The following is a 53353-nucleotide window of genomic DNA, read 5'->3' as shown; positions in this document are numbered from 1 at the left end:
TCGGGTGCTGCGCGAGGACGGCACTGTGATCGAGGGTCTGTACAAACGATCCGGAGGACGGACGATGCAGCACCAGCTCGCCCAGTGCCCGCAGGATGAAGAACACGAAGATACCGCAGACCGCGTACACGATGAACAGTCCGGGACCGGCAGTGTGCAACCGACCACCCGCACCAAGGAACAGTCCGGTTCCGATCGCGCCGCCGATCGCGATCATCTGCAGCTGGCGCGGGCGCAACGCCTTGTGATAGCCCGCATCCTCAGCATGCAGAGCGTCCGCGGGCGCCGACACTTCCGCGGAGGGTTGAACGGTTGTCATGGTGAAGCCTTTCACGTGACGGCGATCATATCGCTGCTTAATGTAACGCTATTCAACGGCACGTTCAATAGGAACCACAAAGTCGTAACAGCGCGGAAACGAAGCATCGCGCTCTCGCCTGCTCTGACCTCGCGTTTGCTTGATCGTGCCGCTGAATATCGGTACGCTAGATACGTTTTCGGCTGATGGAGCGCGCACATGGCATGGTTCGAACGGGAGTTCATCGCGGTCCCCGAAGACCGTAAGAACCAACTGGTCTACAAGTGGCCGGACGTCAACATCCGGCGCTACAGCCGGGCCATCGTCAATGCCGACGAGATCGCACTGTTCGTCAAGTCCGGGCAGGTCGTGGCCGCGATGGGGCCCGGGCGGCACCGGATCGATGCCGATGAGCTGCCGGTCCTCGGCGCACTCGTGGATACACTGACCGGCAACAACTTCTACCGCGCCGAACTGTATTTCGTCTCCACCCGCGAGTTTCCCGGCATCAAGTTCGGCGGCCGCCTGGCCGATATCGCCGATCCGGTCAGCGAACAGGTCGTGACGCTGCGGGTCTTCGGGGAATTCGCGCTGTCGGTGCGGGATCCGGCCGAACTGGTCACCACCTTGGCGGGCACCACCGACCTGAGCGTCCCGGCGACGGTGGAATCCTGGAGTTCGGACCTACTGCTGAAGTCCATGAAAATCGCTGTCACACAGGGTATTTCCCGGGGCGACTGGCCCGTGCTCGGCCTGTCCGGACAGTTGGAGCCGATCGAGGCCGCCGTCGTGCGCCAGACCAATCTGACGCTCTACGAATACGGCCTGCGCATCCCACGCCTGGGCAACTTCGATATCACCCTGGCACCAGAGGATGCCGAGCGCATCAAACGACTCGCCAAAGATGTCACCTACATTCGACTGGCCGGAGACTTCCAGCGCTATGCGGCAGGCGAATTGGCGCTCGGCGCGGGCCAGGGCTTCGCCCACGGCCACGGCGGCGGCGACGGATTCCTCGGCGCGGCACTGGGTTTGAATGCCATCCAGCAGCAGGCACCGAGCAATCCGTGGCAGCGGCAGGCGATTCCGGCTGCCGCACAGTCGGTTCCGGCTGATGCGCAGCCTGCATGCGCTGGGTGCGGAACCGGCAATCCGACGGACGCCCGGTTCTGCATGAACTGCGGTGACCCCCTGGCACCCCGCCCACGCCACTGCACCGAATGCGGAGCGGATCTGACCGCGGCAGCCAAGTTCTGCGGCAGCTGCGGCACCGCCGCCAGCTGACCCGGCTCCGTACATCTTGTGTCGACGAAGCCCATATCGGCCGCTGACGCCTGCCTTCCGAGCTCGCCAGACCTTCGACTCCGTCGCACATCGACTCGCCGCACGACACACCGGCCCTGAAACCCGAAGCTCTGCGCGAGTTCGGATTTGGCGCCGTTGTCGGTTTCGGAGGCGCTGCGACGGGGTGACGCTCAGCTGGGACAGGACGCGTAGCGGATCGCTCAGGTAGCCTCTTGGCTATTCTCGAGTAACGGTCAGGTGAGCTCGCTCGGCTTGTGCGCTGACACCCATTGCGAATTCGACTGTGCGACAATCCCATCCAGTCGCTCGACGAGAACTTGCTGTGCGTCCGGCCCGTCATACGGCGCGAGGGTGGCAAGGTAGCGAACCTTCTCCTGCTTCAGCGCTTCCGTAGTGGCGCGGTAAGTGAGCCAACTGGTGTGCCATTGGAACAGCTGTTGGACGCCCTCGGCCACGACGACAATCGCGGACAGCGTGGCCGTGATCGCCGCCGGAGCCGACAGGGCCGCGACGACGGGCACCGCGCCGCCGACGACGAGCTGGCCGAGCTTGACCCGCTTGTAGGCGCGTTGGGCTGATGCGCTCTTCTTGCTGTACCAGTTCAGTTGATCGACGAACCGTGCCCACACCGGATCGGTGTCATCGGGTTGTCGTGCGATGGATGTATCCGGCAAATCTTGCCCCCGTATGCTCGCGATCAGCGCTGTTCGGCGAGGAATTGCTTCAAGGACACCCGGTCCGGGATACCGATGTTTCCGAAGGTCGAGCACTTCTGCGCCGCTGCCCAGGACGCGATGTCCAGAGCCGCGTCCGCAGGAGCGTTCGCGGCAATCGCCCAAGCCAGCGCCCCATGGAAGGTGTCACCCGCACCGCAGGTGTCCTCCACCGTGACCTGGAATGCCCGATAACGGTGTTCACCGCTATCGTCGAGGTAGACGCCGCCCCGCTTGCCCTGTGTGGCCACGAGGACTTTCGGTGCGAAGTCGGCAAAAACCAGCGCCATGCTGCGATCGAGCGGCTCTCCTGGATGCCTGCCGGTGAAGAACTTCTCCGGTGCCGCGATGTAGTCGACGCCGTGCAGGAATTCCTCGCTCGATTCTTTGTATCCACCGGTGTCGATCACGATGGGAACCCGCAGTTTTCGGCATGAGGCGATGGCGGCTTTGCTCAGTTCGGGGTCGGTGCAGTCCAGCAGTGCAGCGTCCGCTCCGGTGAACGCCTCGTCCAAGCTATCGAGCATCGCCAGATCGGCGGGCGGCTGGGCCGTCCAGATCGTGGTGCGGGTACCGTGATCAGCTGCGATGATCACCGCGGAGTGCTGGCTCTCTTCGGCTCGCTCGAAGAGGATGAGTTCGAGGGGTTCGCTCGTCAGCTCGCGTCGCAGCACTTCCGCGTGAATGCCGTTGCCGCACATCGCATACAGGCTGACGCCGCCCCCGCCGAGTCGTGCGGCGGTTATAGATCCACGACCGGCCGGTCCGCCCACCACGACGGTGTGCCTGCGGACCGGGTTCTCGCTGTCCTCGGCCGGATGGCTGTCCAGAACGTAGAGGTAGTCGATGGTGGCCATGCCGACGACCACGACCTTCGGCGTCTCCTTCATGCGAACCTGTCGACTATCCATTCGCTGCCTGCCTCCGCTGTCTTCGCAAAATGAGTGTTGTCGAGTTCGGCCGCTTCGGCGATGGGGCGAGTGGTGACTATGACCGCCCTGGGATTGCGGCGCAACAAGGTGGCCGGGACCCCGGCCGTCTCGGGGAAGTGCGTCATCTGGTGGATGATCCGGGCCTTGGTCTTATCGAAGGCCAACACCATCAGGCCGGAACATTCCAGTGCCGAGGCCAGGCCGATGGTGATCACTGAGCGTGACGGCTGATTGGGATCGATATAACGGCGGCCGTGCTCACTCAACTCCACGATTCGGCAGCCGTCGCTGACGATCTCGTCAGGATCGGTGTACGCGCCGACCTCGTACCCCAGCACCTCACCGGCCGGAGAAATCGAAATCCCGTGCACTGCCGGAGGATACAAGCGAAGGATGCGCTGGGTCCGCAACAGCGGGTCCTCTGCTTCGGATATCTGGCCGGACAGCAGATGCAACTGCCCGGGGGTAGGGCCGAGTCCGCGCTCGGTCAATGGTTCGATCAACGTCTCGGTCACGTGTCTGGTGCGCGAGGTGTGGTGACGCGAGTGGACGCCGAAAGTCTCTGTGTCCGACAGGATGTGCGCCTCACCGAACGGCGTGGGTGCGTAGCGCTGCGCGATCCGTAGCATCGCGCGGAAGACCTGCGTCGCCGCGCGTCCGGTGGGAAGGACCACGCTCCGGTCGGAAGCCTCGCGTGCGATCCGGAAGTAGGTGTGCGCCGCTGCCTCGGCTGCGATGCGTTCATTCGCGAAAACGGCAACACCCGCAGGCCAACCGGTGACCGGCACGGGTTCAGCAGGGCGTGGCGTTACATCGGTGTCGAGCGCATGACCACTCAGGCCGGGCCGCCTCAGATCTTTGACGAGGGAGTCCAGCGTGCTGTCGCGCCGGTCCAACCAGTCCACCCACTGTGTCGGTGACAGGTAATAGCCGAGCCGCTCCGGCTGGACCTGCTCCAGCCGAACCCAGTAGATCGGGATCTTCGCCTTGTCCGCGAGATGGACCTCCCGCTTGACGTGGACGCTCGAATCCGCCGAAGCGCAGAACAGCAGCACCAGCGCCTTCGAACTCTTGATCGCGCGCGAGATCGCCTCGTCCCAGTCCGACCCCGGCGGTACGTCGCGCGGCGCCCACCACGTCGAAATATCATGGCGGGCAAAGTATGTGGCGAGATGTTCGACGACGGGCCGCTTACTGCTGTGATAGCTGATGAAGACGGCCACACTCCTCCTCCCCTCGAGCCAGTCGATACTTCTATCGTATCGACTTCTGGGGCCTGAATACGATCCCCCGACCTCGCGGGTCGCGGGCGGCGGCTCGTGCAACCCACCGGAGGAGCCGAGTCGGCGCGCGGCTAAAGCTTGACGGCGGGCCGACCCGCCGGTACGGCCGTTTCAACTGAATAGGCGGCAGGGAGCCGGTCCGACCCGATGACGACCGGAAGGATCAGCTGGCCCACAAAGGGAACGCACTGGTCGGCGCGCCATTCGCGGTTGGCGCCTCCGTCCGGCTGTCCGGGTGTGGGTCATCGACCGACTGGGACGCCAAACCCGCAGCCAGTTCGACGAGCGCAGAGCCGTCGATGGCGACGGATGTGCCCAGCGGTTCGGTCTCGAGCGCGAAATGCGGTCTGGGAGAACGCTCATGACGAGGACCCACTACGCGGCTGGCAGCGACCGGCCGAAAAGGACAAGGAAAGCGACGACTAACCCCGCATGCTCGTGCCTGGGGTCGGACTCACCAAGGCCGAAGTCGTTCGCGCGGGCGCGGAGCTCGCGAGATCCGGCACTAGTCAGCTGCCTCGGTGAACAGGGTTGGCCGGTGGGTGATTTCATGTCGCGGTGACGGACGAAGGTTGCGGCCCCAAGATCAGCCGATCCGCAGTACACCCGCTGCACCTACCGATCCCAATAGACACCTCCGCAAACCAGGAGTTGCATCGCAAGTCTGTGGTACAGACCTCTGATTCACCGAACATGTTGCACAAGAGGACTTTTCGAGGATTGCCTCTGACGCTTGTCAGGTAAGTAGTACGCCAGCTGTCATGACGATCGCTCACACCGGAGCATGGTCGCGTTGCCACATGCGGAACAACAGGTCGATCTCGTTGGCGACCGAGGCGCAGGTCTGCCACGGCGCTCCCCTCCCGAACTGGTCGGGCATCCGCGCCGAGCCGTTCTCGGCGAGTTGGTCTGGGCGCCCTACGAATTGCGCCTCGAGCTAGTGCCGCGTCCGAACAGCTCATGCCGTATCGCCCCCTAGGGCCGGGGTCTGTCGAACGTAGCCGAAAGGTGGTCGCGCCAGCCGTATCGACCGCCACATGACTACGCTCGGCGAGCAGCGGGAGTGGGTAGTGCAGCAATCAATCTGGCTGGGGCACTAGGTTGAGGGCAGCGGTGGGCACGGTGGAGCGGGAGGGGACGGATTGATGTTTCGGCAGTTGGCTCTGGTCGCGGTGCTGGTGGTGACGGTGGTCTCCTGTCAGGATGGCGGAATGCACCAATCGGTGCCAAGGGCGGGCCGCAGGCGGAGATGTTGAACAGGTTGCGCGACACTGATGTATGCGCGCTATTGCCGCGTGCCGAACTGGCCGAACTCGGTGCGGTTACGGCGGTGGGTACCGATCAGCTGTACGGGTGCGACGCGAAGCTCGGCGGGGATCGCAAGACCAGCACTCACGTCCATTGGGTCGTGCGGGCAGTCGACCGATCCGGGCTGGACGAAGGCACCAGCGTCACGATCGACGGTATGGCCGTGACTCTGCTCGGCGATAAGGACGTCAGGTCGCCGGAGGAAGTTGCCAGCGCCTCGGTGCGTACCTGTAGCGCGTACGCGCAGTTGCCGACCGGCTGCTCGCTGCTGCTTTCGGTCACGATTCCGCCTGGCACCGAGCCATGTCCGGCCGCGCAATCCCTGGTCACCGTTGCTTTGGCCGAGTGGAAACGCCATCCGCGACTGGGGGATTCGCCGGATACGATGTGTACGTCGGTGACCGGTGCAGATCCGTGCGCGGTGCTGGCGAAGCTTCCGAACGCAGTCAGGGGCGACACAGCGTGGGTCGATCGCTGTTGGTTCCAACTCGACGGGGACTCGTTGTATGTCGCGTACGAGCACGCAACCGACCGCGAGTTTCAGAACTACCTGCCCGTGAAATTCGCTGGACACCAGGCATATCGGACATCCAAAGACCCCGGTGGCAGATACATGATCCGAGTCGGTCCAACATTCGACCCAGTCGCCGACGACTACCAATTCGCGAATGTGCCTGCCGTGACAATCAGCGGCGGAAACGACGCGAAACTGGAAAAGGTCACCGCCGCGGTCCTGGCTCTGTTCCCCACTGCCGAGTGACGTGTAGCCACCTGTTCGAGCGCACACCGTCGGTACTCCGAACCTCGACGCAGGCGGCGAAACACCAAGACCCGGAAGCGAACCTGCCGCAGCAAACCAAGATCTTCCCCGGCCAGGACTAAAGACTTCCGAACTCGCACACACCCTCGACACCCGTCGCACATCGACTCTCCACACGAGACGCCGGTCGGAAACCAGAAGCTCTGCGCGAGCGTGGATTTGACCGAGGGGGAGATAGCAGACGGCCCCATCGCGACATTGGGGTCGTCGGGATGGGGCCGCTATGGTGGTCGGTATTGCGGGAGGATCAGGGGCGGAGGTCGAATTCTCCGGCTGCAACGCCTGCGGCGAAAGCGTCCCATTCGCCTGGGGCGAAGACCAGCGCCGGACCGGTCGGGTTCTTGGAGTCCCGGACGCCAACCCCGCCCCCGTCGAGCCACGCCACTTCGACGCACTCGGTTTGGCCGCTGCTGTGGCTGCTCTTGAACCAGTTCACCTCGGACAGGTCAATACTCACGCTGCATAACTCCTTGCTGCCCGTCTGAGCAGTTCTCGTGATCTCGTTTCATCCATGCAGGTACTCCGGATGGCCGTAGCAAGCTCAGCATAACGCCGTACATCGTCGACGTTCTCGAGATACAGATCCGCTTTACCAGCACCTTCGAAGTAGACCAGCGGCGGTTCGACTGGGTTGCCCTTGGCATCGGTTCCGAAGTCGAGGATCACGAACGGGCCATGCAACAGACCTCGCAGGCACCCACTGGTAAACGGATGTACATGTATCGAGGCGTTTGGCAGTTTGCTGATCTCAGCCAAATGCCGCAGCTGTGCGGCCATGACCCGAGAGCTGCCAACGACGCGGTGTAGAGCTGATTCGTGAAGCAGCAGCTGGAGTTTCACCGGTTCGGACCTGCGGGTGATGATCGCTTGCCGTTTCAGCCGCAGCTCCACCCGGCGGGCGACGTCCTCTGGACTGCTATCGGTGTAGAACGAGTTGATCAGAGCTCGCGCGTAATCGGCCGTCTGCAACAGGCCCGGGATAATCTCATGGTACGAAATCAACTGGCACGCAGACGCTTCGAGCCCGACATACATATTAAATGTGGAATCGCTGTAGAGCCCGTCGAACGCTGTGTGCCAACTCTTTACCTGTGCCTTTTCTGCGAGCTTGAGCACGCGGCTCGTTTCGTCCGCCAACACCCCATAGGTCTCGCACAGGGCTCTGATCTCGCGGATCTTGACCTTCGCCACCTGCGCGGTTTCGATGCGGTGTAGCCCGCTCTTGCTCAGTTCTGCCAGCCTCGCAGCCTGGTCGAGGGACAGTCCCTGTCCCTCACGAGCTTCGCGCAGGAAGCGCCCCAGCTGTCGCCGGGGCAGGGTTGAAGCATCGTCTTCGCTGGTCAATGTTGTTGTACCCCCTGCAGATCTGGAACGGTCAGGACCTCGAGTTCGGGACGCACAGTACGCCGGATCTGGGATACGTTCTGCGGCTTTGGGATGACTTCTTTTGGGAGTCCCATATCGGCTCGTTTCATCGTATCGCTCGTGGTGTGCTGAGTCACAGCATTCGGGTGACACCGCAGGCTGGAAGCCGAACAACTTCCAAACACGGCGACCGCTGTCACCAGGGCGCCCCACAAACCAGCACACCGACCAGGTTCTGGGGGAACCATGACACACACGCAAGCCATCAAGTCGCTGCCGATGACGGCAGGCGACAAGCCGAAAGCCGTTGGGTTCGTTCGCAATGACGTATCCGGCCTGCATGCCCCGCGCCATGCCCTCGACGTACAGCGGCACGCGAACATGCTCGGCTATCAGTACGTGTACACCGTTCGGCCGCCTGCCGATGCCGACGACCCGATCGCTTACGCGCTCGGCATAGCGGACGGTCTCGACGTCCAAGTGATCGTCGTGTTCGATCTCGGTCACGTGGATTCCCAGCCCGCGTTGGTCTGTGACGAGGGGTTCGATCTGGAAACCGTTTGCCCACAAGGCACTTGGGTGCGCTCGGCTCAGCGCACGCCCGGCGTCGAGATGGGGGCAGCGTGATGAACACGGGATGCTCTGCTCGCCCTGCCGAATATCTGCGGCGCGGCCGAGGTCGAATTGGCGCACACACAGATGCGCCGACACCGGGCCTGCCGGATCCAGCGGTGCGCGTGGAAGCGAGTCGCGTACGACACGCTCGTGCGGCACGGCCGGATCGCGCCGCCGAAGCTGAGCCCGCGCGAACGTGCCCGACTGCGCGGGATCGACTTCCCTATCGACACCAGCGACCGGCCCCTCCCCGAGGGCACACCCGAACTCCGGACGTTGCACCAGGTGCTCGACGGGCTCGCCCAACTCGCACTACCGCCGACCTCCCCCGGCAACGGCGGCGAGCGGTGAACGGCCATGGGCCCGTGGCAGATAGTGCACTGCATCCTCGCGGTCGTCGGTGGCGGCGCCTTCGTGATGGTCGGCGTGGCGTGTGTGTGGCCGATCAACCAGCCACGCCGCGACCGGCCCGCCGCACGCCGCTGCCGTCTGCGCCCGGTCGAATGGCCGAAGGCGTGGACGTGCGGCCCACCCGATCAGCCACTCACGCTCGCCGATGCCCATGTGGCGATGCAACTGCACTGTGAGCACGACTGCGCTCGAAAACACGCCGCGTTCGATGCGCTGGTCGCAGCCGGACGCATCCACCCCGATTCAGCACGACAACACCGACTTTGGGGCAAACCTTGGGGAGGCACCATGAACGGCGCGGATGACCCGTGACGCCCGAGCCGATCCGACTGCCCCACAATTGCGTTTTCACGAGGCACGAACCGAGCGTTAAAAGGATCCGCCGCCCCGGCGAAAAGCCGAGGCGGCGGATCTTTTGTGCTGCGGCATGGCTGCGGCGAGCTCAGCCCGAAACGCTCGCCGCCGCAGCGGATTCCCCGCTGCTCACCGTGCTGCGCACCTGCCGGGCGGCCACGGACAGCGTGGCCAGATCATGGGTGCCCGCGGCGTAGATTTCCTCGAGCGCACCATCATCCCCGCGAATGCCGGGATCCGCTGCGGAGTCCGGATCCCGACATTCGCGGGGACGACGGGGACCACGCCGGGATCCAGCACAGGGCCGGATCCCGGCATCCGAGCCGGTTCAGCTCGAAACGGCCGCCGTTGCAGCGGATTCCCCGCTGCTGACCATGCTGCGCACCTGTCGCGCGGCCACCGATAGCGTGGCCAGGTCGTGCGTGCCCGCGGCGAAGATCTCGCCGAGCGCTGCATCGGCGCGCGCCAGGCGCGAACGATTGACCGACTCCCAGTCGGCGATCTTCGCCGCAGCATCCTCGTGCGGTTCGGATCCGGTCAGCACATCCAAGGTCAGCGAGCGCAGCGAATCGTAGAGATCGTCGCGGAGCGCGAGCCGGGCCAGCGTGCGCCACCTGTCGTCGCGCGCGAGATTGCTCACCGCGGTCAGCAGCCGCTCGATGTGGAAGTGTTCGTCGAGCGCGTAGTAGAGCACCGCGACCTCCTCCGCATCCCGGTCGGCGATATCGGCCACGTCGATGATGTCCAACAGCGGGAACAGGTGGATGAGGCGGAACACATGCTCGGCCAATTCCGCTGGCGCACCCTGCTCGACGGCGGCGCGCGCATGCGTCGCCAGATCCTCGGCATGAGCCGCAGGCAGCCGAGCGGGCAGCATCTGCCCCGCCAGCTTGCGCACACCATCGCGGTAGCGGGCGATATCGGCGCCGATGGCAATCGGCTGCGGACGGCTGGTCAGCAGCCAGCGGGATACCCGATCGAGGGTGCGCCTGGTCTCCCGCTCCAGGGCGTCGCGCGCCGCCGTCGGCATCGGAGTCGTCCGGATGCGCTGCCAGAGCGTGTGCAGATCGAACACCTCGGTTGCGACGGTAAAGGCGCGCACCGCGTCTTCGGTGCTCGCGCCCGCCTCTTCGGCCAGGCGGAACGCGTAGGTGATGCCGCCGTGGTCTACCACATCGTTGACCACCATGGTGGCCACAATCTGGCGGCGCAGCGGATGCCTGCCGATCGCGTCGGCGAACCGATCCCGCAGCGGCTTCGGAAAGTACGACCGAAGCACCGACTGGAAGGCCGCGTTATCCGGCAGATCACCGGCCAGCAGATCATCCTTGAGCGAAAGCTTCACATGTGCGAGCAGATTCGCCAGTTCCGGCGAGGTGAGCCCGCGCCCTTCCGCCGTCCGCTTTTTCAGCTCGGCATCCGAGGGCAGTGCCTCGAGCCGCCGGTCCACGCCGCGGCGGTATTCGAGGTCGGCGATCAGCCTGCGATGCACGCCGGACAGGGGCACCGATTGGGCACGCGAGAGGCCCATCCGGAAGTTCTGCGAAATATTGTCGCGCAGTACGAGTTCGGAGACCTCGTCGGTCATCGCGGCCAGAAGTTCGGTGCGATCGGCAGCGGCGAGCTCGCCGCCGGAGATGACCGCATCGAGCAGCACCTTGATATTGACCTCGTGGTCGGAGCAGTCCACGCCCGCCGAGTTATCGAGCGCGTCGGTGTTCATCCGGCCACCGTTCGCGCAGTATTCGATGCGGCCGAGTGCGGTGGCACCGAGGTTGCCGCCCTCGCCGATCACCTTGGCGCGCAACTGGTTCGCATCGACACGCACGGCATCGTTGGACTTGTCACCGGCATCGGCATTGGTCTCGGTGGAGGCCTTGATGTAGGTGCCGATGCCGCCGTTCCAGAACAGATCCACCGGGGCGAGCAGGATCGCGCGGATCATCTCCGGCGGGGACAGGGTGGTCACACTCGGATCCAGATCCAGGGCCGCGCGCACCTGCGGACTGACCGGCACCGCCTTGGCGGACCGGTCGAAGACGCCGCCGCCCTTGCTGATCAGCGCCTTGTCGTAGTCGGCCCAGGACGAGCGCGGCAGCGCGAACATCCGCTGCCGCTCCCGGAACGAGATCGCCGCATCGGGATTCGGGTCGAGGAAGATGTGCCGGTGATCGAAGGCGGCCACCAGCCGAATGTGCTCCGAGAGCAGCATGCCGTTGCCGAAAACGTCGCCACTCATATCGCCGACCCCGGCGACGGTGAAATCCGTTGTCTGCGTGTTGATATCCATTTCGGCGAAGTGCCGCTTGACGCTTTCCCACGCGCCCTTGGCGGTAATACCCATCGCCTTGTGGTCGTACCCCACCGAACCACCCGAGGCGAAGGCGTCACCGAGCCAGAAACCATACTGGCGCGCAACATCATTGGCGATATCGGAGAAGGTGGCGGTGCCCTTGTCCGCGGCGACCACGAGGTAGGTGTCGTCGCTGTCGCGACGCACCACGCGCTCCGGTGGCAACACCTCACCCGAGGCATGATCGACGTTATCGGTCACATCGAGCAGACCCGAGATAAAGGTCCGATAGCAGGCAATACCTTCGGTCAGCAGCGCCTGCCGGTCCGCGCTCGCGTCACCGGTGGTCACCGGCGCGCGCTTGACCACGAACCCGCCCTTGGCGCCGACCGGGACGATGACGGCGTTCTTCACGGCCTGCGCCTTCACCAGACCCAGGATCTCGGTCCGGAAATCCTCCAGCCGGTCCGACCAGCGCAATCCGCCGCGCGCCACCGGACCGAAGCGCAGATGCACGCCCTCGACCCGTGGCGAGTACACGAAGATCTCGAATTGTGGTCGCGGCCTCGGCAATTCGCTGATGGCATGCGGATCGAATTTGAACGACAGGTACTCCGGCGGGTTGCCGTCGGCGTCGCGTCGGTAGTAGTTGGTGCGCAGGGTCGCGGTGATCAGACCGAGCACCGCGCGCAGAATGCGGTCGGCGTCGAGGCTGACGACCGCATCGATCTCGGCCTGCAACCGCTCGGCGATACCGGCCGCCCGGGCCGATGCCACCGGGCCGACACCCTCGGGATCGAAGTAGGCGTCGAACAATTCGGTGAACAATCGGGCCATCGTCGGCTGTGCGAGCAGCACGCGGGCGATATTGCCGAGGGTGTAGGCGAATCCGGCCTGCTGCAGATACTTGGCGTAGGCGCGCAGCATCGCGATCTGGCGCCAGTGCAGTCCCGCGCGCAGCACCAGTTCATTGAGCGAATCGACCTCGGCGCTGCCGTTCCACATGGCTGCGAAGGCCGCCGGAAAGTATTGCCGCACACTGCCATCGGCAAGCGGTTCGTCGGCCGGGCGAGTCAGATCGGCCTCGAGATCGACATCGATCGCGGTGCGCAGCAGCTCCGCCGGGACGCGCAACCCGAAATCGTAGATCCACTTGTCGGTATCGTCGGGCAGGCTGATGCGGTGCGGCCGCTCGTCGACCACCTCGACACCGAGGCTCTGCAGCACCGGTAGCACGCGGCTGAGCGAAACCCCCGCACCGGCGACGTAGAGGGTGAATCGCCACTCCCCCGACGGCGATTCGGCATGCCGATACAGATTCGTGTCGATCTCACCGTCGACCAGCGGTTCGAGCCGCTGCAGATCGACAAGCGCCTGCTCCGGTTCGTATTCCTGCTGATACCCGATGGGGAATGCGCCAGCATAGGCATTGGCGACCTTCGATGACACCGCGGGCACACCGGTCGCCGCCGCTACCACGCGGTCGGCCCAGCTCCGGGTGGTCGCGAAAAGCAGTTCCTGGATCCGCTCCCGGTTCGATTCGGAGATATCGGCCGCTTCCGCATCCGGACCGCGATGCACCGTGAAATAGACCACGGCCAACTCGGATTCGCTCGCCCTTGCCGAGTACGCGACCTGTTCACCGTCGAACTCAGCGCGCAGGATGTCCTCCATGCGCAGCCGGACTTCGGTGGAGTACCGATCGCGCGGCAGATAGACCAGGCAGTAGACCGCACCGCTGCGCCCGTCGCGCCGAATGAACAGCCGAACCTGCCTGCGCAGCCCCAAATTCATGACCGAGGAAACGGTTTCGAACAGCCGCCTGGCATCGGTGGAGAACAACTCGACCCGCGGGAACGACTGCATCATCTCCAGCATGGCCTGCCCGGAGAACGAATTCAGTTCGAAGCCAGCCCATTCGATGACCTGGTGCACGCGACGGGAGATGACCGGGATATCGAGGATGTTCTCGTGCAGTCCGGTCACCGTGAACGTGCCGACGAACACATGCTCACCCTGCACCGTGCTGCCGCCGTTACCGTAATCGGCGACGCTCACGAAGTAGAGCTCACCCGATCCGGGGATCAGCGAATCCACCGATCCATTGGCCATCCGCAGCACCGGCCGGGTGGTGCCGAGTACGGGGACATCGAGATCGACATTCGATCCATTCCAGAGCACACCGAGACCGGTGCCCGGCACCTGCCGCGGCTCGCCGCCATCGCTGCGGTAGTACCCGTAACCAAGGACGGTGAAATGCCCATCGGCCAACCAGCGCAACAACTTCGCGCATTCGGGCACCTCCGGATCATCCGAGCGGTGCGCGATATGGTCGAGCCGACCGGCCAGTGCGACCATGGCATTGGCCATGCCCGGGGTGTCGTCGACGACCTTGCGCAGCACCCGCAGCAGGGCGGGCAGCTCGCGATCGACCCGGTCCAGCAGTGCGGCGCCAACGGACGGACTCAGCTGCACATGGATCCAGGACTCCGCGACATTGTGGTTGCCGTTCGCCGGTGTCGTATCGGGCTCTTTGGGGGCGATCGCCCGCAGCCGCCCGCGGGTGTCCCGCGCGACATCGAAGACCGGATGCACGACCTCGGTCACCGTCGCACCGAGGCGACGCAGCGCCGTGGTCACCGAATCGACCAGCAGCGGCATATCGTCATTGACGATCTGGATCGCGGCGCCGAGCCCGCTGCCGTCATCGGGGCGGTACACCCGGGTGATCGCCGCCCCGGGCATGCGCATGGCCGCCAACTCCAGGTGGTGGCGGAAGATCTGTTCGGCCCGATCGGTGATCGTCGGCGCCGTGGCACCCGGCTGGATCCAACGGAAGTAGGCCGCCTCCAGGTCGGTCGGATCGTCGCGGAACCGTTTGAATGAAATCGTCTGCTGGGTGGTTGCCACCATCGACTCGTGCCTTCCCGAGATCTGAGCCCGTAAGCGTACGGTTCCCATACCTTACATGTTTCGATGTGCCGTTGTATAGCGGTACGTTAGATGTGTAACATAATCTTGCAAGGGATCAGCACTGGTCAAGCGCGCGGACCGGCCGGAGTCCGGTCGGTCACGGGGTTAGACCGGCTCGCGCCATGAAGGTCTGCGCCGCCGCACGCCCGCTGAAGGCCCCCGTCTCGACCCGAAGTCCGACAAGGGTATTCGCGTACCGCAGGGTTGCCGTCGGACTGATCGCCACGAAGACGACACCGTCGGCCAGGACGGTACCGCCCGCTGTCCGCCAGTTGCGCACGGTATCGGCCCGGCGCTCGGGCGGATCCAATGCGACCGAGAGGGTCAAATCCTTGCCGCCGGTGATTCCGCCGGCGAGCAGCGGATCGGCCACCGGGACGACGCAGTTCGCGGCCGTGGAATCGACCCGCTGACAGGAGACGGCCGCGCGCAATTGGCCGGGTAGGGCCTGTTCGATTCCCAGATCGGGCACGACAGCCAGCGGTGTCGAACACGAACGGAGGGCCGTGAAGCCGAGTCCGAGGACCATGGTCACGATGCCTGCGATCGCCGCCCCCCACTGCCAGCGCGGATACTGTTCCGCGGCAACCTTTTCCGCGCCCGCCACCGCATTCTCCGCGCCCGCCACCGCACCCGCGGTTGCCGCCACGGCCCGCTCGGCGCCCACGACCACCTGCTCGGCCCGCGCCGCAGGCCCACTCAGGCTCGATAGTCGGTGCACCGCGGGCAGGGGCGCACCGCAATGCCCGCATTGCGCCGGATTACCGACATTGCGATGTGAGCAGTACTGGCAGACCAACTCGGCTACTGACATGACAGCGGCCTCAATGCCCGGTGATCACGATGGAGGAAATCGCGGTCGTATTGATCGTTGGATCACCCTTCGATTCCTGAACGGTCAGCACGATCTTGGATGCCTGCACGGGAACCTCGAACTTGGTAACGACCAGGGTGCGCTGATCCAGGGTCTGCTGGGTGTAACCTGTCCTGTTCGGATCGTCGAACGAATACCTGACCCGGCTGGCGGTTCGGTATTTCGTCCATTGGTCCACACCGTCATTGCCGACGCTGTCCCAGCCGGGGACGATGCCGATCGAATCGATCTGATAGGTCTTGCCGAGATCGATGGTCAGCACCTGCCCGTCGACCTTGTACGCGCGCACACATGACCAAGCCTTGCCATGCTGCCCGCTGAACGCGTCCATACCCGGCGTACTGCCCGGCGGGCAGTTGGCGGTCGCGGATTTCACCGTGATCGTTCCGGAAGGGGCCGTTGAGGATTCCGGTTTCGACGTCGGGGCCGCCGCGGTCGGCGACGGAGTGATGACCGCAATGCGGTCCGGCGCCTGCGAATCGTCCTTCCCACCGGTGGAAACCAGCGCGATGATAAGCAGAAGGGCCAAGACGGCGCAGACCGCCAACGCGACCTTCGGGTTCTTGAGCTTCTTCGCCACCAGGGCGATCCGCTCCGCGGCATCGGGCCCATGCCCCTTCGACGCCCCGGATGCGGACCGCGCGGATTCTTCGGGTGGCGGCTGCTTCGCCGAAACGTCGGAGTAGTCCGCTGAAAAGTCCAGTCCCGGTGCGGCATCCGGCTGCTGCTGCCCGTTCAGCAGCGCAATGATCCGCTCGCTGGCCTTCGGCCCATCGGAGGATCGCCGCGGTGACGGATCTGTGTCGGGTAGAGCACCCTGGGCCGAACCGGCTGCCACCGCCGCAGTGGAGAACGGATCGCCGCCGAACCCCGGTTCCCCGAGTTCCGGATCGCCGACCAGGGGTCCGCTCAGCACCGACCCGGCGGCCGGATCGTTTTCGCCGAACGCCGGATCCGAGAGCAGCGCCTCCAGGACCGCGCCTCGATGGCGGAGAAACACATCTCCCGGGTCCTCGGCAGCCATGGTCCGGATCGTATCCAGACCGCCTGTGCCGCGGCTCAGCATTATTCCCGCTGGCGGGAATAATGAAATCAGTGTTTCTTCTGCTCGGTGACGAAATGTTCCGGCGGTACGTCGAATACCCGCGCCAAGGCGATGATCAGATCGAGCCGGGGTACCGCGTCCCCATGAATGAGCCGGTACAGACCCGACTGGGAGACCGGAACATCCGGGTACGCCTGCTCCAAGTGCTGGGCAAGCGAGTAGAGCGTCAGTGACCGCGTCGAGCCGTCCTCGGTCGATACCACCGATTCCGCGATCAATTCCGACAGCCGACTCGAGAAGATCGCCACCGCGGCCTGTCTCGGGGTCAGTGCCTCCCCACTATCCTCCTGCACAAATTCGCCGTCACTCGGCTGGGAGTCCACAACCACGCTGATAGACACTACCTGTCTCCAATCAGCTCATGCGCCGAACGTCGGGCCCTGGCGTGGCGCCATTGGCACCCGCGGTGATCGCGGGTTGTTCGGCGGCGGAATCGAAATAGCGAGTTTCACCGCGCGGCTCGATCAAGTCGACGCGCACGGTGCGCATCGGAATGCTGACATCCACTACGGTCGCACTGACCTGGTTGATCGACAGATCGACCGACCGCCGCCGTGGCCCACCGGGCTCGCTGATGGTGACCGTGGTGTGCGCGGTCGATACCTGCGGCGGCAGATTGTCGAAGACCGTGATCGTCGCCGAGGACGGCGGCGGACCCGAACCGGCTTGCCCCGCGGCGGCATTCGCGGCGCCGGCCTCCGGAGCCAGGCGCAGCGATTCCGGATCACCGACCGCGGCGACGAGCTGCCACCAGCGGTGCGGGCGCACCGAATGGACCTCGACATCCGCACCGACCACCATGGCGCGCAACACGATCTGCTGTGCCACCGGCAGGTCGGCGTGCACATCGATGGTGCGCCGACGCGGATTGTAGCGAGCCGGGTCGAACAGCGGCAGCGCCAAGGTATGCCGCGGCTGACCGCTGATGGAACCGAGAATCTGGCCGTTGGGACCGATCGCGATCGTGAGATCGGCAAGGAGCTCATCGGGGGCGAGATCGCGGCCCGATTCATCGGTGGGCACCGCACGGATCGACGTCCCGGTCGGCATGGTGGCCAGCAATGCGATTGCCTGCCTGCCGGCCAACCGGCGCAGGTAGTCCGGTGGTTCGGTCGTCACCGGCGGGCCGATATACCGCGCAAGCGCACGCGGGCCGGTCGTGGCATCGGTGAGGCTGACCACCAGTGTGGTCCGGCCGCGGTTCCACGCCCAGCAATCGTCCAAGCCCTCGCCACCGAGCCGGGTCCAGTCGATCAGGAAACTGGTCACACAGCGACCTGGCACCGAGGACTCCATGCAGGTCCATGTCTCACGCAGATCGCCGAGTTCGACCCCAGCATGCAGCACCCTGGTGGCCTCCAGCATTGCCGCCGCGGGTAATGCGTGCGCCGCGATACCGCGTTCCCGCAATCGGCCCGCGATGCGGTGCGCCGCGGTGGCCAATGCTCTCGGCGCGACCATCGCGACGAGTCCGCGCCGCTGCAGCAGATCCAGGTTCCGCTCCATATCCAGCCGGACGACCAACCAGGTGAGGCGGTGGCCGACGACCGGATGGGAGCCGATCAGCTGGTCGTAGAGCATGCTGTAGTTACCGGTCGTACGAACCCGCTGACCGGTGGTCACGATATCGATATCGACCGCGAGACCGAATTGATCGAGCAGACCGACCAGCGCATCGATGGGGACGGTGTCCTCGGTGTAGATGGATTTCTCCGCGATGACCGTCGGCAGGTCGAGATTGGGGGCGAGTTGGATCATCGCCGTGAGCACGGTGCCTTCGCCGCGAATGCCGCAGACCCCCGCGGCAACCTCGATATCCTGCACATCCGCCGGACCGGCGAGCGCCTCGGCTCTGCCGGCCCTGCCGAATCGATAATCGGTCCAGTCGAGCAGCCATCTGCTGGTCGTGCGGCCGTTCACCTCGACCGCCACGGTCACCAACAGCACCGTGATCACGGCAGCACTGGCCCACATCGGAGTGTGCGCCCACAGCCCGGTCACCACCAGGCTGCCGCCGATCACGGCGACGGCGAACGGACCACGTTCGACACCGCCCACCCGAACACTCGGAAGGCTCACCGCCGCCTCCGGACCGCGGAGCTCGCGAAGGTGGCACCGAGCCCGAGCAGCAGCGCGGCGATGATGACGACGGCCGCCGCGAACGGCGGACGACCGTCCTTGGCCCGCGGCGGATCCGGCAGCACCAGTACCGACGACCGGTAGAGTCCGATCGGCGGTTTGGGCGCGGTGCGATAGCCGAGCGCGGTAAGCGGATCGATGACGCCCGCGCCGATGACGTTATCGATGCCCCGCGCAGGCGCGTGCGCACTGGCGGTCAGGCGGGCCATGATCTCGGCCGGGGTTTCGTTGGGAAACCGGGAGCGCAGCAAGGCCGCCACCCCGCTGACATAGGCGGCCGCGAACGACGCACCGCCGACCGGCACCAGTTTGCCGGGTTCACCGACACCGTTGATCAGGCCACCGCCACCGGGACCGAGCGATTCGATCGCGGTACCCGGTGCACCGACCGAAACCCACGGACCCGTCAGCGACTCGGACATGGTGGCGCCGCTGGCGGTCGTGAAACCTACCGTCAACACGTCCGTCCCGAACCAACCCGGCGCGGCCACGGTCTTGACATCGCGCCAGTTCCTCGGGTCGCTCGGCCGGGTCGGATCGATATCCGGATTCTGATCACAGCCGGTGTCGGCATTGCCGGCACCCGCGACGATCACCGCACCCCGCACGTGTACCGCGTAGCCGATCGCCACGGACAGTATCGACTGATCCACCGCTAGTCCCACCGGAACACAGACCGGCAGCGCCACCGTGATCACTCCCGCACCCAGATTCGCCGCGTGCACGATCGCCCGCGACAGTGTCCGGATATCCACAGAGAGTTGTTGCGCCACATCGTTATTCGGGCGCTCAGCACTGAAGGCGCCGGAGCGGTACCGGATGGATATGATCCTGGCGTCCGGAGCGACCCCGGTGAATCCGTCCGTGGGATCCGATGCGGCGCCGATGATTCCGGCGATCAGGGTGCCGTGCGCATCGCAGTCGGACAGACCGTCACCACCGGTCGTGACATAGTCTCCACCGCCGACCAAACTGGGCAGGCGGCCATTGGGGGTGACTCCGGTGTCGAGCACCGCGACCGTCACACCGGCACCCCGGCTCAGTGCCCGGGCGTTGGGCAGATCCAGTGCCAACTCCGACGGCGGCGTCCGCGTCAGATCACTGTCCCTCAGTACGCCGGTTGCCAAGCAGCCCTTGTCCTGTTTTGTCGGCAGCTCGGGGCCGGGCGGATCATCGGCGGGCGCGCCGATGATCACCTGCGGCGGTTCCACCGCCAATGCCGGTGCGGCGGAGGCGACCAGCGCGAATCCGGCCAGCACCGCGATCGCGGTTGCGCCGATTCGCATCAGATCGCCCGCATCGCGGTATAGATGCCCATGATCCAGCAGCCGATGACCGGGATCACCAGAATGAGCGCGTACTCCACCAGATCGATGATCCGCCGGGTGACCGGCGAGAGCCGCCGACCCGGCAACTGCACCGCCGCGACACATGCGGCAGCGGCCGCCACGCCGACCACAAGGACGACGACCAGCCGCCCCGGCGCCGTTTCGTACGCACTGACCAGCACGAAGCCGACGCCGACCACGGTGACCGCCGATGCGATGACGAGCGCGATGGCCTGTACCCGGTCCGGGAACCAGCGCGCGCGCAGAGCCAACAGACCCGCCACAGCCGCGGCCAGCACGATTTCCCGGATACCACCGGGGCTCACCGCCGCCGACAGCACGGCGGCGCCGGCCAAAAGTGCCGAGGTCGCGGCGATGAGCCCGCGCAGGCTGGTCACCGCCAGCCGAGCCCGGCCCTCGATGCCGGCGCCGGCCTGCTCGCGCTGTCGTTCGATGTCCTCGGCGGAATCGAGTTCGGCGTCGTCGCGCGCGGATTCGGCATCGAAGATGTCGGTCAGCGTGGCCGGGTTGACCTCGTTGCCGGGGTCCGGCAGATCCGGTGGCCGAATCCGGGCGACTACGACGGCAAGGCGCGGTGCGGCGGTCAGCAGCACCAGTCCGACAAGTGCCGCGCCGCCGGATATCTGGCGCACCGAAAGATCCAGATAGGTCAGCGGAATCGCCGCGGCCGCCACGGTCGCGCCGAGCACGGTGACCGCCATCAAGGTCGCGATGCCGAGCTTGGTCACGCGCATCATGGCCGCGGCCGCGACGGCCGCGACCACCGACCCGGCGGCCAGATTGGCGGCGGCGAACGGACCCGGCTCACCGTAGGCGGGCGGCACCAGCATCGCGCCGCCCGCGAACAACAGCGGGATCGAGGATAATGCCAGCCCGAGACAGATCCGCGGCGCGAAGTTCCGCTGCCGCGCTTGGACCGCCCCGCCCCAGCACCCCACGCCGAGCAACAGGGCGGGCAGCGCATACCACCAGATCGACCCGGATTCGGTCCAGGACAACGACAGCATCGCCGCGATGGCGACCGCGCCGACACCCAGCGTGGTCAGGCCGACGGCCGCGGCGGTCCCCGCGTCGAACTCGGCGAATTCGCGCTCGTTGATCAGTGCGAGCGCATCGGTGATGTCCTCCACGACCGGCGTGAAGACCTCCGCGGATTCGACCGCGGCCAACATCAGCACGGTGCCGTCGACCACATCGTGGTCGGCGAGGCTGCGCCAGCGCGGCATCGGCGCTTCGCCCGGCCGAGCCAGGCTCCACTGGCCGGTAGGCGGCGTGAAATCGACGGTCTCGTCGTCGATGGCCTTGGCCAGTACGACCAGCAGGTCATCGATGAAGGTCTCGATGGTGAACTTGGTCGGCACCACGACGTCGACCTGGTAGCTGGACACCAGGACCGCCATCCGAGCGCGCGCCACCTCGGCGGATGCCGCGGGCGCTGCTCCCGGTGGCGAAGCAACGGCAGTGCTCATCGCCACCCTCCGGTGGCCCGGCCGCCGCTGGTGCCACCCAGATAGTTCGGGAATCCATCGGCAAGCCCGGCCGCGAGTTCTTCGAAGGCGAGCAAGGTTTCCTTTTCCACCAGGCGCAGATCGATCTCGCCGCCCTCGGCCAGATGGCCGTCATAGGGCAGGATGCAGGTCGGGCGCTGGCCGGTGGCGAACAGCTTCTCGATCGCCGCGACTTCAACGACCGGCTTGGACGGTTGCTGATGCACGATCGAAACGACCGATTTGGCGATCAGATGCTGCATACCGTGCGAACTCAGCCAATTCAAGGTGGCCACCGCACCTTTCACCCCGCCGACAGTGGGCGGGGTGACCACCACAACGGCATCGCTGGTCTGCAGCACGCTCAATGTCACCGAATCCAGCACGCCCGTACCGCAGTCGACGAGTAGCAGATTGAAATGGCGACGCAAAACCTCCACGGCCGTTCCGTATTCGCGACCCGAGAGAGCCTCGCTGGCCTCGATCGTCCACGGCGAGGCGATGGTGGCGAGATCGGCCGAATTGATCGACATGAACGACTGTACCGTCGAGAAGGCCTCCAGATTCGACGCCTGCGCCAGATCGCGCAGGGTCAGGCCGTACGGGTGCGGAGCGGTACGGGTGGGCAGATCACCGAAGTCCGGATTCGCGTCGACGGCGACGACCCGGTCCGGGCGCAGCGCCGCAAAGGTCGAACCGAGGGTCGCGGCGGTGGTGGTGCGGCCGACGCCGCCCTTCACGCTGATCACCGCGATCTGGTAAGGCATGTTGAGCTGGCTGCGAATTCGGGCGCGCCGGTCCTCGGCCCGCTGCTCGGCGGGTGAGAGGCCGAGGCGGAAGCCGACCTTGTTCAGGGCGCCGCGCACACCGCTGCTGGATTGCAGCCTGGCCCGATTCGCCGCCGAGATATCGGCCAACAGGTCCATCGAGGTCAACGCCGCGGGCAGCACCTCGACCTGCGGCGCCGCCGTGCGGTCGATGCGATCGGGCACCCAGCTCGTCGCTTGGGCGGGTTGCCATGGCACATCCATGGATCCGGCGCCTGGTCTTTCGGCGCTGGGCCCGGCGTCGCCATTCGATGGGTTCACCGACGCGGTCGATGTGATGCGAGCGGTGGCGGGCTCGGCTTCGGCCTGCGCCGCCCACCCCTCGGGCGACGACGGCGTCGCCGCAACATAGTTCTCGCGTGCCGAATCTGTTATCGGCACAGCCATATTCGGCGCAGCTGTATGCGGCGCGGCAGCATGCGCTACGCCGGTTTCCGGCGCGGTCGTGCTCTGCGGTGACACCGGGGCATTGGCACTCGCCGCAGACTGCGATATCGACTGACCGGGTGCACCGATCACCGGTTCGCTGTAGCCGGATTGTGGACGTGCGGGGACGCTGCCGGTCGGAGGGCCGCTTTCCGGTTCCTCGGCTGCCTGCATGAAAAAGGCGTCGTAGCCGCCCTTGTGTCGGACGGACTCGGCCGAATGACCATTAGTACTCGGCGCTCGGCTCATATCTGTCGTCCTCTCCAAAAACCCATTGGGACGTTCAACCGATCCGGCTGGTATCGAACCAACTTCGGCCCGGTAGCAGCTCGACCAGTCCCACGATCGCGGCGTGCAGTGCCGCGTCGTCACCGGGTGCGTAGGTCGATCGGACTTCCCCGTCCATCGCCACACTCGGCGTCACAATGATGCGCCCCGACAGCGTATCCAGCACACTCACACCGTACTTCGGCTTCAGCTCGACTCCGTCCTGGTGTTGCACCACCGTCAATTCCGCCCGCCGGACCACCTCCTCGAGTGCCCGGCCGAGGACACTCGCGGTACGCGGCTGCGCACCCAACTCCAGCAGTGCCTGCCGTCGTCCGTCCTGGTCGACGGGAATCTCGGCGAGCTCGGCCTGCGCCACGGTCATCGGCGCGAAACTCAGTGCCGGAGTGGACCCCAGCGCCGCGCCTACCGCGGCCGATACCGAATCCAATTGCTGTTCCTGCTGGTACACCGCCTGGATGACGATCTCGTCGTCATAGCGCACCGCCAAAACATGGGTTTCGCCGCGACGCACCAACGACATGCGCAGCATGCCTTTGTCTTCGCCATCCAAGCCGGTGGCCAACACGAGCGCCATCAGTTCCACATCCGGGCGGTAGAGGCACTGCAACCAGTGCTCGACCGTCGGATGCACGCGGTCGTCGTCGATAATGCCCACCTCGGTGAGCTGTTCCGCGACGACAGCGCGCACCCGCTCCAGATCGTCGAAGTCGAAAATATTCGGCATCAACGCCAGGATCGGCGGATAGGAGTCGATGCCGGCCATGTCTTTCAATAGCAGCGCGGCATCGACATTCAGATCGATCGCGATCGGATCAGTTTCCACACCTTCACCAAATGACCAGTCGCTCGCAGCCTCGTTGCGCCGTGGCCGGGCCGACGAAGCGGACGGGGGCTGCGAGATTACTAGACGCCACCGATCGCCAGGAACCTGGCGCCCTGCTGGTGGTCGGTCTCCCTCATGAAGCCCTCAGATCCGGTGGTTTGGCTGATCGCGTTCTTCACCTGCATGAGCTGGCCCTGGTAGCCCGTGCCCTCCGCGGCATTGCCGAGTGCTGCCTTGAATCGGTCCATCAGCGGTTTGGCGACATCCGCCGCCAAACCCGAGAAACACCCTTCGAGTTCCTTGATCAGTGAGTGCAGGTGGAGAGCATTCGTGTCCATACCTTTCAGAACGTCCTGCACTCTGAGAGAATGCGAATCGACGGCCGCGTAGTCGTTATACATTGTCTGCCAACCTTATCTATCGTTCTGACGATTCGTATCGTGTCGCTCGTGACACTACTGCCACGAGCCGGTGTCGACCGTGCTGTTCGTACCGAGTTCGACTGCCCGCTGCATACGGGCAGCGTTCTCGAGATCGGTCGAGTCGATTTTGACGCCGGTGTCTTTCAGCGTGTCGATAATGTCCTGGAGGGTCCTGGCCAGCTTCACACCGGCGGTGTGCGCGTGGTCCATCGTGTGCTGGATTTGGGTACCGGTCTGCGAACCGTGGACAGCGCTGGCGAAGTCGTCACGCAGGCCCATCCAGCTCCGGAGGTAGCCTTCGAGTTCGCCTTGGCATGCCATAGCATTGACCGCGGTCTGGTTCAATACCTTCGGATCACCGGTGTAAGTGGTGGCCACTGTTGTTTCCTCTCTGAAGTGGATCTACATTCCGCCGCGGTTGTCACCGGGCAGGCTCTGGCTCGGCTACCGCCGCCTCGTCATCGGTGCGCTCGAGGATGCCCACTAGCGAATCTCCCTCGGCGACAACATCTTCTGGACGTTCATCGGCATATTCGATGACGCCGATCACCGGCGGCTTCTCCAATACCGGAACTTCCAACTCTTCACCCGGCACGAATACCTTGCCCGGTTTCCGTTCCTCGTCCCGGCGGCGCCGCATCTGCGCCTTCGGTGCGATCGCACCCCGCCGCGGAGCGGCGCGACCGGCTGGTCCGGTGCCTGCCGGATTCGACGACGCGCCGAACGCCGTTCCCGGCCCGCGCAGCCAATTGGACGGCATCCGGAATCCGGTGGACGCACCCGGCATCGAGCCGAGTCCGCCCCGGGCCAAATTCAACGCGACCAGACTTCCCGCGCCCCCGTTCAAACCCGCCAATGTCGGTGAATTGGGCGAAGTGTCGTAGAAACCCGGCTCTCCGGCTGACCCGTCCGTGCCGCCATACGATCCCGAATCGCTCAGCGGCGAAGTAACCTCACTCGGATCCGCTGTCGCGGGCTGAGTCTGCGTCGGGGATTGGGTGGTATCGGTCGGCGTATTGCCGGTGTCCGTATTACCGGTATTCGTATCTCCGGTGTTGTTGGTGTTATTCGTATTGTTATTGGTAGTTGTGTTGTTGTTCGTAGTTGTGTTGTTGTTCGTGGGCGTTGCGTTGAATTGCTGTGGCGTGCCCACCTTGGGGGTGTATACCGGCACTTGGAAGTTCGGCGGTGTCGGCGGCGCACCCGGGTTCGTGACGATGGGCGCCGGCAGCGCCGGCGTCGGCAGCGTCCCCAGGGTCGGCACCACCGCGCCCTCGTAGGCGTCCATCACCGCGGCAGCGGCAAACCAGATCCCAACGTACTCGAGTGCGTTGACCAGCAGTGGAACTGCCATGGCCGACGTCCCGGTGATCACGGTGGCCCCGACTAGAACGGCGTGCTCCAGCCGGTTCTTGGCGAGCGCTACACCGACAGCCGCCATCGCGGACTTGGCGGTGCTGAACTCCTTTGCCACCTTGTGCAATACTTTCGACACCGACTGGGCGACATGAGACTGCTCCTGTAGCCACTTCGTATGGTGACTGAATGCCGCCTGCGCCAGATCACCCGATTCGCCATTCCAGGTCTCACCCATATCGACCATCGCGGAGGCGGTGTTGCCCGCGGCAGTCGCGAACGCCACAGCCGAGTTCTGATAGGACTCGGCGGCGGCCGTGATCGTCTCCACTCCGAAACCGGAGAGCATATTGCCGACGTTTGTCTCGGGAGGAAATGCGTCCCATATGCCTGGCATAACATCAGCCTTCGCTCGGGCCTGCGGCTCGGACTAGAAGGGGTCTTTGGTGATGGTCGCGATCGTGGACGCGATGTTGGCACTATTGATGACGTCGCTGCCGGAAAAGGCGCTCGCGGTTGGCGGTAGCGACGCCGACGCGACTTCGCGATGCACGAATCCGTCACCCGTGCAGCCGAAGAACGATGTCCCGTATGTGAAGGTCACTGCGGGGAGGACCAGCACGCTCACGGGGTCCCAGGCCGGCGGAAATATGACGCAGGTGGCCGCCGACGCGACGAGCGAGGCGATTGCCTGTTCGGCAATCAGGTCGAGTTGGGAACTGACTCCCGGGAGATGCGCCGGGTCGACTCTGGTGGCAGCCATCTGAGTTCTCCTAACGTGAGCGCCGACTCAATAATGAGTGGTACAGGACAAACGCTAAGGCATTCTCAGCATTGGGAAGATTGGTCGAATCGTCCTCGGACAGCCCCGCACCACCGCCGACCCGGCCTAGTCCTGCGGTGGTGTCCACGCCGACTGTACGAGATCCCGGCGGGAATGCAGCGGCTCGACGAAGATGCCCCGACCCACCGGTTGCTTTGTCGGCTTCACATCGCCGATGAGAATCCCATCCAGTTTCGAGCCGTCCATAATGAGGCCCGACGAATTCAGGTTCTTGATCTGGCCGAGCACACTGTCGTACAACGCGGAATCGGCCTGGGCGATGTTGCGGGCGGCGATAACGTGCAGACCGGTGTCGCGGCCGTCGACAATGATGTCCTTGAGCGGATCCAGCGGATTTGGCATACCGCGCTGGGCGACCATGTGGTAGTCGTCGATCACCACGAAGATTTCCGGCCCGGACCACCACGAACGGTCCTTGAGTTGTTGCGAGGTAACGCCGTCCGGGGGGCGGCGGCTGCGCATCTTCTCCGCGAACGGCGGCAACCCCTCGCGCAGATCGCGCTCACTGGTCAGATACCCGATCAACTGCTCGTCCGAGATAGCGTCCATATGCTGGCGGCGGTAGTCCACCAACAGCACCCTCGCCTGATCCTTGTTGAATTGCAGCCGGATCGACTCCAGCAGCGCGGCTAGCACCGTCGATTTGCCCGAGCTGGACGATCCGAGCACGATCAGATGTGTCGAAACGCCGAAATCGACCGTGGCAGGGTGCAAATCGGATTCGCGAATGCCGAAGGGCACCACGAGGCGCTGTGCCAGATTCGCCGGTTCCGGGCGACCCGCGCGGACCTCGGCCAAGGTGATCTGGGCGGGCAGCAGCTTGACCTCTGGGGCCCGGCGGCTCTGATATTTCTGGTTCAGCTGATCGATCGCCGCCGCCAGACCCGCACCGGCGGATATGGGGTCGCCCACCCCGTCGATGCGCGGCAGGGCGGTGAGCATGTGCAACGCGTCGCTCGAGATGCAGCGACCTGGTCGATCCGGGGGAATCGCGGCAACCACATTGCGCTGTCCGAGGAAGATCGTGTCGGTGAGATCACCGAGCCGCATCTCTACCCGGGTCTGCAGTAGATCCTTGATGGCGGGACGGATCGCCGCCCAGCGCGAACTGCTGACCACCAGGTGGATGCCGTAGTTCAGACCCTGCAGCGCGATCGACTCCATGACCGGGAGGTATTCGTCGAAATACGGTCCGGTGACCGCGAATCCGATATCCCAGCCGTCGACGACGATGAAGACATCACCGTGTTCGTCACCATGGGCGGTGAGTTCCGCCGATTCCCGCGGCGAGGAGCGCCTGCGCCGGAATTCGCGCATGGTGTCGATGCCCAGTTCGCTGAACAACTGCTGTCGACTCGCGATGAGATTGGTGATGAGCGCGAAGGTGCGTCGGACCCGATCGCCGTCGCGGCCCGAGGCGACCGAGCCGACATGCGGCACGTTCCGCAGCCCGGTCAGACCGCCGGAGAAGTCGAGGCAGTAGAACTGGATCTGTTCGGGTGTATGCGTCAACGCGGCGGACATGATGAGCGTCTGTAGTGCGGTCGACTTGCCCGATTGCGGACCGCCGACGACGGCCACGTGCCCGCCCGAGCCGGACAGATCGACCGTCCAGATGTCCTGGCGCTGCTGTCGCGGCTTGTCCACGATCGCCCATGGCAACTGCAATACACCGGAAGTCGCACCGGACATGAATTTGTCCAGGGTGGGCGGCACGGTCAGCGGCGGCAGCCACATCTTGTGCGCCGGTGTGCCGAATCCGCCCAGTTGTTGCAGCACCGTCTCCATTACGGTCACCGGTTCTCCCTCCGGCGTCTCCGATTGCTGCACAATAGGTTCGGGCTCGACGGCCGCGGGCCGCACATCGATGATGTGCGCCGTGGTGAATTGCTGTGGTGGCCGATAGCCACCGCCGGGTCGCCTGGCGCGTTGGGCACTGGACGCCGAGGCCTGCGTGGGCGCGACATACGGTGAGCCGACGTAGGCGGCCTGGAATCGCTGCAGATCGCCCGAGCCGACTCGCAGATAACCCGAACCCGGCTTTTTCGGCAGGTGATACGCGTCGGCGGTGCCGATGGCGTCGCGGGAATCAGCGGTCTGGTTGGTGCGCAACGCGATTCGATAGGACAGGTGTGCTTCGAGCTCACCCATCCGGTTGGCGGGCACCTTCTGCGAGGCCAGCAGCAGGTGGATACGCAACGAACGTCCCAACCGGCCGATCGCGACGAACAGTTTGGAGAAGTTCGGATGCTGTTCGAGCAGTTCGGCGAACTCGTCGAGGATGATCAACAGTGTGGGCAGCGGCGCGAGCTGCGCGCCCTGCTCGCGGGCCCGCTCGTAATCTGCGACGCTGGCGAAGTTGCCCGCATCGCGCAGAATTCTTTGCCGCCTGCCCATTTCGCCGTTGATCACGTCTTCCATACGGGTGACGAGGTCGGCTTCTTCCTCCATATTGGTGACGACGGCGGTCACATGGTGCAGCCGATCGAACCCGAGGAAGGTCGCACCACCCTTGAAGTCGACCAGCAGCAGGTTGAGCACATCCGGGGTATGTGTCGCCACCGCCGAAAGCACCAGGGTGCGAAGAAATTCCGACTTTCCGGAACCGGTGGCGCCGATGCACATGCCGTGCGGGCCCATGCCCTCCTCGGCCGATTCCTTGATATCGAGATGGACCACGCCACCGGCCGGATCGTGGCCGAAGGGAATGTTCAGCCGTGATCGGTCCGCGTCGCGGCGGCGCGGCCACTGCTGCTCGGCCCGAATCGCCCCCGGATCGGTAATGCCGACCAGTTCCTCCCACGATGTGCCACCGCTGGCCTGATCCGCGACCACGGCCTCGACCACGGTGGACAGCCGGTACGGGGAGATGTTGCGGGCCAATGCCTTCGCCGTCGCCACCGACATCCCGTCGGCGGCTCCGACCCGCCGAAGCCCGCGCGGAGTAACCTCGTGCAGCGCCCGATCAGGCCCCACCGTGAACTTCAGCGCCCTGGGCAAGGTCTGCTCGGCCCGGCCCAGCCGCAGCCAGGTGCAGCCATCGACACCGGAAATATCCCGGTCGGTGGCCGGACTGCTGTCATCGACGATCAGCAGATAATGCTTTCGATCCAGCGTGGGTTCGGAATTCGCGGAGAACGGACCACGATTGAGTCCGGCCAGCGTCTTGGCACGCAACTCCGAAACGTTGCGATACACCATCCGGCTCGACCCGATCGCGTCGGTATCACTCGGATGTTGGGTGTGCGGCAACCACTTCAGCCACGACCACTCCGGTGCGTCCGGATTCGACAGCACCGCCGCGACCGCGACCTGATCCGGGCCGTGCAGCACGACAACCTCGGCGACCATCGCGCGCACCAGCGCGGCCACCGCATCGGGATCGCCGTCGACACCGATCTGCGGCGTCGAAAGCAGATTGATCGCAACCGGCATACCCCCGACAGTGGAATACGCCTTCGCGAATCGGGTCACCTCGACGACGCCGACCGGATCCAGATCCGACGTCGGCGCGGCCTCGGGCACGATGACCCGCACCTGGTTGGCGATCCGGCCCCGCCCGATCCGCACCCGCAGGAACTGCGGACTGGCGACCTGGACCTCCCACATGCGCTTGCCACCGATCAACGCAGCGATCTCGGCCGGACCGGGATGGGTATAGCGCAGGTAGCTATGCAGTTCCGTCTCCGCGGCATGCACGGTCTTGCGGTTATCGGTAATGCTGCGCAGATAGTCCTTGCGTTCTTCGTTCAGACCCGCCGCGCCTCCGGCGCCGCTCCCGGAGAACGCACCGCCCATCATCCCGCCCATGGAAACCAGCATCATGACCGGGAACATCAGCATCATCGGCGACATCTGCCCGCCACCGCGGAACATCATCACCATCATCCCGGCCATGGCCGACACCATGACCACCGGCATGATCATCTTCAGCCGCGATGGCGGCACCGGCTTGGGCAGTTCGGTCGGTGGCTGCAGCCGCAATTCGGTCACCGCGGGGGCTTTGGGTCCACGCACCATCCGAGCGGGCCGCACGAATCGGCGGGTAGCTGTCACGAGGTACCGCCTGGAAGACCGATGACGGCCTTATTCGTCGGGATGCCGTCGTGTTGGATCCGCGCGTCCTTTTGCGAAAGGGTAGGACCGACCGCGAACAGCGACACGATGGACCACGGTGCGGGCACCGGAGTCCGCAGTCCGAGCGACGTCAATGTGGAATCCGGATTGGAGTTGTTCTCCACCACGGCATTGATGCCATAGCGAACGCCGCTGTCGGAGATCCAGAACAGCGACTCCCGCCGCGGCGATCCCGGATCCGCCCCAGTCACCTGGACGAAGCGTCCGGTGGTGCGCGGCAGATATGCGGCGTCGGCTGTGGTCCCGCGTGAACCGGTGGCCGTCACCAGGCCGACGGTTCGGGTCTGTTCATCCACCTGCAGCGGCAGCTGCCGTCCCACGAGCAATTCGGTCGAGGCATTCTGATCGGTGCCCGCACGCCACCAGTGATAGCAGGTCACCCCCAGGCGCATCGGATCGACGACATGCACCGGCCGAATCGGATAGGCGGCCGTCCCCGGCCACGCACCCGGGCGCAGATTCGCCGCGATGACATCCGGCCCGACCGTCCTCGTCGATATCGAACCGTGTGAATCGGCGTTGCGCACGATCGATGCGAGCACCGAATTGATTTGCACCACACCGGATTCCGATACCAGATAATAGAATGCGCCGCGATCCGGCGCCGACACCGTCAGCACCGAACCGACCGGAACGCTCAGACCCGAGGACAATGTCACGGTATTCCCCGCACCGGGCACATCGGGCACCCGCAGCGGCGGCACCTCGGGGATTGCGGAGATGAAACCCTTGGAGACAGCGACCACGGTCGAGGTCGGATCGATGCCCAGGGCCAGGATCACCGCCGAATTACTCAGATCTATCGACGCCCGAACGATGCCCTGCTGCGGATCGGAGTACACCAGCCAGGTGGTGGTGTCATCGCGCAGCAGCCGCCCCTCGTCGGCAGCCAGCCCGCGGATCGCATCGCCGTTGACGGTCAGCGGACCGCCGATTGCGGTGGTCATCACCGGCGACAAAGCAACGGTCGGCAATCCGGTCTGCGGATTGACCGGCGCCGCCGCACCGACCTTCGCGGTATCACACACCGTCCACGACGAGTTCCGGTCGCCATTGTCCGCGATCACGCCGGGTGCGCCCGGAATACCGACCCACGGCCCGCGCGGATACTTGGACAACTCGTCACGCGAGACCGGCACCGGATTGTCCGCCGAACCCGCGATAAGTCGAGCCGAGGTCAGATTCAGCGCCGGATGCAGCCGACCGCCGACGCGCACGTACAGCGCGCCGGTGTCCTTCTCCGCGATGATCTTCGACTCCCCCACCTTCTTTGCGGGCTTGAAGAACGCCAGCAGAGCGGCACCGGTGATCACCACGCAGGCCAATGCGATACCGATCGACAGCGCGGTGGAGCGGCCGCGCTGCGGATCATCGATCATCGAGGCATCCCGACGGACCAGCGCATGCTCGATCCGGCGCAGCAGAAACCGCCAGCCCGATATCTGGTGCTTGGTCACCACCCGGAAGCGCGCCATGCGGATCAGCCCGTCGCGGCCGGCGCCAAGCTCGCGAGCGCGGCGGTGATGTCCGAGGAGTCGATGGTCATCAACTCCTCATTGGTCATCGAAAGCACATCCGCGTTGTCCCTGGTGAAGCGGTAGTCCCGCTCGGCCTCGGCGGCCTCGACCACATTGCGAACGAAACGACCGTTGCCCGCCAGATCGATAAGCCGCCGACCGTTCTTGGTCTGTCCCGACAGCTGCTCGCACCGCACCCGCAGGACGTCCTTGGCCTCACCGGACAGGATCGAATCCTTCTTGTGCGCAATATGATCGGCGATCCGCACCAGTTCGTCGGCCTCGTAGCTCGAGAAGCGGATGCGCTTGGTGAAGCGCGAGGCGAGACCGTCGTTGGAGGCCAGGAACCGATCGATCTGGTCCTCGTAACCCGCGATGATCACGACCAATTTGTCGCGGTCGTTCTCCATGCGGGCCAGCAGGGTGTCGACGGCCTCCTTGCCGAATGCGTCACCGCCGGACAGCCCCTCCTGGATCAAGGTGTACGCCTCATCGATGAACAGCACGCCGCCGAGCGCGGAATCGATCAGTGCGTTCGTCTTCGGCGCGGTGTGGCCGAGATGGGTGCCGACCATATCGTTGCGCGATACCTCGATGACTTCGGCGTTTTCGACCACGCCCAGCCCGGCGAAGATTTTGGCGATAACGCGGGCGATGGTCGTCTTACCGGTACCGGGCGGACCCGAGAAGATCAGATGCTGCGATCGAGAATCCACGGCCAAGCCGCGTTTGGCCCGTACCTGATCCATCAGCACACCCGACTTGAGCCGGTCGACCTGCTCCTTGACCGAGTCCATACCGATCTGCGACCGCAGCAACTCGGAGGCCTCCTCCAGCTGCGACTCACGTGCGAGCCGCGCGGCGGATGCGGCGACCTCGGTCGGGTCGTCACCGGACTTCGGATCCCACTGATTGGTGCGCGAGGCGATGACCTCGGCGGTGGTGATCTCGAGCCGATAGGACTTGTCCCGTACCGCACGCTGCCATTCGGGGCGGTCCGGCCACAGCGCGGAGCCCTGCAGCCCCTTGAGGATCTTGTCGGCGGCATCGTGCTCGCCGTCGTGGCGCAGCAGCATGCCGAGCAGGAAGTGCGCGTCCGCCCAGATGTAGGACAGATTGCCGGACTGACTGTCCTCGACGATGCGCTGCGCGCGCGGCAGAGCCTCGCCGAGCCGGCCCAGATGCGCCAGCGCCTGAGCCGTCATCAGCTCGGCCGCGATATCCAGCAGCCCGTCCTCGAGCGCGGGTTTTGCATTGCGAGCGGTGAGCACATCGAGCCACTGTTTGGTGCGGAAGAACAGCGACATCCGTACGAAGTCTGCGACATCGTCGCGCGGCACTTCGGCGAGAATCGCTGTGGCCTCCTGCCATTCGCCGCCGTCGGCATAAGAGCAGGCCTGGGCGATGGCGATCTGATCTCGATCCGCCATGGCCACACGCAGGCCGAAAACGCCGATCTCGACCTGACACCACAGCGCACGATCGACCAGACCGGCGCGTTGCTGATCCCGGTACAGGTTGTGCACCGATCGGTACGCACCGTAGATCACCTCGGAGGTGACCTCACCGGCCATGGCGCGGCCCAACCAGGCATCGCACATGTCCGGATCCAGGTCGGTGGCGGCGCGGAAGGCGGCCGCTGCCTGATGTTCATTTCGCACGCCCCCGGCGACGAGCGCCAGACTTTGCACACCTGTGTAGAACGCGTCCTCGGCCGCAGACAACTCGGACTTCCCTTCCGACGATCCTCGTGGACCGAAGATAGCCATTTCAGCCCCGGTCGCGACCGTCGCACTATTCCCAAGATTGGGAAGGCGACATCGTTACCCGGCAACCCGATCTATGTACACAGTTTTTATCGGCTCGATGTTGAATGTGCCGTTGTTTAGCGGTATGTTGGAGGTGGGTCGACGGTTCCTCATCCCGAAGACCCAGCCCCTCCAGTGGTGGTCGGTGGCCGTGATCCGGCAGCTGACCATCGGCTGGCATGCGGCGGATCGTCACCCCAGAACCCCGGCGATCTGTCATGCGGCGGCCGACGGTGTCCCCACACATCGTCGGCCGCCGTGCTCCGTTCTGCGGCCCGTTCACCGACCGCCGTCTTGGCGGCGCCGGACGGTTGGTACGGTCGCGGCCCCGGCCAATTCGCTCGATGGTGTCTCCGATGTCCGAGCGAGCTTCGACCACGGTGTTTCCCGTGGCTTGCGTGCCGTCGTCGCGCGCCGGTCCAAGGACTGGAAGGCCTTGGCGGGCATTGTTTTCGAGAAGGCCGCGCGCTGTGCCGATGCCCGGACCGCATGCGCCCACGGTGTCACGAAACCACGCGAACGACTGGGGCCGAGCGGCGGTTGCATGCGGGGGCCGATTCGACCGTCTTGGACAACACCGGAGGCGGTCGGTACGTCTTCGTCGAGGGCCGCACCCGACAGCCGCGGTTCAGCAGGAGGCGCGCCGGACACCTGCGGCTCAGCAGAAACCACGCCAGACACCTGCAGCTCACCAGGAACCACGCCAGACACCTGCAGCTCAACAGGAACCACGCCAGACACCTGCAGCTCACCAGGAACCACGCCAGACACCTGCAGCTCAACAGGAACCACGCCAGACACCTGCGGCTCACCAGGAGCCACACCGGACTGCCGCGGTTGAGCAGGGGGTACGTCGAGCATCCGCGGTCCGGCGAGGGGCGCCGAGGGCATTCGCGGTTCGTCGACCCCTACGGCGGACGATGTCCTGACAGAGGGCGCGCCGGTGAACAATTTGTCGACGTCGCGTCCGAGCGGTTCGACGGCCCTGCCGATCACCTCGATGACGAGATAGCCGATCAGCGCCCGCTCCATCTGCGTGCACAGTCGCCGCGCCGCGGCAACGACGAGCGGTCCGGCGATCCGGGCCGCGGGCGTGGCCGTCATGGCCGCGTAAGTCGTTGCCAGCGCGGCCAGTTCGGTCAGGACCACTGCCTTCGTCACGGTAATGACATAGGCCACCGCATCCAGCGCCTTCGCGATGACAGCACATACCCGATCGAGTTCGGCCTGATGGTCCCCATCGGATCCGGCCCATGTCGCGGCCAGGTGCTCGTACTCGGCGAGCGCATCCCCGCTGTCATCGACACCGGGCCCACGAGTATTCGCGGCGAATGTGCGCACTTTGACCGCGAGCCCGCGCACATCGCCTTCGTCGATATCCGGGTATCGAACCCCGCAGCAGTCGAGGAATTCCGCGACGTCCGGCGGAATCTCCACCGCCACTACAGCACCCGCACCACGACGGCGTCACTGGACATACGCGACCACTTCACGGTCGAACCGGAATACGGCGCCTCGATGACCATGCCGTTGCCCGCGGCCAACTGGACGTGCTCCGGCCCCCGCGCGCTGAACGAACTCGCGGGGAATACCAGGTCACCGGGCCGTACATCCGCCGGGGAAACTCGCACTCCGCTGTAGATCTGCTCGTAGGTCGTTCGCGGCAGCACCACATGGCCGTCGGAGGCCTGCGCGATCGCGTACTGGGTGAGACCGGAACAGTCGAAGCCACCGCCGCTCGGTCCACCGGCGCCACCGCCGCCCCAAATGTACGGTGTGCCGAGCCAGTCGCTGGCCGCGCCGACGGCCTTGCTGCCCGCGGTTCCATCCGAGGGCACCCGAGGGCGGCCGCGTCGGCCGTTCGACAACACCGCGGACCGCGAACGAGCGCGCCGACGACGACGTGGCGTCGTACTACTGGCCTTTCGCCGGGACAGCTCGGGCATGCTGGGCGGAATGATCTGCGCTGCCCGCTGACGCGCCGCCGCGACATCGGTATCGACCTGTTTGGCCGCTTTGGCGATGGTCGTATGCGCCGCTTCGAGCAGGGCGGGCCCGCTGAACCGGGTGTCACCGACCGATGCGATCGCCTGAATTCGCGATTGCAGGTCGGCGATCTGATTGGTCAAGCGATTGCGCCCGACGACCGTACCGTCCCCGGCCTCGCCCACGGTCTTGTGCACGACACCGTCTTTGCCCGCATGTGATTCCGCGATCGTCGATTGGATGCCGCGCGCATCGGTGTAGCGGGCGACGACGGATCCACCGTGCGCACTCAGGTCATTGGTCGCCGATTGGACGATGCTCGCCGTGGCGGCCGGATCGGGTTGCCCGTTGCCGTACAGCCCGAGCAGGGCGCGCAGAACCTCCTGGAGGTCGCCCGTCAATACTGGCGACATTCGACCGACTCGCTCTCGCTCATCACCGACCGCCTCTCCGGACCTGCTCGCCGAATATTTCGCCGGTTGGCACCGGTCGCCCCGAATCTCGGGGGGTGACAACGACTATGAGGCAATCGCGCTAATGATTCATCTTCCCAGCGGCGGGAAGACACGACAATGGGAACAACTTCTGGGAGGCGGTGGCGACGATATGGCGGCAGAACTGGCGGGTACCGCGGCCGAGACCTGGCAAACGCTCTTCGGCTCCCCCACCGGTAGCAATTCCGCAGAGCCCGGTGCTCCTTTCGGTTCGTCGCCTGGCGCTCCGTCCGGCCCACCGCCTGGCGCTCCGTCCGGCCCACCGCCTGGCGCTCCGTCCGGCCCACCGCCTGGCGCTCCGTCCGGCCCACCGCCTGGTGCCCCGGGGAGCCAACAAGCCGCGGACGGGTCCATCCTGCCGCCCGGTGATCCGTCCGGCCAGTTTCCCGGGGACGGTTCGGGCCACCCCCCGGGCGCCCCCGGTTCCGCGCCGGCCACCGCAGCGCTCGGCACACCGCCCGGTGCGACCGATACCACCACGTCCAGCAAGGCCAGCAAGGCCAAAACCGGCCACTACTGGACGGTGGAGCTGACACCGCCCCCGGGGGCGTCGGCGGGTTTGAAGGCATTCATCGCCATGGCCGAAGAGGCCATCCAAACGGCCATCGATCTGCTCGGCCGGGGTACCCCTGAACTGCCGCCCAAGGTTGACGACCTGCTGCGACCGGTGATCTACGAGAGCATCGGCGACAGCCTGATGAAGAAGCAGTACGAGGAAGCTCTGGCGAAGGTCCAGTCCCGGCAGACCGCGCTGCTTACCTACGACACCAAGGTCATGAAGACCTCGATCGTGGTCGCCGCGGGCAGTGATGAGACGCTGCGCGCGATCAAAGAGGTTGTCGCCGAACTCCAGACGAAACTGAAGGCCGTCGGAAGCGGAAAACTCAAGCCCGCTCAAGAGGTGGCCGTCATGAAACTGGTCGCTGAGGCGGTGGACCTCGTCTACGAGAAGGTCGAAGCGGTCTACCAGCTCAACAACGATATGGCCGGAGACGGTAACAACGGCTCCGGCAGCGGCGGGTCCGGCAGCAATGGCAAGTCCGGATCCGGCAGTTCGGGCGGGGGGTCCGGCGACGGCGGGCTCGGGCAGTTGGTGTCGATGCTCGGCATGCTGCCCATGATGGCAATGCCACTGGTGTCGCAGTTGCCGCAATTGCTGAAGCAGCACGACAAGGACAAAGACAAGGACAAAGACGCAGCCGAGGACAGCGCGCAGCCCGGTGCGGGCCAGCCACAAGCGGCGGCACCGGGTGCGGCGCCTGCCGGTCCCGCCGCGGCACCGGCGGCACCTGGTGCCGGCCAACCCGCGGCGGCACCCGCGGCAAGTGCGAGCGCGAGTGCGCCCGCATCGGCCACGCCGGTGGCGAATACGTCCCCGGTCTCGGCTCGTACCAGTGTCCGACGTGCGGTGAAACGGACCGGAACGACTCCGACCGGTACCGATACCGATACCGACGAAACGCACGAGAGCGATCCCGACGACGAGGTCACCGTGGATTCGCCTGTGGTGCAGGCATAATCGCCGATTCCTTCTTCCCGCACCGGCAGGCGATATCGCCTGCCGGGTAGCCACCATGGCCGAATCGCCACTATGGCTGAATTGGCCTGGTGTGAACCGAACTCCAACTTGTAGGCTCGCGCATCGGCAACGCACGGCGCCGCTGTGACGACGAGCGCGCGGCACCGGTCGACTCGCATCCGGTCCGTTGCGGTCCCCCTCGAATTTCAGGGGGACCGCAATGCCATGTCAGATCGTCGTCGGCGGGGGAACCGCAGGCGGGGCTGTCGGCGTCGTCGGCGCCGCGGTGACCCCCGGGCTGCTCGGCGTCGATGCCTGTTGCGGCTGCTGCGCGGAGTTGTCCAAATCGGCTCCGCTCGGGTGGAAGAACCCCTGGAACTCGCCGTAACCGCCGGTGCCACCATCGGGTGGGTTGTGCGGGTCGAGCGGCACGAGCTCGCCGTTGATGATGGCGTGCAGACCCGAGGGCTCCACTACGACAATCGCACTCCGATTCGCCCACTGCGCCACGTCACCGGTCTGCAGGTGTGGGCTGTTCGGGTCTTGGTCATTACCAGGAGCGACCGAAACCCACGGACTGCCCGCCGAGGGCGCTCCGGTCGTGCCCGCATAAGCCGCCCTGGCATCGCTGCCGCTCGGATTATTGAGCTCCTTCTGCACGGCCTGCGAGACCGCCGAGGACACCTTTTGTGTCGTGCCGTCGGGCAGCTTCATATCGACCATGGACCGTCCACCGGCGCCCACCGGCGGCGGTGTCGCACTGGCGTCCGCCTGAACGACATTGGTCGGCGCGTTCGTGGCGACCGCCGGCTGGACCTGCGCCTGCGCCTGCGCCTGCTGCTGTTCCTCCCTGCGCCGCCGGCGCCGCTCCAAGCGATCCTCCTCCTCGCGCTGTCGCTGGTCGTTATGGCCGTTGTTCCCCATCTGCGACAGCGCCTGCGACATCGCGATCTGCCCGATTATCGAACCCATATCCATACCGCCGGACCCCGACGAACCGCCGCTGCTGCTGCCCGTGTTGTTCCCGGCCTGCGCCGCGGTGGTTCCCGACTTCATGTTCTCGATCGCGCTCATAGCCGAATTGATCGCGGACATGACGCTGCTGTTCGAGCCGTCGGTGCTCGTGGTGCCGTCGGCGCTGGTCGTGCCGTCGGTGGTGGTCTTACCCGAACCGTTGCCGAGGACATCGCCGAGGTTGGGGTCGCCGAAGTTATCGGTGGGGCTGGGAGTCGGGGTGGGGCTGGGCGTCGGGGTGGGAGTCGGCGTCGGAGCGGGCGCAGGAGCGGGCGCAGGGGCGGGCGCCGGAGCGGGCGCCGGCGGCGGGGGGTCGTCGACCTTGTCGGCCACCCACTGGTATTTCTTGGTCGCCTCCGCGTATTTCTTATCCCATTCCTCTTTTACCGTGTGGATTGCGCTGACGTAGTACTGCATCTCTGCTTGCGGAGTCAGGAAGAACTTGCCGTTGCCGGCAGCCCCTTCTTTCGTGTTCTTTTGGTAGAAGGGGATCGCCATGTCGGAAGTGGCTGCGCCACCAGAGTGGCCGCCATAGATCGTGTCGCCATCTATCCTGGTGCCGAAAGTGTCGTTCGCAGGGTCGTACTTGAGGCGATCGTTGAGTTCTTCCACCAGGTGCGTAAGGTCCTTGAAGGTATCCTTGCCTGTTATCTTGGAGTCGTATGTAAGATCCGAAACCTCTTTGTGCTTGCCCGTGTAGTCATCCTTCCTTTTTTTCAGCTGCGCCTGCAGATCACTGGCCTTGTCCCGGATGGCCGACCAGCCGCTCGCAGTATCGATCTGATCACCGTCGAGCACATGGGTGAATCCGGGATTTTCCTTCGGATTACCGACACCGAGCGTGTCGAGATCCCATTGCATCGCGAACTGGGTGTCATCGATCAGCGAGTCGAGCGCCGCACTGCGGCCCTTCGGCTTCCACAGTTCGACTTTATACGCATGCTTCGTCGGGTCGTCGTCCTCGAATGTTTTACCCCCGAACGGCTCGAATTGCGCCGCGTTCAGATCGGCCGTCTGCTTCGCCTTCGCATCGGCCGCATCGGCCGTCGCCTTCGCATCGGCCGCCGCCTTCACTTTCTCGATATAAGCGTCCGGCTTGCCCGAGTCAAACGCTTTGATGATATCCCCGTATTTAGGGTCATCTTTTGTTATGCCGTGTTTGCCAGCATCGTGGACAAGCTGTTTTCGTATATTGTCATACGTATGTCCCCCGTCGTACCAAGGGTCGCTATATGAATAATTTAGTTTGTCGAAGACCTTCGCGAACTCTTCCGAATTCAATCCGGCCAGCTTATCCAACGAGCTCTTTGCTTGGTCGCCTTGGAAACCAAGGTTATCCCAGACTCCCGGCTCGTAATCCTTTTTTATCTGGCTAACGACATCTTCTACCTTGTCACCCATCAGCCTCTCCTCTGCCCGCTGGACCCCTCGGAACCCGCCGTACCTTTCAGCGCCTCGGCGATGGCCGGGGGCGCCCCGCCGAGGCGGCTGGAACCGACGCTGACGCTACGGACACCGGTCCTGACACCATGGGCAAACTCGACGTCCGGAATCGCCGTACCCACACCGGCCGTCTCCACGGCCGCTACCCGCGCCGCCTCGGGCAACAGCGGATGCTCAGCTATCTGGCCGTACGTATAGAGCGCATCGCGCAGAGTCTGCCGGTCGGGTTCCCCCACGGAGAGCAAGAGCAGCAGTTCATCGGCACGGCGTTCGAAAACCATGCCGCGCAAGGCTTCCGTGGATACACCCGGGCGAACTCCGCCGACCGGAACCGAGGACACGTCCACCCGCCGCGACCACAGCGCCGACGCTGTCATGTCATCGGCGGCGCGCATTTGGTCCCACCAGCTCACCGGGACGGGTTGACCGGCGTGCAGCGCATCGAGGATCTGCCGTCGCCTGGCGCGGCGGGCTACAGTCTCTCGGTCGACACCGGAGACCGCGGCGCGGACCCGCGCATCCGCGGCCCGTGCCAACTCGAGGCACTTGGCCTGAATTTCCGGCTCGGGCACCGTCGCCGCTTGGTGCAGCGATACGTCCGAACCGGCCAACGCGAGCCGGTCGACCAAGCCGGGACCGGGCGCGGTGAAGTCAACGGCGGACTCGGCGGGAGAGACCCATTCCTCGACGGCGGTATCGCCGTGCATCGCTGCGCGCACGCCGTCGGGGATTACTGCAGACGACACCAAGGCGCTGATCCAGACATCTTTGCGGCGGGCCACCAGGTAGCCGAACTCGGCGAGCATTCGGGCCGGGTCCGCGGTTCCTTCCAATGCCGCGATCGCCTCTCGATCCGCGGCACGGTGGGCGAACCATCGCCACGGGACGGTGACCTCCAAAGGCAGGAATAGTCCGGGAGGCAGCCAACCCCGTCCCTCGGTGGAGGTGAGCAAAACGATGGGTCCGGCAGAGGCTCGCCCCACCGCTACCGCCCATTCCATACCGCGCGCCGAATCATGTACGGCGGCGAGGGTCGCGGCGAGCAGGGTGCGGGCAAGCACCAGGTCATCTTCAACCCGCTCACCTACCGCGAACGACGGTAGCGCTTGCCTGTCCTGCGTCGGGTGGACCGCTGCCGCGAACGGGCCCACCGCCAGTGATGTGGGTACCCGGGCAGCTGTGCCCGCCCAAACAGGGGCAACGGGGGCAACCGCAGCGGGGTACGCGTCCGTCGCCAGTGGTGCGGGCATCCCGCCGACCAGATTCGAACCACCGGCGGTGCCCGCCCCGCCGCTCGAATCACCCACCGCGGGCAGCGACATGTCGGTGGCGCTGTACTCCGATGCGCCGAGCGATGGCGCCATGACTCCGATCGGTGTGATAGCTCCGGTTGGCAAGGTGTCGTAGGTTTGTGGCGCCGATGCCGCAGGCAACTGGGGTGCCTGCTCGGAGCGTGCCGGCCCGTCCGGCACACCCGCAGTGGGAGGTGCGGTTACGGGAGGCTGTGCTGGTTGAGTGCTGTTCGCCGTCGGTGTATCCGGCCCGGCGTGCACGGGCGGGGCCGTCGGTGCGCCGTGGGGACCACCTGCAGGGGCTCCGTGGTCGGGACCGCCCGCCCGACCGACCTGACGCCCACCGGCCTCATCCTGGTCTTCGAGCGCCTGCGCCGCCGCGAGCAATTGATCCCGTGCCTGATCGTGGTTGGCGGCGGTGTGTTCGGCACGGTCATGGCGCTTGTTGTAGTAGTCCACCAGCGCCCCATGCATCGGATCGGCGATCGAACCGTATGTACCTGGGAATTCGTCGAGCCAACCTTGCGGGATTTGACCCCACTCCCGGAGTTTTGCCGCTGCCACTTCGTGCTGCTTGGCGATTCGGCGCAGCTCATCCGGCTCGACAATCAGTCTTTCGGGCATGCTCGCTTAATTCCTCCCGCCAGCTAACTCGGATTCATTGTTCCGTCTCCCCAAAATTGGGGGGTTGGCCATCCGATCTGCCCCGCCATTGCCGCATGATCTCCGAGAGCGGCCTCGGCAGGTTTTCGGGGTCGTTCATGGCGATGTTGTATTGCCGCCGAGCGTCCTCGGTGCTCTCGGCAATGGCGGCCACGATTTCGGCGGCCAGTTCCTGATTGCCGAACCTGGCGCAGGTTCCCGGCGCCAGGTACAAGTCCCGCAGCCGCCCCGTCGCGTCGACCTCGGGAATGACCAAGCCGCTCGGAGACGGGCGACGCGCCACGATCGCGTCGGTACGTTCCCGCATCTCGGCGATGCGGTTGCGCAACTCGCGCGCCAGGCTCAGTCCGACGCGCACGTCGGGGTGGAGTTCTCTCATAGATCTTCCAGGATGCGCCAGGGTTCGCCGCATAGAATTCCCAATTCTGGGAAGGAACAATACTCGAGTTCAGGCCGGTCTCCCGACGGCGAGACCCTGAGTTCCCCGCGAGGTCCACCATCGACGAGTTCGCCACCGACTTCGGCGGTCTGCGGCACGCCGTCCCCCGGACCGTGCACCGGATGCCCTCCGCATTTCCCTCCGCACTGCTCGGCTCCGGTCGACCGATGACGCTGCGCGGTGCGGGTCATTCCTGTGATGGACAGACCGTCACCGACGGCGAACTGCTCGTCACCTACGCGCCGGATACGGCGGCCGCGCAAATACGCGAGCTCGGCGACGGCTTGGTCGAGGTGCCTGCCGGGATCAGCTGGTACGGCCTGGAGCGATACTTGAACCGCCGCGGCAGGGCCGTCCCCGTGCTCACCGACTACCTGCATGCATCGGTGGGCGGCACCCTGTCGGTCGGCGGCATCGGGATCAACTCGGTGCGGTATGGCATGCAGGTCGACCACGTGGAGCGGATCCAGCTGATCGACGGAACGGGAACCAGCCGCTGGTGCTCGCGCACCGATCATCCGGAGCTGTTCCGGTTCGCACTCGGCGGGCTCGGCACAGTCGGACTGATCGAACGGGCGGTACTTCGCACCGTGCCGTACTGCCGCGACACGCATGTGCACCGCACGTACCACGCCACACCGACCGAGCTCGTCGAGCACACCGAACGGATCGCCCAGCGCAACGATGTCGACGTCTACTGCGCGTCCCTGCGTCGCGGCAAGTTCTTCTCCACCACCGGCTGGAGCGAAAATGGTCCGCGACGATGCCGTGACGAGAGCTGTGCGATCGTGCCCGATCTGCCGTTCGTAGGCCACCCCGATACCGAACGCCCGGTCAGCCCGTCTGCTGGTCACGTGCGTCTTTGGACCGATTACCTCGTGCCTGCCGGGCAGCTCGCACCGATGCTCGCGGCCGTCGAGACACTACGGCACCACGCTCCGCTGAACGGTGTTCTCAGGATGTTGTACGTCCTGATCGTGCGCCGTCCGCCCGACACAACCTCGTTCGCATTCACCCCGATCGATAGCGCCCCCATCTCGATCGGACTGGGCGTGTATACCTCGGTCCACGGCGATCCGACCACCACAGCCGCCACCCAGCGCGTATTTCGCGACCTCTTGGAACGCTGTTGCGAGCTGGGTGGGCGTCCATATCTGTACGGCGTCAACAACCTGGACCGCGCGCTGGCCGAGCGACTCTACCGAAACAGCCTGGATCAGCTTGCGCAGGTGCGCGCCGCGCACCGATTGGAAAACGTCAACGCCCACCTCCCGCTCGTGCGGGCCGCTCTGTCTATCTGATCTCTGGCCGCGTCGGAGAACCGGCCACGACCGCGCCGACGCAGATGAACGCCATATTTGTGAAGGACGGGATCAAGACGAGTGAATGTCGACCGGAATAGGAGAGATTGTCGATATGGGGGCTGCCGGAGAATTCCTGGTCGACCTCGCTGAGCGGTTGACGCTGCGTTGTGACCCCGCGACTATCCGCGCCATGCTGGAACGCGCCTGCGGCGGAAAGTTGGATGCGCAACGGCCGGATGGAGGCCGAGCCAGCCTCCTGACCATCTCCGGTACTCCGTTCGAAGTCAGTGTGACCGGTGGCCGCGGCAAGCTCACGCCTGTCCTGCGCTATACCACCGAGACCGCGACGCAGAACATGGAGATCAGCTCTCGGGCCGACGCTCAACTCGCCGCTATCCGGGATCTTGTCAGATGGTTGCCGAAGGGAGATGAGACCGTCGTCGACTTGTTCCAGTCATTCGTCGCGACGTTGTATCCCGATCCCACGAAAGTTCCACCGCGCAGCGCCACATGGATAGGGGTTGCGCATGACACCGCGGCGCCGCATGATGCGGCTCGTCTCAAGATGTATTGCGGCTTGAACGTACCGGGGGCAGTGCACCGGTTGTGCAGCACATGGCCGGGCTTCACAGAATTCGCGTCCGTGCCCGACGAGGAGAAGCTCATCAGGTCTGCTTTTGCCACGATCGAGGTGGACGCGCACGGCGAAGTGATTCACAAGCTCTACCTGAGGGCCCGGTGTGACGATGTCGCCGTGCCGATGAAGCTGGTCCGCTATTTCGGCGATCCGGCTTGGGAAGCGTTATCCGAGCTCGTTCGGTGTGGCGCCGACGCGGCCGAGCTCCACCGATACGACTTCTTCGTCTCGTGTGCACGCGGTTCCGGCGCCCCTGTCTTCGGACTCGACGTGGGTGCAGGGCAACACGACCTGACCGGGCTTGTACGCGAACTCGCGTCCCGGCACCACGGCACCACCAAGGCCGTCGATGCGCTCGCCCAGGCAGCGGAGTCGTGCGGGGCGACACTGCGGTACTCATTCGTCGGAATGGGGTTCTCCGCCGATCAGGGCATCGACAAACTCAAGGTCTACGGCGCGCCCACCTGGAGTACCGAGTAGTACCCGGAATGGCCGGTCGGCTAGGGCAAGACTGCCGCCGTCGAACCTGGCCGTACAGTCACCGTCCTGCCATATCAGGGCCGATCTAGGGTCTCGCTGCTGCGGCCGTCTCCGGCCGCAGCATCCGGGGCTCCCCTGTCCGGCGCCACAACAGGCGGCGGCGAGGTCGCCGCGACCACAGCCCCGGTCGGCGGTCCTGCCGTGACCGGAGCACTGACCGCGGGCGCACTGACCGCAGGGGCACTGACCGCGGCGCCCGCCGGACGGGAGACGCGCTCGCCCTCGGCAACCGAAACCGCGGCCGGAACCTCCACGAACTGCGGATGGGCCACGATCTGCTCATGTGCGTAGATCGCGTCGCGCAGGCCCTGCCGCTCCATCTCTTCGGCCAGCAACAACACCAACTCATTGCAACGGCGCTCGAAGATCATGTCGCGCAAGGCCGAAGATTCGGTGTCGACCCGCAAGTCACCGAGTCCGACTCGGCCCACATCTACCCGGCGCGACAGCATCGACGCGGCCAGCAGATCGTCGGCATCACGCAGCTCATCCCACACCTGCCGGGACACGCTCTGTCCGGCCTGCACGGCCGAGAGAATCCGCTCACGCAATTGACGCGCGCCCGCGGCGTCCGCGCTGGCGGCCACCGACCGGCCGACCCGGTTGTGCGCATCCGTCGCTAATTGGACACAGCGCTCGCGTACCTGCTGATCCGACACGGTCGCAACGGATTCCAGCGCGGTCGGGGAACCGACCAGACCGAGCCGGTCCGCCGTATCCGGGGTGAACTCGCGCAAGTCGACGTCGTAGGTCGGACCGACGAGTCCTTCCATCGCCACGTCGTTCAGCTGTGTCCGCAGGCCAGGGTCGATCGGGCCGGAGGAGACCAGCGCCGAAAGTCTCGCATTCGCCTTCGGACCCCAGGCCAGGCCGAACTCGACCAGTACCCGGGCCGGATCCGACACGCTTTCCCAAGATGAGGTGCTGGCATCGGGGCCTAGCACTTCATCCCACAACCAGGGTGTCGAGACCTCGCGTGGCAAGTAGAGCCTTGCGGGCAGCCAGCCGCGCCCCTCGTTCGAGGTGATGAATACACCGGCACCGCCCGGACCGCGCATCACCGCGACCGCCCAGGCCATGCCCACCGGCGAATCGACGGCCGCGAGCACACTGCTGAGCAGGGTCCTGGCCAGCACCAGATCGTCGTTCACCGCACTGCCGACCACGTAGGCCGGTTCGGCCTCCTTATCCTTTGCGGCGGCCACGGCGGACGCGAACGGAGTGCCCACCGGCACCGGCATCGGGGTGGCATCGCCGGTCGCGGTGGCCCCGGTCGGTGGCTGACCCGAACCGCCCGCCGAACCGGTGTACCCCGGTCCCCCGCCCGGCCCGGAGCCGAGCGGCCCGGCCGGCGGCGCCGACGGTGTGGTTCCGGCCGTCGTGCCGGATGCACCACCGGTCGTAGCCGTCGTCTGATCCGGGTGCGAAATCGTGCCCGGCGAACCGGATGTGCCGCCGGGTCCGCCCGGTCCCGCGCTCGTCGATGTCGAATCGTGCGACGCCGCGGGTGCCATCGGGGTATCGGTCGACGTGTGTCCTCCGTCCGGTCCTCCGCCCGGTCCACCTCCCGGCCCGCCGGGCCCACCGCCCGGGCCGCCCGGAGGTGGGGTGTGGTGCGCACTGGGGTCCACGCCGTTGGACGTCGGCCCGCTGTGCGGGCCCCCGAGGTCCTGTCCGATCTTTCGAAAGTGCGACGCCACATCGTGGTCGGCGTTTTCATAGGAATCCGCCGAATCCCGAAGCGACTTCGCGGTGTTGAAGTGCTCCTGCGCCAGCGCCTTACCAGCGCGCTCGCGGGCGCCGTAGTACTTCACCAGCGCCTGGCGGACGGGATCCGCGATCGTTCCGTAGGTCGACTCGAAGCTGGCCAGCCACGCATGCGGCGGCTCCGACCACGCAAGAGTATCGCGCCCGACCTGCTCATGCTGCAGCGCCAACTGGCGCAGCACCGCGGGGTCGATATTCATGCTGGTTTCCGGCATTGTTCGATCAGACCCTTTCCCGCCGCCGTTCTCAACATTGTCAATCCTTCCCACTGAGGGGAATCCCAACTGAACTCCTACTGCGGGAAGCTGGGCGCGGCCGATCCACAATGGGCGGACCGTGGTGTCGAGGAATCCCGCCGAGCGGGTGGCCCGCGCCGACCACAGCGATGAACGAGTGGGAGCCGCAATGGATCAATGGGAACTCGAAAGCCTGCGGTCCGCGAACAACGGCATGCGAAACCAGATCGACTACATCATGGACGTCTACGAGAAACAGCAGGCCCAGCTCGCCGAGATCCAGCAGCAACTGGACGCATTGCGGGTGCGGGCCAGTTCATCCGATCAGCTGGTCGAGGTGACCGTGGATGGCGCCGGGGTGGTGACCGACGTTCGATTGACCGCGCAGGCGATGCGCGCGAAGCCCGAAAATGTCGGGCGAGCGATTGTCGAGGCCGCACAGGCCGCGGCACGGTCGGCGCGCTCGCAACATGACGCACTGATCGCACCGATCGTCGATACCGCGGAGCTCATGCCCGATCTGCCCGATCTGGTACCTGAGGCCCCGAGCTGGCGCGATGCCCGCGAATCCGCCGAGAACGACGGTCCGCGCGCCCGCTGAGTGCTCCCACTCCTGGGAAGAGTGCGCGGAACGCGTGAGAATTGACCGCAGGAGGCGTGAGGAGTCCGTGTGGCGCAGTCGTTGGAAGTCGATGAGGAGCGACTTCGTGCACTGGTGCCGGAATTCGAGGATATCGGCGCCGCCGCGCAGCGCGTACTCGATCAGTTGAAGGCCGCGCTGGAGCGCGAAGGCGAACCTTGGGGCAAGGACACTCCCGGCCAGGCATTCGCCGAGACCTACGTACCGGATAGGGACAAAGGAATCGCGAGCCTGGCGAAGACAGTCGCGAGCCTGCGCGAAGAGGGCAAGATCGTCAGCGACCTTGTCGACAGCTTCGACCGCCAGGACCGCGAGTCCGCTAACTTGATCGGCAGTACCGGAGACCGGTCACAGCCCAACAGACAGAACACCGATTTGACCGGACCGCCCAATCAATATGGGCAGGGTTGGCAGACTCCAGTAGCAACGAATACCACGCCAGACGCCACGCGATCGCCGACCGAATCGCAACCCGCACCCGGCGATCGGTCTACGCCGACTTCGACGACGACACCCAATACCTCGGGTAGTGCACAGCCGACAACTGGATCCACCACCGCACCGACACCCGATGGCGGCCGAAATGGAAGCGGCATGCGCTGGCCGAACAGTCCCTTCGGTAGCGATGTCGGCTCACCGAATGCGTCCGACACATCCGGCTCCCGGCCGGACTCGGCAACCGCCACCGGTGATTCAGCACCACCAAGCGCTGTCCGACCAGCCGTCGATGCTCCGACCGCGGACCGCAAGCAGCCGAATACGCCATGGTCCAGAAGTGCGTCCGGTACCGGTTCCACACCGGATACCTCCGCACCGACGGCCGCCGCACCCGCACAGCCATCGGCACCGAATAACGCCGCGCCGCGGGTATCAGCACCATCGAGTACGCCGCCGCGCATGTCCGCGCCGTCTCTGCCCGAGCAGCACCAGCAGCAGCACGCCCGTCCGGCACCGAAGGCGGCGGGCAAAGCCTTCGGTGCCGACTCGAAATCCGGCGCGCGCCATCCGTGGGCGGCCGATGGTGAGGCCCTCGGTGAAAACGCGTTGCTGGCACGGAAATTGGCCGATCGACATGATCTCGAGCTCGTCGGCTTCGACGATCCGACCGTCGACGCGTACACCATCCGGGAAATCGCGGCGGCGCTGGACGACGTGCTCACCCAGTACCCGTATGTCGACCTGCGCCAGATAGCGATCGCCGAATCCGCCGAATCCGCCACCCGCCTGGAATGGGACTGGGTCGCGGGGGCCACCGGGCCGGAGCCGTTCACTCGTCGCATCGTGCTCGACACCGTGGTTGCCCGCAATCCCTCGGTATTCGCCGAATATATCCGCGCCGCAACGCATTCCGGAAAAATCGCGCGCGGGTCCGACCGGCGGCCGGTGTATTCGACAATGGTCCGCGAACTCGGACACGCACTCGATGTCGCCGGTAGCTTCCGCGCCAGACAGGCGGCTCAGGACGCGCTGATCGCCGAGTTCACGCGCACCCGAGGCACCGCATCACGCGACCACGCGGCCACCGCGTCGAGTTCGGAGTACGAGCAGTGGCGCGCCCAGCTGAGCGGCTACGGATTCCACAACGGCCGCTTCGACCCCGGAATGGCGGTGGCGGACGCGTTCACCGAGGTACAGATCAACGGTTCCGAGGCGGCGGCACCCGCGAAGGTGTTGCACCGCTTGCTGGTCGACGCCGCACGGAAGTCGGCGACGCCGTGAGCTTCGGCGGTGGACACACCGCCGAAGCGCGGCACAGTACCTTCGAGACCGAACTGTCCGCCGCAGTCGGCGGTCAGCCGATGCGAATGCACGTGGGGTTGGGACCGGACACCGACTCGGCATTGATCAGCATTGCCCTGGCTCATCCGGATATCACCGATGACATGATCGCGACGGCACGTCGAGCATTCGTCACCGAGTCGGTTGTCGCCGACGCCGCTACCGAGGTTCCGGGTCTGCCCGAAGAACCGGCCGCCATACCGGGTGCGACGCTGTGACCCTGACGCTGCCGGCGGCATTTCCCAAGTGGCTGGTCGAGGCCGTTGCGGGGTACTGGCCGGATTGCGATGAGGACGCGGTGCGCCGCGAAGGTGACCACTGGAAGACGACCGGCGACAGCTGCCGCCAGCTCGGCAAACGCCACGATGCGGCATCCACAACGGAAAAGGCCGCCCTCCACGGCTACACAGCCGATACGAAGGCGACCAGGAACGTGCAGCTCGGCGACGATCTGCGCAACCAGGCCACGTACTGCGACTCCATGGCCGAGCAGTGCTACCAGAAGGCCAACGACTGCGAATTCACCAAGCTGCAGGTGATCGGAACCGGAATCGCGCTGCTGGCGCAGCTGGCGGTGGATGCGCTGCTGTCCGCACCGGGCGTCGTGAAGGCGGCCGAGGACCGGGCGGCGGCCGAGGCATCCTGGACCGCGAGTGCTCGCCGGTACTACGGCAAGATCAAAAAGGTCGGGCTGGAGTGTGCCACCAAACGCAAGGGGTTGCCGCTGGCCAAGGCCACGGCCATCGGGTTCGTAGTCGGTGCCGGTGCCGCCGCGGCGGTCAATGCCGGTGCCCAGTTCTACCAGATGGAGGTATTTCATCATCGCGACAAGATGGACTGGGGCATGGTCGAAGATGCCGCGATCATCGGCGGCGTCGGCGGCGGCGTCGGAGCGCGCTTCGCCTCGCGCTTCGCGCCCGGGATCAATAAGTTCCTCGGCAAGGTCGCCGGGAAATCGGAATCGAATGCCGTCCGCTACGGCGCGCACGTCACCGCTGGGCTGCTGATCGGCGGCGTCGGCGGCTTCGCGGGCGCGATCGGCGGTGCGGGCGCGGGGATAGTTGTCACCGGGCATATCCCGAACGCCGACGAACTCCGAACCAGCGTGATCCAAGGTTTCGTCGGCGGCTTCGTCGGTTCGGCCACGGTCTTCGCGCGGCCTTTGCCGCCTGGGGTGCGAGTCAAGGCCAAGACGGACACCTCGAACTCGAGTACCTCCACCACATCGCCGAGCACTACACCGCCAGGCGGTAGTGGCCCACACCCGACTACTACACCACCGGCAACTCCTGGCACACCGCCGGGCGGCACCACACCACCGGCAACTCCTGGCACACCGCCGGGCGGCACCACACCACCGCCCGGCACCACACCACCGCCCGGCACCGGACCACATACGGGCACCCCACCACGGCCTACCGACCCGAACGGGACCCCCCGCACCGCACCACCCGAGGGAACCCCACCGCCCGGCACCACACCACCGCCCGACACCACCGGGCCGCACCCCGGCGGCACCGACCCTGGTTCCGGCGGTCCGACCAGCGGTAGACCTGCGACAGACGAGCCCGCAACTCCCACCCGCCCGCCGCGCACCGACGAACCAGACCGCCCGCCGCTCCCACGTGGAGACGATGACAGGGGGCTGCCACCTCGACAGCCTCAGCGGCCGGAAGAAGGCACCCCGCCACCCGGCCGCAATGGCGAAAGGGAACCAGCCGAGCCACAGCCGACGGCGCGACCAAACACCGAAGAGACCACGCCACCAGGCCGCGACGAACAAGTCCGGCCCCCGCGTACACCCGACGAAGAAGCAACTCCGCCACCCGACAACCAAGGTGACAGCGCGTCCAAGCCCGCAAAATACAAAGGCGGCACACATGACGGCCAGGACACCGACGCACCCGGACCCGACAACAAACCTGGCACCACAGGAGAGGCACCACCAGATACAACCGCACCGGGTGAGCGCGGGCAGGGCGACCATTCCGCCCCCAAGTCCACCCCCGACGAACCGCCGACCCATCCCACGCAGCCCGAGGGCATTGATTCCGGCACCGATAATGCGCCCCCGCACATAAAGCGCCTCAATGATGCTCTCGAGCACCAACGCCCCATCGATCATCCATTGCCGGACGAGCTTCCCCCGCCACCGCGAGAGGACGGTACCCAGTCGGATCCGGCGGCCAGCTTGTACCAGAGACACTCGGGCCAGGACGATCCCGCGAACGTCCCCAACGTGGTCGAAGGTATGCACGCGGTGATGAACGACTGGGCCAACCCCAACCAGGCTGCGTCCGCCGTGCATCTGGGGAGAGCTCTATTCGAAGCGCATGTCTACCTCGGGCCCGGCGGCGAGATACTGGCCACGAAGACCGGCGAAGTCGGCAACCGAGTCCTGCGAGTCGAGGTATCGCGACCGGACACCCCGGCGGCACCGAGCGGCCGAGCGAGAACCGAGATACCACCACACGCACGGAGCCTCATCGAACAGAAGCTCCAGGCTTTCGCGCATCGGTACGGCATCGAGGAAGGTCCCGACGGTCAGAAGACCTACTGGTTCGAAATAGACGAGGGCGGTTCGGCTTTCAACCCAAGGGCCCTCGAAGAAGGGCATGGCACCAGGCCCGAAGAAACCACGCCTCCAGGGGGCGACGAACAGCACACACAGGAGGGGAATCACGATCCGGGCAACCCCCACGATCCGAACCAGGACCACGGCCCGGAGCCGGAGCCCCCAACGAATACCCCCGATCCAGGGAAGGGCGAGCCGATAGGAGCGCCAGCGGCCACCGATGTCGGTGCGAAGGGCGGGCCGGAGCCTCGGCCGAGGGAGTGGCCCTACACCAACCCTCCAGATATGGTCACGGTTCCGCCCGGGACCCCGCTTGATCTGAGGTCCCTCAATCCCATGGAAAAGTACCTCTGGGTGGTCGACGCCGAGGGGAACTTCAAGTTCGCAACGGAGCTGCAGAACTCCTCCGACTTCATGAAGCCGCTGCCGCCGGATCAATATTTCCATATGAAACACGGTGACCTTCAGCCTGGCGAGGGAGGCACCGCACGTGGTCCAGCGCGAGCGGGGGGCGAGCTGTATAGGGTTCGCAATGCTGATGGCACACTCAGCGACATCTGGTGCCTCAACAACAACTCGAGCTACACCTTCCGCCGAGTTGACGAGAACGGGCAGCCACTTCCGTGGGCGCCCGCCGAAAGCCTCGAGGCCGTCCGCCAGCATCTAATCGACGGCGGCACCCCTGGAGAAAAGCTCACGACGAACGATATCCTGGCCGACAAGCGACTGAACCGAGGTATGCCATGACCCAGAAGCCCACTGATCTCGGCAGAGCCGCCCAAGCACTTCTCGACACCAGCTCACACGCCTATGCCGAGCTTGATCCGTCCGAGATCAGGGAGGGCATCATCGGCTTGGTCGCCGCCCAGGAATCCGCTTACCTCGAGTACGACATGCTCGAAATCGATCTCGCGCTGATACGGGCACTCCTTCTCGAAACCGCCGACGTC

40 protein-coding genes and 1 pseudogene are annotated in these 53353 nt (G+C 65.5%); 13 read left to right on the top strand and 28 right to left on the bottom strand.

The features are described from left to right. Positions 1–319: pseudogene (locus ABZW16_RS21680) on the bottom strand (hypothetical protein); the annotation flags it as partial. Between the two features lie 198 nt (positions 320–517). Here ABZW16_RS21680 and ABZW16_RS21675 point away from each other — a divergent pair. Then, on the top strand, positions 518–1582 hold the full coding sequence (locus tag ABZW16_RS21675; RefSeq protein ID WP_354957752.1) for an SPFH domain-containing protein: 1065 nt from the start codon (positions 518–520) through the stop codon (positions 1580–1582). Between the two features lie 254 nt (positions 1583–1836). Here ABZW16_RS21675 and ABZW16_RS21670 read toward each other — a convergent pair whose 3' ends face one another. Genes ABZW16_RS21670 through ABZW16_RS21660 form a run of 3 tightly spaced genes read right to left on the bottom strand, consistent with a single transcriptional unit; the run spans position 1837 to position 4471 of the window. Further along, complete coding sequence (locus ABZW16_RS21670) at positions 1837–2277, bottom strand: DUF4231 domain-containing protein (RefSeq protein ID WP_354957751.1); 441 nt, start codon at positions 2275–2277, stop codon at positions 1837–1839. A gap of 23 nt (positions 2278–2300) precedes the next feature. Then, on the bottom strand, positions 2301–3206 hold the full coding sequence (locus tag ABZW16_RS21665) for a PfkB family carbohydrate kinase (RefSeq protein WP_354957750.1): 906 nt from the start codon (positions 3204–3206) through the stop codon (positions 2301–2303). Beyond that, the gene (locus tag ABZW16_RS21660; RefSeq protein WP_354957749.1) at positions 3203–4471 is read right to left on the bottom strand and encodes a TIR domain-containing protein; all 1269 of its coding nucleotides are present in this window, start codon (positions 4469–4471) and stop codon (positions 3203–3205) included. Before ABZW16_RS21660 ends, ABZW16_RS21665 begins: the two co-directional genes overlap by 4 nt. A gap of 1321 nt (positions 4472–5792) precedes the next feature. Here ABZW16_RS21660 and ABZW16_RS21655 point away from each other — a divergent pair. Then, positions 5793–6599 carry a hypothetical protein gene (locus tag ABZW16_RS21655; protein WP_354957748.1) on the top strand — a complete coding sequence of 269 codons (807 nt, stop codon included), beginning with the start codon at positions 5793–5795 and terminating at the stop codon, positions 6597–6599. 307 nt (positions 6600–6906) lie between these two features. Here the strand turns inward: ABZW16_RS21655 and ABZW16_RS21650 are convergent, their stop codons facing one another. Then, positions 6907–7116: a DUF397 domain-containing protein gene (locus ABZW16_RS21650; RefSeq protein WP_354957747.1), complete on the bottom strand. Its 210-nt coding sequence runs from the start codon at positions 7114–7116 to the stop codon at positions 6907–6909. After that, positions 7113–8003 (bottom strand): helix-turn-helix transcriptional regulator, encoded by an 891-nt coding sequence (locus tag ABZW16_RS21645; protein ID WP_354957746.1) that lies wholly within the window; start codon positions 8001–8003, stop codon positions 7113–7115. Before ABZW16_RS21645 ends, ABZW16_RS21650 begins: the two co-directional genes overlap by 4 nt. A gap of 267 nt (positions 8004–8270) precedes the next feature. Here ABZW16_RS21645 and ABZW16_RS21640 point away from each other — a divergent pair, with 267 nt between their 5' ends. The 3 genes from ABZW16_RS21640 (at position 8271) to ABZW16_RS21630 (ending at position 9362) form a co-directional block, all read left to right on the top strand. After that, complete coding sequence (locus ABZW16_RS21640) at positions 8271–8651, top strand: hypothetical protein (protein WP_354957745.1); 381 nt, start codon at positions 8271–8273, stop codon at positions 8649–8651. A gap of 138 nt (positions 8652–8789) precedes the next feature. Next, positions 8790–8990, top strand: coding sequence for a hypothetical protein (locus tag ABZW16_RS21635; RefSeq protein ID WP_354957744.1), 201 nt, complete (start codon positions 8790–8792; stop codon positions 8988–8990). 6 nt (positions 8991–8996) lie between these two features. Then, the gene (locus ABZW16_RS21630) at positions 8997–9362 is read left to right on the top strand and encodes a hypothetical protein (RefSeq protein ID WP_354957743.1); all 366 of its coding nucleotides are present in this window, start codon (positions 8997–8999) and stop codon (positions 9360–9362) included. A 370-nt stretch (positions 9363–9732) separates the two neighbouring features. Here the strand turns inward: ABZW16_RS21630 and ABZW16_RS21625 are convergent, their stop codons facing one another. From ABZW16_RS21625 to ABZW16_RS21540, 18 genes are all read right to left on the bottom strand, one after another. Continuing rightward, complete coding sequence (locus ABZW16_RS21625; protein ID WP_354957742.1) at positions 9733–14610, bottom strand: NAD-glutamate dehydrogenase; 4878 nt, start codon at positions 14608–14610, stop codon at positions 9733–9735. Between the two features lie 157 nt (positions 14611–14767). Next, positions 14768–15484: a hypothetical protein gene (locus ABZW16_RS21620; protein WP_354957741.1), complete on the bottom strand. Its 717-nt coding sequence runs from the start codon at positions 15482–15484 to the stop codon at positions 14768–14770. Between the two features lie 10 nt (positions 15485–15494). Further along, positions 15495–16568: a discoidin domain-containing protein gene (locus tag ABZW16_RS21615; protein WP_354957740.1), complete on the bottom strand. Its 1074-nt coding sequence runs from the start codon at positions 16566–16568 to the stop codon at positions 15495–15497. A 68-nt stretch (positions 16569–16636) separates the two neighbouring features. Then, a complete protein-coding gene (locus ABZW16_RS21610; protein ID WP_354957739.1) occupies positions 16637–16990 on the bottom strand; it encodes a helix-turn-helix transcriptional regulator in 354 nt (117 codons plus the stop codon). Between the two features lie 13 nt (positions 16991–17003). Continuing rightward, positions 17004–18728, bottom strand: coding sequence for a type VII secretion protein EccE (eccE, locus tag ABZW16_RS21605; RefSeq protein ID WP_354957738.1), 1725 nt, complete (start codon positions 18726–18728; stop codon positions 17004–17006). Continuing rightward, positions 18725–20074 (bottom strand): type VII secretion-associated serine protease mycosin, encoded by a 1350-nt coding sequence (gene mycP / locus ABZW16_RS21600; RefSeq protein WP_354957737.1) that lies wholly within the window; start codon positions 20072–20074, stop codon positions 18725–18727. Before mycP ends, eccE begins: the two co-directional genes overlap by 4 nt. Continuing rightward, positions 20074–21606: a type VII secretion integral membrane protein EccD gene (gene eccD / locus ABZW16_RS21595; RefSeq protein WP_354957736.1), complete on the bottom strand. Its 1533-nt coding sequence runs from the start codon at positions 21604–21606 to the stop codon at positions 20074–20076. Before eccD ends, mycP begins: the two co-directional genes overlap by 1 nt. Continuing rightward, a complete protein-coding gene (locus tag ABZW16_RS21590) occupies positions 21603–23126 on the bottom strand; it encodes an AAA family ATPase (RefSeq protein WP_354957735.1) in 1524 nt (507 codons plus the stop codon). The genes eccD and ABZW16_RS21590 overlap by 4 nt, the downstream gene beginning before the upstream one ends. Positions 23127–23160: 34 nt before the next feature. Continuing rightward, complete coding sequence (locus tag ABZW16_RS21585) at positions 23161–23991, bottom strand: ESX secretion-associated protein EspG (protein WP_354957734.1); 831 nt, start codon at positions 23989–23991, stop codon at positions 23161–23163. Between the two features lie 80 nt (positions 23992–24071). Further along, the gene (locus ABZW16_RS21580) at positions 24072–24350 is read right to left on the bottom strand and encodes a hypothetical protein (protein WP_354957733.1); all 279 of its coding nucleotides are present in this window, start codon (positions 24348–24350) and stop codon (positions 24072–24074) included. 96 nt (positions 24351–24446) lie between these two features. Continuing rightward, positions 24447–24791: a hypothetical protein gene (locus ABZW16_RS21575; RefSeq protein ID WP_354957732.1), complete on the bottom strand. Its 345-nt coding sequence runs from the start codon at positions 24789–24791 to the stop codon at positions 24447–24449. A gap of 43 nt (positions 24792–24834) precedes the next feature. Further along, positions 24835–26166, bottom strand: a complete 1332-nt coding sequence (locus ABZW16_RS21570) for a PPE domain-containing protein (RefSeq protein WP_354957731.1) — start codon at positions 26164–26166, stop codon at positions 24835–24837. Between the two features lie 33 nt (positions 26167–26199). Further along, entirely contained in the window at positions 26200–26532 is a 333-nt protein-coding gene (locus ABZW16_RS21565) for a hypothetical protein (RefSeq protein WP_354957730.1), read from the bottom strand. Between the two features lie 126 nt (positions 26533–26658). Next, on the bottom strand, positions 26659–30669 hold the full coding sequence (gene eccCa, locus ABZW16_RS21560) for a type VII secretion protein EccCa (RefSeq protein ID WP_354957729.1): 4011 nt from the start codon (positions 30667–30669) through the stop codon (positions 26659–26661). Next, a complete protein-coding gene (gene eccB, locus ABZW16_RS21555; protein WP_354957728.1) occupies positions 30666–32225 on the bottom strand; it encodes a type VII secretion protein EccB in 1560 nt (519 codons plus the stop codon). The genes eccCa and eccB overlap by 4 nt, the downstream gene beginning before the upstream one ends. A 5-nt stretch (positions 32226–32230) precedes the next feature. Next, on the bottom strand, positions 32231–33991 hold the full coding sequence (gene eccA / locus ABZW16_RS21550) for a type VII secretion AAA-ATPase EccA (RefSeq protein WP_354957727.1): 1761 nt from the start codon (positions 33989–33991) through the stop codon (positions 32231–32233). A 363-nt stretch (positions 33992–34354) separates the two neighbouring features. Continuing rightward, positions 34355–35518 carry a hypothetical protein gene (locus ABZW16_RS21545; RefSeq protein ID WP_354957726.1) on the bottom strand — a complete coding sequence of 388 codons (1164 nt, stop codon included), beginning with the start codon at positions 35516–35518 and terminating at the stop codon, positions 34355–34357. Beyond that, entirely contained in the window at positions 35518–36474 is a 957-nt protein-coding gene (locus tag ABZW16_RS21540) for a C40 family peptidase (protein WP_354957725.1), read from the bottom strand. Before ABZW16_RS21540 ends, ABZW16_RS21545 begins: the two co-directional genes overlap by 1 nt. A gap of 193 nt (positions 36475–36667) precedes the next feature. Between ABZW16_RS21540 and ABZW16_RS21535 the strand changes: the two genes are divergently transcribed. Then, positions 36668–38074 (top strand): hypothetical protein, encoded by a 1407-nt coding sequence (locus ABZW16_RS21535; RefSeq protein ID WP_354957723.1) that lies wholly within the window; start codon positions 36668–36670, stop codon positions 38072–38074. A gap of 228 nt (positions 38075–38302) precedes the next feature. Here the strand turns inward: ABZW16_RS21535 and ABZW16_RS21530 are convergent, their stop codons facing one another. The 3 genes from ABZW16_RS21530 to ABZW16_RS21520 are packed head-to-tail and all read right to left on the bottom strand — an operon-like array spanning position 38303 to position 42865. Beyond that, positions 38303–40489: a hypothetical protein gene (locus tag ABZW16_RS21530; RefSeq protein ID WP_354957722.1), complete on the bottom strand. Its 2187-nt coding sequence runs from the start codon at positions 40487–40489 to the stop codon at positions 38303–38305. After that, positions 40489–42447, bottom strand: a complete 1959-nt coding sequence (locus ABZW16_RS21525; protein WP_354957721.1) for a type VII secretion target — start codon at positions 42445–42447, stop codon at positions 40489–40491. The genes ABZW16_RS21530 and ABZW16_RS21525 overlap by 1 nt, the downstream gene beginning before the upstream one ends. 34 nt (positions 42448–42481) lie before the next feature. Beyond that, on the bottom strand, positions 42482–42865 hold the full coding sequence (locus ABZW16_RS21520) for a hypothetical protein (protein WP_354957720.1): 384 nt from the start codon (positions 42863–42865) through the stop codon (positions 42482–42484). 182 nt (positions 42866–43047) lie between these two features. On the opposite strand from ABZW16_RS21520, the gene ABZW16_RS21515 reads away from it, so the two are divergent. Beyond that, complete coding sequence (locus tag ABZW16_RS21515; RefSeq protein ID WP_354957719.1) at positions 43048–44226, top strand: FAD-binding protein; 1179 nt, start codon at positions 43048–43050, stop codon at positions 44224–44226. A gap of 193 nt (positions 44227–44419) precedes the next feature. After that, on the top strand, positions 44420–45346 hold the full coding sequence (locus ABZW16_RS21510) for a hypothetical protein (RefSeq protein ID WP_354957718.1): 927 nt from the start codon (positions 44420–44422) through the stop codon (positions 45344–45346). Positions 45347–45420: 74 nt separating this feature from the next. Here the strand turns inward: ABZW16_RS21510 and ABZW16_RS21505 are convergent, their stop codons facing one another. Further along, entirely contained in the window at positions 45421–47388 is a 1968-nt protein-coding gene (locus ABZW16_RS21505; RefSeq protein ID WP_354957717.1) for a type VII secretion target, read from the bottom strand. Between the two features lie 124 nt (positions 47389–47512). Here ABZW16_RS21505 and ABZW16_RS21500 point away from each other — a divergent pair, with 124 nt between their 5' ends. The 5 genes from ABZW16_RS21500 to ABZW16_RS21480 all read left to right on the top strand — a co-directional run. Beyond that, entirely contained in the window at positions 47513–48010 is a 498-nt protein-coding gene (locus ABZW16_RS21500; protein ID WP_354957716.1) for a YbaB/EbfC family nucleoid-associated protein, read from the top strand. Between the two features lie 69 nt (positions 48011–48079). After that, positions 48080–49768, top strand: a complete 1689-nt coding sequence (locus ABZW16_RS21495; protein WP_354957715.1) for a hypothetical protein — start codon at positions 48080–48082, stop codon at positions 49766–49768. Next, positions 49765–50046, top strand: coding sequence for a hypothetical protein (locus ABZW16_RS21490; RefSeq protein ID WP_354957714.1), 282 nt, complete (start codon positions 49765–49767; stop codon positions 50044–50046). The genes ABZW16_RS21495 and ABZW16_RS21490 overlap by 4 nt, the downstream gene beginning before the upstream one ends. Further along, entirely contained in the window at positions 50043–53150 is a 3108-nt protein-coding gene (locus ABZW16_RS21485; protein WP_354957713.1) for a hypothetical protein, read from the top strand. Before ABZW16_RS21490 ends, ABZW16_RS21485 begins: the two co-directional genes overlap by 4 nt. Further along, positions 53147–53353 (top strand): hypothetical protein (locus ABZW16_RS21480; protein ID WP_354957712.1); only part of this gene is annotated, 207 nt, incomplete at its 3' end. The genes ABZW16_RS21485 and ABZW16_RS21480, both read left to right, overlap by 4 nt.

Origin of the sequence: Nocardia sp. NPDC004604 (assembly GCF_040609795.1) — a bacterium.
Taxonomy (GTDB): domain Bacteria; phylum Actinomycetota; class Actinomycetes; order Mycobacteriales; family Mycobacteriaceae; genus Nocardia.
The sequence above is the reverse complement of the archived record's forward strand: the minus strand, read 5'-3'. Positions and strand labels throughout refer to the sequence as shown.

Coding starts and splice junctions, on each gene's coding strand:
- ABZW16_RS21675 (WP_354957752.1), top strand. CDS start 518: ATGGCATGGTTCGAACGGGAGTTCATCGCGGTCCCCGAAGACCGTAAG.
- ABZW16_RS21665 (WP_354957750.1), bottom strand. CDS start 3,206: ATGAAGGAGACGCCGAAGGTCGTGGTCGTCGGCATGGCCACCATCGAC.
- ABZW16_RS21640 (WP_354957745.1), top strand. CDS start 8,271: ATGACACACACGCAAGCCATCAAGTCGCTGCCGATGACGGCAGGCGAC.
- ABZW16_RS21630 (WP_354957743.1), top strand. CDS start 8,997: ATGGGCCCGTGGCAGATAGTGCACTGCATCCTCGCGGTCGTCGGTGGC.
- ABZW16_RS21625 (WP_354957742.1), bottom strand. CDS start 14,610: ATGGTGGCAACCACCCAGCAGACGATTTCATTCAAACGGTTCCGCGAC.
- ABZW16_RS21620 (WP_354957741.1), bottom strand. CDS start 15,484: ATGTCAGTAGCCGAGTTGGTCTGCCAGTACTGCTCACATCGCAATGTC.
- ABZW16_RS21615 (WP_354957740.1), bottom strand. CDS start 16,568: ATGGCTGCCGAGGACCCGGGAGATGTGTTTCTCCGCCATCGAGGCGCG.
- mycP (WP_354957737.1), bottom strand. CDS start 20,074: ATGCGAATCGGCGCAACCGCGATCGCGGTGCTGGCCGGATTCGCGCTG.
- eccD (WP_354957736.1), bottom strand. CDS start 21,606: ATGAGCACTGCCGTTGCTTCGCCACCGGGAGCAGCGCCCGCGGCATCC.
- ABZW16_RS21590 (WP_354957735.1), bottom strand. CDS start 23,126: ATGAGCCGAGCGCCGAGTACTAATGGTCATTCGGCCGAGTCCGTCCGA.
- ABZW16_RS21570 (WP_354957731.1), bottom strand. CDS start 26,166: ATGCCAGGCATATGGGACGCATTTCCTCCCGAGACAAACGTCGGCAAT.
- ABZW16_RS21565 (WP_354957730.1), bottom strand. CDS start 26,532: ATGGCTGCCACCAGAGTCGACCCGGCGCATCTCCCGGGAGTCAGTTCC.
- eccB (WP_354957728.1), bottom strand. CDS start 32,225: ATGGCGCGCTTCCGGGTGGTGACCAAGCACCAGATATCGGGCTGGCGG.
- ABZW16_RS21540 (WP_354957725.1), bottom strand. CDS start 36,474: ATGTCGCCAGTATTGACGGGCGACCTCCAGGAGGTTCTGCGCGCCCTG.
- ABZW16_RS21535 (WP_354957723.1), top strand. CDS start 36,668: ATGGCGGCAGAACTGGCGGGTACCGCGGCCGAGACCTGGCAAACGCTC.
- ABZW16_RS21530 (WP_354957722.1), bottom strand. CDS start 40,489: ATGGGTGACAAGGTAGAAGATGTCGTTAGCCAGATAAAAAAGGATTAC.
- ABZW16_RS21525 (WP_354957721.1), bottom strand. CDS start 42,447: ATGCCCGAAAGACTGATTGTCGAGCCGGATGAGCTGCGCCGAATCGCC.
- ABZW16_RS21520 (WP_354957720.1), bottom strand. CDS start 42,865: ATGAGAGAACTCCACCCCGACGTGCGCGTCGGACTGAGCCTGGCGCGC.
- ABZW16_RS21515 (WP_354957719.1), top strand. CDS start 43,048: ATGCCCTCCGCATTTCCCTCCGCACTGCTCGGCTCCGGTCGACCGATG.
- ABZW16_RS21510 (WP_354957718.1), top strand. CDS start 44,420: ATGCTGGAACGCGCCTGCGGCGGAAAGTTGGATGCGCAACGGCCGGAT.
- ABZW16_RS21505 (WP_354957717.1), bottom strand. CDS start 47,388: ATGCCGGAAACCAGCATGAATATCGACCCCGCGGTGCTGCGCCAGTTG.